The organism is Streptomyces sp. NPDC050147 (assembly GCF_040660195.1).
Lineage (GTDB): Bacteria > Actinomycetota > Actinomycetes > Streptomycetales > Streptomycetaceae > Streptomyces.
Genome location: NZ_JBFALJ010000002.1, coordinates 113,194 through 170,452, shown reverse-complemented (window position 1 = coordinate 170,452; position 57,259 = coordinate 113,194). Strand labels below are relative to the sequence as shown.

Annotated in this window: 48 protein-coding genes (2 of these 48 running past the window's edge); 19 read left to right on the top strand and 29 right to left on the bottom strand. The window is 69.7% G+C overall.

All coding sequences use genetic code 11. The features are described 5' to 3' along the window. The 4 genes from AB0I94_RS04455 to AB0I94_RS04440 all read left to right on the top strand — a co-directional run. Positions 1-1,055 carry the 3' portion of a class II fumarate hydratase gene (locus AB0I94_RS04455; RefSeq protein ID WP_363307902.1) on the top strand. The gene continues 352 nt to the left of window position 1, outside the view, so only the last 1,055 of its 1,407 coding nucleotides appear in the window; the start codon falls outside the window, past its left edge; it ends in the stop codon at positions 1,053-1,055. Positions 1,056-1,122: 67 nt separating this feature from the next. After that, complete coding sequence (locus AB0I94_RS04450) at positions 1,123-1,809, top strand: DUF402 domain-containing protein (RefSeq protein ID WP_363307901.1); 687 nt, start codon at positions 1,123-1,125, stop codon at positions 1,807-1,809. A 127-nt stretch (positions 1,810-1,936) separates the two neighbouring features. Continuing rightward, positions 1,937-2,668, top strand: coding sequence for a methyltransferase domain-containing protein (locus AB0I94_RS04445; protein WP_363307900.1), 732 nt, complete (start codon positions 1,937-1,939; stop codon positions 2,666-2,668). Between the two features lie 55 nt (positions 2,669-2,723). Next, positions 2,724-4,796 (top strand): SpoIIE family protein phosphatase, encoded by a 2,073-nt coding sequence (locus AB0I94_RS04440; RefSeq protein WP_363307899.1) that lies wholly within the window; start codon positions 2,724-2,726, stop codon positions 4,794-4,796. A 98-nt stretch (positions 4,797-4,894) separates the two neighbouring features. On the opposite strand, the gene AB0I94_RS04435 is transcribed toward AB0I94_RS04440, so the two are convergent. Continuing rightward, positions 4,895-7,186: a transglycosylase domain-containing protein gene (locus AB0I94_RS04435; protein ID WP_363307898.1), complete on the bottom strand. Its 2,292-nt coding sequence runs from the start codon at positions 7,184-7,186 to the stop codon at positions 4,895-4,897. Positions 7,187-7,424: 238 nt separating this feature from the next. Between AB0I94_RS04435 and AB0I94_RS04430 the strand changes: the two genes are divergently transcribed. Genes AB0I94_RS04430 through AB0I94_RS04420 form a run of 3 tightly spaced genes read left to right on the top strand, consistent with a single transcriptional unit; the run spans position 7,425 to position 11,061 of the window. Then, positions 7,425-7,952: a PadR family transcriptional regulator gene (locus AB0I94_RS04430; protein ID WP_363307897.1), complete on the top strand. Its 528-nt coding sequence runs from the start codon at positions 7,425-7,427 to the stop codon at positions 7,950-7,952. Further along, positions 7,949-8,635 carry an ABC transporter ATP-binding protein gene (locus AB0I94_RS04425; RefSeq protein ID WP_363307896.1) on the top strand — a complete coding sequence of 229 codons (687 nt, stop codon included), beginning with the start codon at positions 7,949-7,951 and terminating at the stop codon, positions 8,633-8,635. The genes AB0I94_RS04430 and AB0I94_RS04425 overlap by 4 nt, the downstream gene beginning before the upstream one ends. Then, positions 8,632-11,061, top strand: a complete 2,430-nt coding sequence (locus AB0I94_RS04420; RefSeq protein ID WP_363307895.1) for an FtsX-like permease family protein — start codon at positions 8,632-8,634, stop codon at positions 11,059-11,061. The genes AB0I94_RS04425 and AB0I94_RS04420 overlap by 4 nt, the downstream gene beginning before the upstream one ends. Positions 11,062-11,097: 36 nt before the next feature. Here AB0I94_RS04420 and AB0I94_RS04415 read toward each other — a convergent pair whose 3' ends face one another. Continuing rightward, on the bottom strand, positions 11,098-12,033 hold the full coding sequence (locus tag AB0I94_RS04415) for a LysR substrate-binding domain-containing protein (RefSeq protein WP_363308295.1): 936 nt from the start codon (positions 12,031-12,033) through the stop codon (positions 11,098-11,100). Between the two features lie 211 nt (positions 12,034-12,244). Here AB0I94_RS04415 and AB0I94_RS04410 point away from each other — a divergent pair, with 211 nt between their 5' ends. Next, entirely contained in the window at positions 12,245-12,799 is a 555-nt protein-coding gene (locus tag AB0I94_RS04410) for a peroxiredoxin (RefSeq protein WP_160506938.1), read from the top strand. Between the two features lie 15 nt (positions 12,800-12,814). Continuing rightward, positions 12,815-13,348, top strand: coding sequence for an alkyl hydroperoxide reductase (locus tag AB0I94_RS04405; protein WP_363307894.1), 534 nt, complete (start codon positions 12,815-12,817; stop codon positions 13,346-13,348). A gap of 70 nt (positions 13,349-13,418) precedes the next feature. On the opposite strand, the gene AB0I94_RS04400 is transcribed toward AB0I94_RS04405, so the two are convergent. The 4 genes from AB0I94_RS04400 to AB0I94_RS04385 all read right to left on the bottom strand — a co-directional run bounded on the left by AB0I94_RS04400 (position 13,419) and on the right by AB0I94_RS04385 (position 18,529). Then, entirely contained in the window at positions 13,419-14,792 is a 1,374-nt protein-coding gene (locus AB0I94_RS04400) for an AI-2E family transporter (RefSeq protein ID WP_363307893.1), read from the bottom strand. A gap of 126 nt (positions 14,793-14,918) precedes the next feature. Further along, positions 14,919-15,668 carry a lytic transglycosylase domain-containing protein gene (locus AB0I94_RS04395; RefSeq protein ID WP_363307892.1) on the bottom strand — a complete coding sequence of 250 codons (750 nt, stop codon included), beginning with the start codon at positions 15,666-15,668 and terminating at the stop codon, positions 14,919-14,921. A 390-nt stretch (positions 15,669-16,058) separates the two neighbouring features. Then, positions 16,059-17,381, bottom strand: coding sequence for a PhoH family protein (locus tag AB0I94_RS04390; RefSeq protein ID WP_363307891.1), 1,323 nt, complete (start codon positions 17,379-17,381; stop codon positions 16,059-16,061). 386 nt (positions 17,382-17,767) lie between these two features. Next, a complete protein-coding gene (locus AB0I94_RS04385) occupies positions 17,768-18,529 on the bottom strand; it encodes an isoprenyl transferase (protein ID WP_363308294.1) in 762 nt (253 codons plus the stop codon). Positions 18,530-18,821: 292 nt separating this feature from the next. On the opposite strand from AB0I94_RS04385, the gene mgrA reads away from it, so the two are divergent. Next, a complete protein-coding gene (gene mgrA / locus AB0I94_RS04380; RefSeq protein WP_363307890.1) occupies positions 18,822-19,859 on the top strand; it encodes an L-glyceraldehyde 3-phosphate reductase in 1,038 nt (345 codons plus the stop codon). A gap of 199 nt (positions 19,860-20,058) precedes the next feature. Here mgrA and AB0I94_RS04375 read toward each other — a convergent pair whose 3' ends face one another. Continuing rightward, the gene (locus AB0I94_RS04375; protein WP_363307889.1) at positions 20,059-20,604 is read right to left on the bottom strand and encodes a hypothetical protein; all 546 of its coding nucleotides are present in this window, start codon (positions 20,602-20,604) and stop codon (positions 20,059-20,061) included. Positions 20,605-21,233: 629 nt separating this feature from the next. Between AB0I94_RS04375 and AB0I94_RS04370 the strand changes: the two genes are divergently transcribed. After that, positions 21,234-21,590, top strand: coding sequence for a DUF192 domain-containing protein (locus AB0I94_RS04370; protein WP_363307888.1), 357 nt, complete (start codon positions 21,234-21,236; stop codon positions 21,588-21,590). A 589-nt stretch (positions 21,591-22,179) separates the two neighbouring features. Here AB0I94_RS04370 and AB0I94_RS04365 read toward each other — a convergent pair. Further along, a complete protein-coding gene (locus tag AB0I94_RS04365) occupies positions 22,180-22,626 on the bottom strand; it encodes a helix-turn-helix domain-containing protein (protein ID WP_363307887.1) in 447 nt (148 codons plus the stop codon). 60 nt (positions 22,627-22,686) lie between these two features. Between AB0I94_RS04365 and AB0I94_RS04360 the strand changes: the two genes are divergently transcribed. After that, on the top strand, positions 22,687-23,988 hold the full coding sequence (locus AB0I94_RS04360; RefSeq protein WP_363307886.1) for a winged helix DNA-binding domain-containing protein: 1,302 nt from the start codon (positions 22,687-22,689) through the stop codon (positions 23,986-23,988). A 1,040-nt stretch (positions 23,989-25,028) separates the two neighbouring features. On the opposite strand, the gene AB0I94_RS04355 is transcribed toward AB0I94_RS04360, so the two are convergent. Further along, positions 25,029-25,784, bottom strand: a complete 756-nt coding sequence (locus AB0I94_RS04355) for a class I SAM-dependent methyltransferase (RefSeq protein WP_363307885.1) — start codon at positions 25,782-25,784, stop codon at positions 25,029-25,031. Between the two features lie 200 nt (positions 25,785-25,984). On the opposite strand from AB0I94_RS04355, the gene AB0I94_RS04350 reads away from it, so the two are divergent. Continuing rightward, positions 25,985-26,344, top strand: coding sequence for an antibiotic biosynthesis monooxygenase family protein (locus tag AB0I94_RS04350; RefSeq protein ID WP_363307884.1), 360 nt, complete (start codon positions 25,985-25,987; stop codon positions 26,342-26,344). Between the two features lie 2,000 nt (positions 26,345-28,344). Here AB0I94_RS04350 and AB0I94_RS04345 read toward each other — a convergent pair. The 12 genes from AB0I94_RS04345 to AB0I94_RS04290 all read right to left on the bottom strand — a co-directional run bounded on the left by AB0I94_RS04345 (position 28,345) and on the right by AB0I94_RS04290 (position 40,236). Next, complete coding sequence (locus tag AB0I94_RS04345) at positions 28,345-28,995, bottom strand: OmpA family protein (RefSeq protein ID WP_363307883.1); 651 nt, start codon at positions 28,993-28,995, stop codon at positions 28,345-28,347. Between the two features lie 3 nt (positions 28,996-28,998). Beyond that, entirely contained in the window at positions 28,999-29,598 is a 600-nt protein-coding gene (locus AB0I94_RS04340) for a hypothetical protein (RefSeq protein WP_363307882.1), read from the bottom strand. A 32-nt stretch (positions 29,599-29,630) separates the two neighbouring features. Further along, the gene (locus AB0I94_RS04335) at positions 29,631-30,224 is read right to left on the bottom strand and encodes a pilus assembly protein TadG-related protein (RefSeq protein WP_363308293.1); all 594 of its coding nucleotides are present in this window, start codon (positions 30,222-30,224) and stop codon (positions 29,631-29,633) included. Between the two features lie 11 nt (positions 30,225-30,235). Beyond that, positions 30,236-30,454 carry a hypothetical protein gene (locus tag AB0I94_RS04330; protein WP_363308292.1) on the bottom strand — a complete coding sequence of 73 codons (219 nt, stop codon included), beginning with the start codon at positions 30,452-30,454 and terminating at the stop codon, positions 30,236-30,238. A gap of 498 nt (positions 30,455-30,952) precedes the next feature. After that, positions 30,953-31,828, bottom strand: a complete 876-nt coding sequence (locus AB0I94_RS04325; protein ID WP_363308291.1) for a DUF5936 domain-containing protein — start codon at positions 31,826-31,828, stop codon at positions 30,953-30,955. 27 nt (positions 31,829-31,855) lie between these two features. Beyond that, positions 31,856-32,800, bottom strand: a complete 945-nt coding sequence (locus tag AB0I94_RS04320; protein ID WP_363307881.1) for a type II secretion system F family protein — start codon at positions 32,798-32,800, stop codon at positions 31,856-31,858. A 118-nt stretch (positions 32,801-32,918) separates the two neighbouring features. Continuing rightward, positions 32,919-34,277, bottom strand: a complete 1,359-nt coding sequence (locus tag AB0I94_RS04315; protein WP_363307880.1) for a CpaF family protein — start codon at positions 34,275-34,277, stop codon at positions 32,919-32,921. A gap of 9 nt (positions 34,278-34,286) precedes the next feature. After that, complete coding sequence (locus AB0I94_RS04310; RefSeq protein WP_363308290.1) at positions 34,287-34,616, bottom strand: TadE/TadG family type IV pilus assembly protein; 330 nt, start codon at positions 34,614-34,616, stop codon at positions 34,287-34,289. A 125-nt stretch (positions 34,617-34,741) separates the two neighbouring features. Further along, the gene (locus AB0I94_RS04305) at positions 34,742-36,352 is read right to left on the bottom strand and encodes an AAA family ATPase (protein ID WP_363307879.1); all 1,611 of its coding nucleotides are present in this window, start codon (positions 36,350-36,352) and stop codon (positions 34,742-34,744) included. A gap of 484 nt (positions 36,353-36,836) precedes the next feature. Then, positions 36,837-37,550 carry a Flp pilus assembly protein CpaB gene (gene cpaB / locus AB0I94_RS04300; RefSeq protein ID WP_363307878.1) on the bottom strand — a complete coding sequence of 238 codons (714 nt, stop codon included), beginning with the start codon at positions 37,548-37,550 and terminating at the stop codon, positions 36,837-36,839. 93 nt (positions 37,551-37,643) lie between these two features. After that, positions 37,644-38,579 carry a hypothetical protein gene (locus AB0I94_RS04295; protein ID WP_363307877.1) on the bottom strand — a complete coding sequence of 312 codons (936 nt, stop codon included), beginning with the start codon at positions 38,577-38,579 and terminating at the stop codon, positions 37,644-37,646. 325 nt (positions 38,580-38,904) lie between these two features. Continuing rightward, on the bottom strand, positions 38,905-40,236 hold the full coding sequence (locus AB0I94_RS04290) for an Nramp family divalent metal transporter (RefSeq protein WP_363307876.1): 1,332 nt from the start codon (positions 40,234-40,236) through the stop codon (positions 38,905-38,907). A gap of 160 nt (positions 40,237-40,396) precedes the next feature. Here AB0I94_RS04290 and AB0I94_RS04285 point away from each other — a divergent pair, with 160 nt between their 5' ends. After that, complete coding sequence (locus tag AB0I94_RS04285; protein ID WP_363307875.1) at positions 40,397-41,746, top strand: M14 family metallopeptidase; 1,350 nt, start codon at positions 40,397-40,399, stop codon at positions 41,744-41,746. A 209-nt stretch (positions 41,747-41,955) separates the two neighbouring features. Beyond that, positions 41,956-42,336, top strand: a complete 381-nt coding sequence (locus tag AB0I94_RS04280; RefSeq protein ID WP_363307874.1) for a hypothetical protein — start codon at positions 41,956-41,958, stop codon at positions 42,334-42,336. Between the two features lie 211 nt (positions 42,337-42,547). On the opposite strand, the gene AB0I94_RS04275 is transcribed toward AB0I94_RS04280, so the two are convergent. From AB0I94_RS04275 to AB0I94_RS04260, 4 genes are all read right to left on the bottom strand, one after another. Then, positions 42,548-44,038, bottom strand: coding sequence for a gluconate:H+ symporter (locus tag AB0I94_RS04275; protein ID WP_363307873.1), 1,491 nt, complete (start codon positions 44,036-44,038; stop codon positions 42,548-42,550). A gap of 126 nt (positions 44,039-44,164) precedes the next feature. Next, the gene (locus AB0I94_RS04270; protein ID WP_062770654.1) at positions 44,165-44,578 is read right to left on the bottom strand and encodes a RidA family protein; all 414 of its coding nucleotides are present in this window, start codon (positions 44,576-44,578) and stop codon (positions 44,165-44,167) included. A 7-nt stretch (positions 44,579-44,585) separates the two neighbouring features. Continuing rightward, a complete protein-coding gene (locus AB0I94_RS04265) occupies positions 44,586-45,344 on the bottom strand; it encodes an IclR family transcriptional regulator (RefSeq protein WP_363307872.1) in 759 nt (252 codons plus the stop codon). Beyond that, entirely contained in the window at positions 45,341-46,384 is a 1,044-nt protein-coding gene (locus AB0I94_RS04260; protein WP_363308289.1) for a sugar kinase, read from the bottom strand. The genes AB0I94_RS04265 and AB0I94_RS04260 overlap by 4 nt, the downstream gene beginning before the upstream one ends. A gap of 155 nt (positions 46,385-46,539) precedes the next feature. Here AB0I94_RS04260 and AB0I94_RS04255 point away from each other — a divergent pair, with 155 nt between their 5' ends. Together AB0I94_RS04255 and AB0I94_RS04250 are read left to right on the top strand one after the other, a co-directional pair. Then, positions 46,540-47,847 carry an amino acid deaminase gene (locus AB0I94_RS04255; RefSeq protein ID WP_363307871.1) on the top strand — a complete coding sequence of 436 codons (1,308 nt, stop codon included), beginning with the start codon at positions 46,540-46,542 and terminating at the stop codon, positions 47,845-47,847. Positions 47,848-48,241: 394 nt separating this feature from the next. Continuing rightward, positions 48,242-49,855, top strand: a complete 1,614-nt coding sequence (locus AB0I94_RS04250; RefSeq protein ID WP_363307870.1) for a D-aminoacylase — start codon at positions 48,242-48,244, stop codon at positions 49,853-49,855. A 140-nt stretch (positions 49,856-49,995) separates the two neighbouring features. On the opposite strand, the gene AB0I94_RS04245 is transcribed toward AB0I94_RS04250, so the two are convergent. Further along, positions 49,996-50,865, bottom strand: a complete 870-nt coding sequence (locus AB0I94_RS04245; RefSeq protein WP_363307869.1) for a trypsin-like peptidase domain-containing protein — start codon at positions 50,863-50,865, stop codon at positions 49,996-49,998. Between the two features lie 191 nt (positions 50,866-51,056). Further along, on the bottom strand, positions 51,057-51,890 hold the full coding sequence (locus AB0I94_RS04240; protein WP_363307868.1) for a serine protease: 834 nt from the start codon (positions 51,888-51,890) through the stop codon (positions 51,057-51,059). 212 nt (positions 51,891-52,102) lie between these two features. Here AB0I94_RS04240 and AB0I94_RS04235 point away from each other — a divergent pair, with 212 nt between their 5' ends. Together AB0I94_RS04235 and AB0I94_RS04230 are read left to right on the top strand one after the other, a co-directional pair. Then, positions 52,103-53,314 (top strand): pyridoxal phosphate-dependent aminotransferase, encoded by a 1,212-nt coding sequence (locus tag AB0I94_RS04235; protein WP_363307867.1) that lies wholly within the window; start codon positions 52,103-52,105, stop codon positions 53,312-53,314. Positions 53,315-53,411: 97 nt separating this feature from the next. Further along, positions 53,412-53,822 carry a hypothetical protein gene (locus tag AB0I94_RS04230; protein ID WP_363307866.1) on the top strand — a complete coding sequence of 137 codons (411 nt, stop codon included), beginning with the start codon at positions 53,412-53,414 and terminating at the stop codon, positions 53,820-53,822. Between the two features lie 163 nt (positions 53,823-53,985). On the opposite strand, the gene AB0I94_RS04225 is transcribed toward AB0I94_RS04230, so the two are convergent. Both AB0I94_RS04225 and AB0I94_RS04220 read right to left on the bottom strand, forming a co-directional pair. Then, a complete protein-coding gene (locus tag AB0I94_RS04225; protein WP_363307865.1) occupies positions 53,986-55,704 on the bottom strand; it encodes an Ig-like domain repeat protein in 1,719 nt (572 codons plus the stop codon). 194 nt (positions 55,705-55,898) lie between these two features. Beyond that, on the bottom strand, positions 55,899-57,259 hold the 3' portion of the coding sequence (locus AB0I94_RS04220) for a phosphoenolpyruvate carboxykinase (GTP) (RefSeq protein WP_363307864.1). It continues 493 nt past the right edge of the window; the window shows 1,361 of its 1,854 coding nt (coding positions 494-1,854); its start codon lies off the right edge, out of view; the stop codon is at positions 55,899-55,901.

Sequence of the window (57,259 nt, the reverse complement as noted above, 5' to 3'; positions counted from 1 at the left end):
CGACGCTGGCCTCCGAGCGACTGGGCCGCAGCGTCCACCCGAACGACCACGTGAACGCGTCCCAGTCGTCGAACGACGTCTTCCCCTCCTCGATCCACATCGCGGCCACGGGCGCCGTGACGCAGGACCTGATCCCGGCGCTCGAGCATCTGGCGACCGCCCTGGAGCGAAAGTCGGCGGAGTTCGCCGACGTGGTGAAGTCCGGACGCACCCATCTGATGGACGCCACGCCCGTGACCCTGGGCCAGGAGTTCGGCGGCTACGCGGCACAGGTGCGGTACGGCGTGGAGCGGCTCAAGGCCTCGCTGCCCCGCCTCGCCGAACTGCCGCTCGGCGGCACGGCGGTGGGCACCGGGATCAACACCCCGCCCGGTTTCTCGGCGGCCGTGATCGCCGAGGTGGCGCGGGCCACCGGGCTCCCGCTGACCGAGGCCAGGGACCACTTCGAGGCTCAGGGCGCGCGCGACGGCATCGTGGAGACCAGCGGGCAGCTGCGGACGATCGGCGTCGGTCTCACGAAGATCGCCAACGACCTGCGGTGGATGGCCTCCGGCCCGCGGACCGGCCTCGCCGAGATCAACCTGCCCGATCTGCAGCCCGGTTCCTCGATCATGCCGGGAAAGGTGAATCCGGTCATCCCGGAGGCGGTCCTCATGGTCGCCGCGCAAGTCACCGGCAATGACGCGACGGTCGCCGCGGCGGGGGCCGCCGGCAACTTCGAGCTGAACGTGATGCTGCCGGTCATCGGCAAGAACGTCCTGGAGTCCGTACGGCTCCTCGCCAACGTCTCGCGGCTGCTCGCCGACAGGACGGTGGACGGAATCACCGCCAATGCCGAGCGGGCCCGGGAGTACGCCGAGTCCTCGCCCTCGGTCGTCACTCCGCTGAACAAGTACATCGGATACGAGGAGGCGGCGAAGGTCGCCAAGAAGTCGCTGGCCGAGCGGAAGACCATCCGCGAGGTCGTCCTCGAGGGCGGATACGTCGAGCGGGGCGATCTCTCCCTGGCGCAGTTGGACGAGGCACTGGACGTACTGCGGATGACGCGTCCCTAGACTGCCCTCCCCTTCACGCCCGGACGGGTTCCGCGGGGCTTGTCCGGGCGCCGACTAATATCTCTGCATGACAGACCTCACCACGCCGCCAACGACGAGCAGCGAAGCAGCACGCTGGGCCCCCGGATCCCATGTGCTGTGGCGGTACAAGGAGAACGCCGGGAACGGCATCCACATCTGCCGGCCCGTCACGGTCGTGCAGGACACCGAAGAGATGCTCGCCGTGTGGATGGCCCCCGGCACCGAATGCGTGAAACCCGTGATGGCCGACGGTACTTCCGTCCATCACGAACCGCTCGTCACCCGCTACACGAAGCCACGCGCCCTGTGCAGGGACCGCTGGTCCGGTACCGGCGTACTGAAGCTCGCCCGCCCCGCGGAGCCGTGGTCGGTGTGGCTGTTCTGGGACCCGGGATGGCGGTTCAAGAACTGGTACGTGAATCTTGAGGAGCCACGGGCCCGTTGGTCCGGAGGCATCGATTCCGAGGATCACTTTCTGGACATCTCCGTGCGGCCGGACCGGACGTGGCAGTGGCACGACGAGGACGAGTTCACCCAGGCACAGCACGCTGGGCTGATGGACGCCGGAAAGGCCCGGGAAGTGCGGGCGGCCGGGCATGCCGCCATCGACGTGATCCGCGCGTGGGGACCGCCGTTCTCGGACAACTGGCCCCACTGGCGACCCGATCCGGACTGGGTGATTCCACCCCTTCCGGATGACTGGGACCGCACGCCCGCGCATGTGACGTCATGAGACCCTTGATGCGCCCCCATGGTTCAAACGTAGGATCGTCCTCCGCAAGGGCGCACAGCAGCAACTCAGCAGCAACTCCCTGAGCTTGCGCGTTGCCTGACAGGGTGTCACCGAAGGGCGGCAGAACGTGAGCGAGGCGAGCGAGTTCGACAGGTACGGCGGGCCATCCGCCGTGCTGCCGGACCGGGCGGGGCAGGCCGAGGCATTCGACGCCATCGGCAGGCTCTACGACGAGGCCTACCCGCACAAGGACGGCCAACTGGCCGCCGGGCGCAGGCTGGCCGAGGCGCTGCCGCCCGGGTCCAGGGTGCTCGACGTGGGCTGCGGCACCGGAATCCCGACCGCCCGTCAACTCGCCGACGCCGGGCATCACGTCCTCGGCGTCGATCTTTCCTCCGGCATGCTCGACCTCGCCAGGAAGAACGTGCCTGCGCACAACGCCGAGTTCCGGCAGCTCGACGTGGCGGCGTTGCGGGCCGAAGGCCCCGACGGGGTCGGCCAGTTCGACGGGATCGCGGCATTCTTCTCTCTCCTGATGCTGCCGCGCGCCGAAATCCCGTACGCTCTGCGGCTGCTGCACGGACTGCTGCGCCCCGGCGGCCTGCTCGCGCTGTCCATGGTCGAGGCCGACCTGGACGACGCGGGAATTCCGTTCCTGGGGCACACGATCCGGGTATCCGGTTACCTGCGGGAGGAACTGCGGCAGGTCGTACGTGACGCCGGCTTCGACATCATCGACGAGGACACGTACTCCTACGCCCCGGCGAGCACCGACGTTTCCCCGAGCTCTCCACTTCGTTCGACCAGGGGAGGCCCCGACCCCGAGCACCAGCTCTTTATGCACTGCCGACGCGGCTGACCAACGTAGCCACCGGACACCAAGGCGCAGCCCCGGACGGACGGATTCGAAACGCGTGACGGAGCACTCCATCCCCGACGAGGGCCGACAGCCCCGAGCTGCCCGGCCCCCCGCCCCCGCGGATCCCCGCGGGGCGCTGGTGCGTGCCCGGAAGGCACGGGACACCCCGGGCCAGGCCGCTTTGCCCGCACAGGCCCAGGCCCGTACGGGCGACTCCACCGCGAGCCCGAGCGACGAGCACTCCCAGCCGTCCGGGCCCCCGGGGGAGCAGCCCGACCCGCACCGGCCGCGCCCCGACCAAGGGGCCGGGCAGGGCGGCGGGCACGACAATCACGACGGCGTCCCCCCGGGCGCCCCTGGCGGCGAGGAGCGGCGTACGGGACAGCCACGACCGCCGGGCTCCGGCCCCGCGGCGATGCGACGTGACGGCGACCGGCTGCGCTTTGTGGGCGCCGCGACCCGGCGCATCGCCCGCGGCATCGATCTGGACGAGATCGTGATGGGCCTGTGCCGGGCCACGGTGCCGACGTTCTCCGACGCGATACTGGTCTATCTGCGCGACCCGCTGCCGGTCGGCGAGGAGCGGCCGAGCGGTGCGCTCATCCTGCGGCTGCGCCGCACCGACCGGCTGCGTTCGATCGAGGGAGGGGCGGAGGAGCCCGACACCGACGACGGCACCATGCCCGCCCTCCAGTCGCAGAGCGACCTCGTGACGACCGCGGAGCTGTGCGAGGTGCGCCCCGGTGGCGCTCTCGCCGAGGTTCTGCGCGGCGTGCGCCCGGTCTTCGCCGACGCCCCCGCGGCCCGCGCCGCCCTGCCCGAACTGCTCGGCGAGGGACGCACGGCGCCCGCGGGGCAGCGGACGATCCTCGCGCCGCTGCGGGGCAGGCGCCGGGTGATCGGCGCCGCGGTGTTCCTGCGCCGCGCCGACCGGCCCGCGTTCGAGGCCGACGACCTGCTGGTCGCGGCCCAGTTGGCCACGCACAGCGCGCTCGGCATCGACAAGGCCGTGCTGTACGGCCGCGAGGCGTACATCGCCGACGAGCTCCAGCGCACGATGCTGCCCGAGACCCTGCCGCGCCCGACCGGCGTACGCCTGGCGTCCCGCTATCTCCCGGCCGCCGAGACCGCCCGGGTGGGCGGCGACTGGTACGACGCGATCCCGCTGCCCGGCAGCCGGGTCGCGCTCGTCGTGGGCGATGTCATGGGGCACTCCATGACATCGGCGGCGATCATGGGCCAGCTGCGGACCACCGCGCAGACCCTGGCCGGGCTCGACCTGCCGCCCCAGGAGGTCCTGCACCACCTGGACGAGCAGGCCCAGCGGCTCGGCTCGGACCGCATGGCGACCTGCCTGTACGCGGTCTACGACCCGGTCGCGCACCGCATCACCATCGCCAACGCCGGTCACCCGCCACCCGTGCTGCTGCACCTGGGCGGCCGGGCCGAGGTTCTGCGGGTCCCGCCGGGCGCGCCCATCGGCGTGGGCGGTGTCGACTTCGAGGCCGTGGAGCTCGACGCGCCCGCGGGCGCCACGCTGCTGCTCTACACGGACGGCCTCGTCGAGTCCCGCCTGCGTGACGTGTGGACGGGCATAGAGCAGCTGCGCGAACGGCTCGCCGCCACCGCCCAGTTGACGGGCCCGGACCATCCGCCGCCCCTGGAGGCCCTCTGCGACGACGTGCTCGACATGCTCGGCCCCGGTGACCGGGACGACGACATCGCGCTGCTCGCCGCCCGTTTCGACGGCATCGCGCCGAGCGACGTCGCGTACTGGTACCTGGAGCCGGAGGACGCCACGCCCGCCCGCGCCCGGCGCTTGGCCCGCAGCGCCCTGGAGCGCTGGGGCCTTCAGGAGCTGACCGACTCCCTGGAGCTCCTGGTCAGCGAGGTCGTGACGAACGCCGTGCGGTACGCGTCGCGTCCGGTGACCCTGCGCCTGTTGCGTACGGACGTCCTGCGCTGCGAGGTCGGCGACGACGTGCCGCAGCTCCCGCGCCTTCGCCAGGCGCGGGCCACGGACGAGGGCGGTCGCGGGCTCTACCTGGTCAACAAGCTGGCCCGGCGCTGGGGCGCGACACGCCTGAGCACCGGCAAGGTGGTGTGGTTCGAGCTGAACCACAGCTGAGCCGGGAGCGGTTCATGACGAGCGGTTCATGACGAAGGCGCCCGGAAGCAGTTGCTTCCGGGCGCCTTCGCGTCGAGCCGTGGAGCGGCGTGTGGCCGTCAGTCCCTGCCCGGCCGCCCGTTCGGGTTCTCCGGGATCTCGATGGAGTCCGTCGGGTCCGGCGACTCCGTGTCGTCCGTCGGCGGCTCCGTGGTCGGGTCTTCCGTCGGCGACTCGGTCGTCGGAGTCTGCGTGGGCTTCTCCGTCGTCGGGTCGTCCGTCGGCGGCTTCGTCGTCGGGTCCTCGGTCTCCGACGGCTCCTCCGTCGGTTCCTTCGGGGCCTGCGTCGTCGGCTCCGGGGGCGGCGCGATGGCCGCGCCCATGGAGGTGTCCAGGTCGAACTCGCTGGGCGAGCCCATCGCGTCGAAGGTGTAGGCCGCCCAGATCTGTGCGGGGAAGCTGCCGCCGTCGACGCGCGGCAGACCGCCTGCGCCCTTCATGGAGACCTGCTTGCTCTGCTCGGCGGTGCCCGTGGCGCCCTCTCCGAACAGGCCGACGGAGGTGACCAGCTTCGGCGTGTAGCCCACGAACCAGGCCGACTTGTTGTCGTCGGACGTACCGGTCTTGCCCGCCACGTCCTGCACGGGACTGCGCACCGCGCGGCCCGTGCCGTCGTCGACCACGCCGGTCAGGACCGAGGTGAGCGAGTCCGCGGTGCCGCGCTCGACGACCTCCTCGCCGATCGCGTCCGGCAGGTCGATCGTGCGGTCCTTGTGCTCGACCGAGGCCACGATCCGGGGGGTGACCTTCTTGCCGTGGTTGTCGAGCGTCGCGTAGACACCCGCCATCTCCAGCGGACTCGCGCCCATGGTGCCCAGGGTCTGCGCGGGCACGGCGGGCAGGTCCTCGACGTCCATGCCGAGCTTGCCCGCGGTCTCAAGCACCTCGTCCATGCCGACGTCCACGCCCATCTGCGCGAAGACCGAGTTGATGGACTTGTTCATCGCCTTCTGGACGGTGACCGGGCCGTAGCTCTTGTCGTCCTCGTTCGGTGGCGCGAAGCCGACGTCACTGCCCTTGACCGGGCGCTTGCTGGTGCCGTCGTAGATCGTGTTCGCCGTGATCGGCTGGCCGGACTGCGTCTTGGCACCGTTCTCCAGGGCCGCGGCCAGGATCAGCGGCTTGAAGGTGGAGGCCGGCTGGTAGTCGCGGCGGGTGGCGTTGTTCGTGAAGTGCTTCACGTAGTCCTCGCCGCCGTACATGGCAAGGACCTTGCCGGTCTTGGGGTCGACGGACGCGGCGCCTGCCTGGACCCGGGCGTCGGCCTTGCGCTTGTCGGGGTCGAGCTGCTTGTTCAGCTTCTTGTCGACGGCCTTCTCCAGAAGCTGCTGCTTCTTCTTGTCGATGTTGAGCGTGATCGTGTAGCCGCCCGCTTCGACCTGGGCCTCGGCCTCGGACTCGGACTCGGCTAGCCCTTGGTCGACGAGTTGCTTCTCCAGCACGGCGTCTGCCGCCTGCACCAGATAACCCGTCTGGCCTTCCATGCCGGGTGCAGGCTTGGGAGCGTCAGGAACCGGGAACTTCAGACCTGCCCGCTTGCCTGAGTCCAGCCAGTTCTTCTCGACCATGTTGTCGAGTACGTAGTTCCAGCGCTCCTTGGCCAGCTTCTTACCGGTCGGTGTCGCAGCCGCCCAGTCGTACTGGCTCGGAGCCTGGAGCAGCGCGGCGAGATAGGCACCCTGCTGAACCTCCAGGCCCGAGGCGTCGACGCCGTAGTACGCCTGGGCGGCGGCCTGGATGCCGTAGGCGCCGCGGCCGTAGTAACTGGTGTTGATGTACCCGGCGAGGATGTCGTCCTTGCTCTTCTCCCGGTCCACCTTCAGAGAGATGACCAGTTCCTTGAGCTTACGGGTGACGGTCTGGTCCTGCGTCAGGTAGTAGTTCTTGACGTACTGCTGCGTGATCGTCGAGCCGCCCTGCTTGCCCTTGCCCGAGACGGTGTTGATCAGCCCACGGGCCGTGCCCTTGAAGTCGACGCCCGTGTCCTTGTAAAAGGACTTGTTCTCGGCGGCCACGAAGGTGCGCTGCACGTCCTTCGGCACCTTCTCGAGGTCGACGATCTCGCGATTGACCTTGCCGTCGCGCGCGAGGATCGAGCCATCGCTGTACTTGTAGACGTTGCTCTGCCTCTTCGCTGCCGCATTGCCTGCGGGGATGTCGATGACCAGGTAGAGGACTACGAAGGCCCCCAAGCCGAGCAGGCAGACCCCGAAGAACGTCCCAAGTATCTTCTTCAGCGTGAAGAAGCGGCGTATGCCGGTGCGCTTGGGTTTCCCGCCGCCGGCGGGGCGCCCACGCGCTGCCCGGCGCGCGCCGCGCTGCCGCGCTTGTCGCTCTTCCGCTCGGCCCATGGCTCTGAGTGCTCCGCTTCCGTCTAGTTCCTCATGCGTACGTCGAGTCAGCTCACGAAGCTAACACCGCACCCTGGGACAAACTCCTGCCGATCCGGTCTTTTCCGGACGTGACAATGAGCACCTGTCCTTATGAACCGACGAACACGGGCCTCAGAAGGTTGCCCGCGTTTCGAACCTGTGCGCTCCCCGTGACCGGTATACATGCCACGTATACACACGGTGTAGAGTGCTCCGCATGTCCATCGGTCACACCCTCCTCGGCCTCCTTGAGTCGGGCCCGCGCCACGGCTACGACCTCAAGCGCACCTTCGACGAGAAGTTCGGTCACGACAAGCCACTGCACTACGGGCAGGTCTACTCGACCATGTCCCGCCTCCTGAAGAACGGCCTGGTCGAGGTCGACGGGATAGAGGCGGGTGGCGGGCCCGAGCGCAAGCGCTACGCGATCACCGAAGCCGGCATCACCGATGTCGAGCGCTGGCTCGCCACCCCCGAGAAGCCCGAGCCCTACCTCCAGTCGACCCTCTACACCAAGGTCGTCCTCGCGCTCCTCACCGAGCGCGACGCCGCGGAGATGCTCGACTCCCAGCGCGCCGAGCACCTGCGCCTGATGCGCATCCTCACCGACCGCAAGCGCAAGGGCGACCTCGCCGATCAACTGATCTGCGACCACGCGCTCTTCCATCTCGAAGCCGATCTGCGCTGGCTTGAACTCGCCGCCGCGCGCCTCGGCAAGCTCGCCCAGGAGGTCCGCTCCGCATGACCCCCGCCGGTTCCCTCCTCACCGCCTCCGGGCTCCGCAAGACGTACGGTCCGACCACCGCGCTCGACGACGCCGGGTTCTCCATCCACCCCGGCGAGGTCGTCGCCGTGATGGGCCCCTCCGGCTCCGGCAAGTCCACGCTCCTGCACTGCCTCGCGGGGATCGTCAAGCCCGACTCGGGCTCCATCACGTACAACGGCCGCGAGCTCACGGGGCTGCCGGACGCCGCGCTGAGCGCCCTGCGCCGCAGCGAGTTCGGCTTCGTCTTCCAGTTCGGGCAGCTGGTCCCCGAGCTGACCTGCCTGGAGAACGTCGCGCTCCCGCTGCGTCTGAACGGCGCCAGGCGCAAGGACGCCGAGGCGACCGCCCGCACCTGGATGGAACGCCTGGAGGTCGAGGACGTCGTCGCCAAGCGGCCCGGCGAGGTCTCCGGCGGCCAGGGCCAGCGCGTCGCCGTCGCCCGCGCGCTCGCCACGAGCCCGCGCGTGCTCTTCGCCGACGAGCCGACCGGCGCCCTCGACTCGCTCAACGGCGAGCGCGTCATGGAGCTGCTCACCGACGCCGCGCGCTCGACGAACGCCGCCGTGGTCCTGGTCACGCACGAGACGCGGGTCGCCGCCTACTCCGACCGCGAGATCGTCGTACGCGACGGCAGGTCACGGGACATGGAGCGGGCGATATGAGTCTCGACTCGCGCGCCAGGGCCGAGACGGCTCCCCGGCCACCACTCGCCGACCGCACCGCCCCTGAGTCCACGGGGGGACCCCGCGCCTTCGTCCGCGACCTCGCCCTGGGCATCCGCTTCGCCGTCGGCGGGGGCCGCGAGGGGTGGACACGCACCCTCTTGACGGCGGTCGGCGTCGGCCTCGGCGTGGCCCTGCTCCTCGGCGCCGCGTCCGTGCCCCATCTGCTCCAGCACCGCGAGGACCGCTCGGTGGCCCGCTCGGCCGAGGGCCAGTTCTCGGGCAAGAAGGTCGAGCGGTCGGACTCCACGGTCCTCCAGCGCGACCTTCCCACCGACTTCCGCGACGCGACGGTGAGCGGCCGCGTGCTGCGCGCCGAGGGTGCGCACCCGACCCTGCCGCCCGGCCTGAAGAAGATCCCGGCGGACGGCGAGATGGCCGTATCGCCCGCCCTGCGCAAGCTCCTGGACAGCTCTGACGGCGCCCTTCTGAAGGAGCGCTTCGGCGAGTACCGGGTCACGGAAACCATCGGCGACGCGGGCCTCACCCACCCCAGGGAGCTCTACTACTACGCCGGCTCCGACGCCCTCACCCCGGCCAAGGGCGGCCACCGCGTGGCGGACTTCGGCTACCAGGAGCCCGCCGAACCCCTGGACCCGATGCTGATCGTCCTGACCGTCCTGATCTGCGTGGTCCTGCTGACCCCGGTGATCATCTTCATCGGCACGGCGGTCCGCTTCGGCGGCGACCGGCGCGACCGGCGTCTGGCCGCGCTGCGTCTGGTCGGCGCGGACGCCCACAGCGTGCGGCGGATCGCGGCGGGCGAGGCACTGTGCGGCGCGCTGCTCGGCCTTGCGCTCGGCGGCTTGTTCTTCCTCGGCGTGCGGGAGCTGATCGGCACCCTCGAAGGGTGGAAGATCAGCGCCTTCCCCTCCGACGTGGTGCCGGTGCCCGGCCTCGCCGTGCTTGTCCTGCTCGCCGTGCCGGTCACCTCCGTCCTGGTCACGCTGATCTCGCTGCGGGCCGTCTCCATCGAACCGCTCGGCGTCGTGCGCAGCACCAAGCCGCGCAAGCGCCGCGTGTGGTGGCGCGTCGCGATGCCGCTCCTCGGCCTCGGGATCCTGCTGGCCGCGGGCCGGGTCGGCGGCGACATGGCCCCGCCGGTCTTCGCCATCGGCGCCGGCGCGACGCTCACCCTGGTGGGCCTGGCCGCGCTGTTGCCCTGGCTCGTCGAGGCGAGCGTGTCCCGGCTGCGCGGCGGTGGCCCCGTGCCCTGGCAACTGGCCACGCGCAGGCTCCAGTTGAGCAGCGGCACGGCGGCACGGGCGGTCAGTGGCATCACCGTCGCGGTGGCGGGTGCGATCGCCCTGCAGATGCTGTTCGTCGCGATGCACGACGACTTCAACCAGATGACGGACAACGACCCCGCCCGCGCCAAGCTGGTCGTCAAGGCCGATGTCGGTGACGGTGACCTCGCCGAGCGGATGATCGGCGAGTTCCGCACCACCAAGGGCGTCAAGAACGTCATCGCCACGACGACCTCGTACGTCGTGAGGCCGGGCAAGCTGGAGCGCGGCGAGGACTTCCGGCCCCTCACGGAGCTGACGGTCGGCACCTGCGCGAACCTGCGCGAGCTGGCCCGGATCGGCTCGTGCCGGGACGGCGACACCTACGTCGTACACACCGGCAACAAGCGGATGAACGCGTGGGTCGACAAGTCGGCCCGCCCCGGCAAGCCGGTCGACCTGAGCGTCGACAGCTGGGACGACCCCGGCAAGCGGCACGTCCCCTGGACGCTGCCCGCCGACTCCCGCACGGTCAAGGCCCGCCCTGACCCGGGCGGCGAGCTGCACGACGGCATCTACGCGACGCCCGGCGCGGTCGACATGTCCAAGATGGCCGACGCCTCGACGACCGCGATGATCCAGGTGGACCCTGGCACCCGGGACGCCGAGGAGTACATCCGCAACACCGCGGCCCACCTCGACCCGTTCCTCGACGTGATGACGCTGCGGGCGGTCGAACGCGACAAGCAGTACGCCACCATCCAGACCGGTCTGCAGATCGGCGCGATGGCGACGATGGCGCTGATCGCGGCGTCCATGCTGGTCTCGATGATCGAGCAACTGCGGGAGCGCAAGCGTCTGCTCGCCGCCCTCACCGCGTTCGGCACGCGTCGCGCGTCGATGGCGTGGTCGATCCTGTGGCAGACCGCGATCCCCGTCGCGATCGGCCTGACGCTCGCCGTCGCGGGCGGCCTCGGCCTCGGCTACGTCATGACCCGCATGATCCAGAAGTCGGTCACCGACTGGTGGCTCTTCGCCCCCCTGACGGCCGCGGGCGCCGTTCTCGTCGCGGTCGTGACGGTGCTCAGCCTGCCGCCGCTGTGGCGCATGATGCGCCCGGACGGCCTGCGCACGGAGTAACTCCGCTCACAGGGGCGGCGCGTTGCCGGTGCGGGGTCACAACACCCGCACCGGCAACGGCTGCACGGCCCCCCTCATCGCGGCGGCGAGCGCCTCGTACTCCGCCGCCCGCGCGGCCCCCGTACGCATCGCGAGGGCGATCCGCCGGGTCGGCGCCGGGTCCGCGAAGTACCCGGTGAGCAGCTGATTGCTGCGGCTGGTCTCGACGCGGACGGCGGTACGCGGAAGCAGCGTCACGCCGAGCCCGCCGGCCACCAGCTGTACGAGGGTGGAGAGCCCGGCGGCCGTGGTGGTCACCGGGGCATCCGCGCGCCCGGCCTCCCGGCAGATGTCCAGGGCCTGGTCGCGCAAGCAGTGCCCCTCGTCGAGCAGCAGCAGGTTCAGCTCGCGCAGGGCTTCGCGCGGGATTCCCTCGCGCCCGCCGAGCCAGTGGTCGAGCGGCGTGACGAGCACGAAGTCCTCGTCGAACAGCGGCAGTTCGCTCACGCCGGGCACGCCGAGCGGCACGGCGAGGAGGAGCAGGTCGAGCCGTCCGGCGCCGAGCCCCTCGATCAGCGAGGACGTCTGCTCCTCGTGCACCTGGAGATCGAGGTCCGGATACTTCTCGTGAACGAGACCGATGAGCGTGGGCAGCAGATAGGGCGCCACGGTCGGGATCACACCGAGCCGCAACGCTCCGGTGAAGGGTGCGCGCACCGCGTCGGCCTCCTCCATCAGCGCCCCGACCTCGTCGAGCACCGCCCTGGCCCGCACCGCGAGGCGCTCACCGGCCGACGAGAGCAGCACCTTGCGGGTCGTACGCTCGACGAGGGTGACACCGAGTGTCTCCTCCAGGGCGGACAGGGCCCCGGAGAGCGCGGGCTGGCTCATCCCGATCGCGGCGGCGGCATCCCGGAAGTGCAGATGCTCGGCGACGGCGGCGAAGGCGCGCAGCTGGGCGAGGCTGGGCTGCCGGGCGCCCCGCTTGGCCACGGACTTGGGCACGGAGTTGGCCACGGGCTTGACACTGGTTGCCACGGCACTCCTCCTCTCCTCTTAACTCTCAGACACTGATAACTGGGTCCGATCAACAAGACCCACTCTAGCTATTTCCATAATCAATGCACCCTGTGCCACCATCGACATCAGTCCAACCCCCCAGGAAATTCCCCAAAAGGGATTTTCTCTGCAGCAAGGAGAGCGCGTGCTCACTGTCGGTGACAAGTTCCCCCAGTTCGATCTGACCGCCTGCGTCTCGCTGGAGAAGGGCGCTGAGTTCAAGCAGATCGACCACAAGACCTACGAGGGCAAGTGGAAGATCGTCTTCGCGTGGCCCAAGGACTTCACCTTCGTGTGCCCGACCGAGATCGCCGCCTTCGGCAAGCTGAACGACGAGTTCGCTGACCGCGACGCCCAGATCCTCGGCTTCTCCGGCGACTCCGAATTCGTGCACCACGCCTGGCGCAAGGACCACCCGGACCTGACGGACCTGCCCTTCCCGATGCTGGCCGACTCGAAGCACGAGCTCATGCGTGACCTCGGCATCGAGGGCGCGGACGGCTTCGCGCAGCGCGCCGTCTTCATCGTCGACCAGAACAACGAGATCCAGTTCACGATGGTGACCGCCGGTTCCGTGGGCCGTAACCCCAAGGAGGTCCTCCGGGTCCTCGACGCGCTCCAGACCGACGAGCTCTGCCCCTGCAACTGGACCCAGGGCGACGAGACCCTGGACCCGGTCGCGCTGCTCTCGGGCGAGTGAACGGAAGGTTCTGACATGGCACTCGACGAACTGAAGTCCGCCGTACCGGACTACGCCAAGGACCTGAAGCTGAACCTCGGCTCGGTCATCGGCAACTCGGACCTCCCGAAGCAGCAGCTCTGGGGCACGGTGCTCGCCTGCGCGATCGCCTCCCGCTCCCCGAAGGTGCTGCGCGAGCTGGAGCCCGAGGCGAAGGCGAACCTCTCCCCCGAGGCGTACACCGCCGCCAAGTCGGCCGCGGCCGTCATGGCGATGAACAACGTCTTCTACCGCACGCGCCACCTGCTCTCGGACCCCGAGTACGGGACGATGCGTGCCGGCCTGCGGATGAACGTCATCGGCAACCCGGGCGTGGAGAAGGTCGACTTCGAGCTGTGGTCGCTCGCGGTCTCCGCGATCAACGGCTGTGGCCAGTGCCTCGACTCCCACGAGCAGGTGCTGCGGAAGGCGGGCGTGGATCGCGAGACGATCCAGGAAGCCTTCAAGATCGCCGCCGTGATCCAGGCGGTCGGCGTCACGCTGGACTCCGAGGCCGTGCTCTCCGAGTAGTACGCGCTGTTCCGTACGCGAAAGGGCCCCTCCGGCCAGTGGTCGGAGGGGCCCTTTCGTGTTGCCCGAGCTATTCGGCGGTGCGCTCCCGCTCCACCGGCGCGACATCCACGGCGGTCGCGCCCCGCGGCTGAGGAGCCTGCTTCAGGGCGGCCTCACGTGAGTACGCCCGCAGATAGCCCACCACGGTGTTGGTGACGGCGACCAGCGGCACCGCGACGACGGCCCCGCCGATCCCGGCGACGAGACCACCCGCGGCCACCGAGAGCACCACCGCGAGCGGATGCACCCGTACGGCACGGCCGAGGATGAACGGCTGCAGGATGTGCCCCTCGATCTGCTGCACGGCGAGCACCACGACCAGGGTCATCACACCGGTGAAGACGCCCTGGGTGACCAGGCCCACCACCACGGCGAGCGCGCCCGAGATGACCGCGCCCACCAGCGGGATGAACGCGAACAGGAAGATGAAGACGGCCAGCGGCACCGCCATCGGCACCCCGAGGAAGTAGATCCCGAGCCCGATGAAGATCGCGTCGATCAGAGCCACTATCACCGTGCCGCGCACATAGGCCGTCAGCGTGCGCCAGGCACGCGGCCCCGCGCCCGCGATGCCGGGCCGCGCGGGCGCCGGGACGAGCTTCAGGACCCACTCCCAGATGCGCTTGCCGTCGTACAGCAGGAAGAGCGTCGAGAACATCGCGAGCAGGATGCCCGTCATGGCCTCCACGATGACGGTGACCCCTTCGAGGCCCGCCGACGTCAGCTCCTCCGTGTTCGCCCCGACCGCCTCGCGCAGGCTCTTGGCGATGTCGTTGATCTGGTCCTCGGTGACATGGAACGGGCTGGTGAGCAGCCAGTTGCGCAGATCGTCGATGCCGTCCTGGACCTGACTGGAGAGCGTGTCCACATTGTCCATGACCTGCCAGACCACGAACCAGCCCACCAGGCCGATGACGACGAAGCCGAGCACGGCCGTGACGACCGTCGCGAGCCCCCTCGGAAGGCCGAGCCGCTTGAGCCGGACCACCGTCGGCTGAAGCATCGCGGTGACGAGCAGCGCCGCGACGAAGGCGAAGACGACGAGCTGCACGGCGCTGATGACCTTCATCAACACCCAGAGCGTGCCCGCGAGCACGAGAAGACGCCAGCCGGCCTCGGCCGCGACCCGCATCCCCCACGGCACCGCCGCGACGGGGTCGGGCCGTGCCGCTATGTCGGGGGCGTACGCGGGCGGGGCCGGCACGACCTGCTCCGAGGAGTCCCCGGCCGCCGCCTCCGCGGCCGCGTCGCCCTCGGCTGCTGCCGCGTCGTCGGCGGAGGGCCGCCGCGAGGTCCTGATGCCGTCCTCAGGGCCGGAATCGGGCTCCTCGCGGCCCATCCGCTCCCCCATCTGAGACAGCCCGGCACCGAGCCGGCCGATCCACCCTGGCACTCGCGACATGATCCGTCCTCTTCCCCCGTCTTTCCCCACCACTCCCCCCTGGAAGTTGTCGGGATGACCGTACACGGCTGAGGCCCCCCACCGAAGGACGGTGAGGGGCCTCAGAGAGGTTGAGCGATACGCGGCTCAGTACCAGTTGTTCGCCTGCCAGAAGTCCCATGCTCCGCACGGGCTTCCGTAACGGTCGTTCATGTAGCCCAGACCCCATTTGATCTGCGTGGCGGGGTTCGTCTGCCAGTCGGCACCGGCCGAGGACATCTTGGAACCGGGCAGCGCCTGGACGAGGCCGTAGGCACCCGAAGACGGGTTGCTGGCCTTGTAGTTCCAGGTGGACTCGTGGTCGACGATGTTGCTGAAGCACTGGAACTGGTCGCCGGGGACCATCTGCCGTGCCATCGCCTGGACCTGCGAGACGGAGTACGAGGACTGCGGGGCGAAGTCCGAGGCGTCGCGCGCGGAGGAACGGCTGGCCTTGGTCTCGGTCGCCTCCTCGCGCTCCTTCTTGGCTGCCGCCTTCTCCGCCTTCTCGGCGGCCTCGGCCTTCTCGGCGGCCTTCTGCTTGGCGATCGCCGACTCGGCGGCCTGCTTGCGGGCCGCTTCCGCCGCGGACTTCTTCGCGGCCGTGTCCGCAGCCATGGCCTGTGCGTCGGCCTGCTGCGTCAGGGACGCGGTCTGCACCTGGGCCTGCTGACCCGCGGGGATGTCTGCGAGGAGAGTCGCTTCGCTTGCCGTCGCCTCGAAGTCGTTGTCGTTCGAGGCGCCCGGGGTGCTGCCCGAGGCGACACCAACAACAGCGCCGACGGTGGTGACCGCGGTGGCGGATGCCACGGCGAATCCCCGGACCGAAATCCGGCTCACACGGTTTCCTTCCAGCATCGCCCGCATAGGTGACCTCGCGGACGCAATCGTGCCCCTGGCACTGGCCTCCGCTTGTATCTCGGTCACGGGAGGCACGGACCCGGTGGGCAACCCCCGTTGTGGGAGCGCCGCGTGGTGCTCGGGCGGCATGCGACGGCCACTATGAAGTTCTGGTGTTTCCGGTTTGCGGTACCGCTGGGGGTACAGGTGTGTCGCATGCGGGGCCTGACAGGACCCAGACTCTGCCCCAGCCGGACGCCGCAAGGCAATTCTCCGTTGCGTGTGAAAGCTCACACCTCGTTTGCCCCAGGAGTTTTTCGGAAAAGGGCGAACGCCAAGACGCCGCCCGACTAAGCTCCTTCGCTTCGCCGGGCGGCGCCAACTACCGCGTAACCAGGGTGAACTGGCTCAGATCGACCCTTCCTCCAGCATTTCGGTCACGAGCGCCGCGATCTGCGAACGCTCGGAGCGGGTGAGCGTGACGTGGGCGAAGAGCGGATGGCCCTTCAGCTTCTCGACGACGGCAACTACCCCGTCGTAACGCCCCACTCGGAGGTTGTCGCGCTGGGCGACGTCGTGAGTGAGCACGACACGGGAGTTCGCCCCGATCCTGGACAGAACGGTCAGAAGAACGTTCCGCTCCAGGGATTGGGCCTCGTCCACGATCACGAACGCGTCGTGCAGCGAGCGCCCGCGGATATGGGTGAGCGGGAGCACTTCGAGCATGCCGCGCGCCGTCACCTCCTCGATGACCGCCTTGCCCGCCACCGAGCCGAGCGTGTCGAAGACCGCCTGCGCCCAAGGACCCATCTTCTCGGCCTCGGTGCCGGGCAGATAGCCGAGTTCCTGCCCGCCCACCGCGTACAGCGGCCGGAAGACCATCACCTTCTGGTGCTGCCTGCGCTCCAGGACCGCCTCGAGTCCCGCGCAGAGCGCGAGCGCCGACTTGCCGGTACCCGCCCGGCCGCCCATCGACAGGATGCCGATGTCCGGATCGAGCAGCAGATCCAGCGCGATGCGCTGTTCCGCACTCCTCCCCTTGATGCCGAAGGCCTCCCGATCGCCGCGTACGAGACGGACATTGCCCTCGGCCGTGACGCGGCCAAGAGCCTTGCCCTTCTCCGACTGGATGGTGAGGCCCGTGTGGACAGGCAGGTCGGCCACCTCGGGGACGTACAGGGTGTCCTCCTCGAAGAGAAGGTCCACCTGTTCGCCGGAGAGGGTCAGTTCGGACATTCCGGTCCAGCCGGAGTCCGTGATGGCGAGCTCGGCGCGGTACTCCTCCGCGAGGAGGCCGACCGAGGACGCCTTGATCCTCAGAGGCAGGTCCTTCGACACGACGGTGACGTCGTATCCCTCTGCCTGGAGGTTGCGCGCGACGGCGAGAATCCGTGAGTCGTTGTCCCCCAACCGGTAGCCGGCCGGAAGCACGCCGGGATCGGAGTGGTTGAGCTCGACGCGCAGCGTGCCGCCAAGGTCGCCGATCGGGATCGGCGCGTCCAGGCGACCGTGCCTGACCCGGCAGTCGTCCAGGAGGCGCAGGGCCTGCCGGGCGAAGTAGCCGAGTTCGGGATGGTGCCGCTTCGCCTCGAGCTCCGTGACCACGACGACGGGCAGCACGACTTCGTGCTCGTCGAAGCGGTTCATGGCGTTCGGGTCTGCGAGCAGAACGCTGGTGTCGAGAACATAGGTGCGCCTGTCGGGCATGCGGCGCTTCGTGCTGGTCACCACGGAAGGACGTACCCCCTCGGATGAGGTCGGGGAGCGACGGGAAGGATGCCGGGAGAAATCCGGGCCGGTCTCGGATGGACCGGTCTCGGAGCGACCCGTCTCAGAGGGACCGGTCTCGGACCGCAGTGCGCGGGCCGAGCTCCGGCCCTCCACTTCGCCCGTACTCACCGCACGGTCGTCCTGGTGCAAAGGGCCTCCCGGGCGGACGGCCCCATGCCGCCCGCTGAGATACGACATCCGTGAATCGGATGTCGACCTGGAAGGCTTATTCCCTCGAACGAGCGCAGCCATGCCAGGGCATATGACGGCGCGTCCGTGAACTCTGGGTTACTCACGCCTCACCGACATGAGCACCCGGTGGCCTCTTGGGGTGCCGGCTCGGGGTGTCAGCCGCCGTAACGCCGGTGGCGGGCCGCGTAGTCACGCAGCGCACGCAGGAAGTCGACCTTGCGGAAGGCCGGCCAGAAGACTTCACAGAAGTAGTACTCGGAGTGGGCCGACTGCCAGAGCATGAAGCCGGACAGGCGCTGCTCGCCACTCGTTCGGATCACCAGGTCGGGGTCCGGCTGGCCGCGGGTGTAGAGGTGCTTGGAGATGAGGTCGACGTCGACGGTCTCGGCGACGTCCTCCAGGCTCGTGCCCTTGTCCGCGTGGTCGAGGATCAGCGAGCGGACCGCGTCGGCGATCTCCTGCCGTCCGCCGTACCCGACGGCCACGTTGACCAGTATTCCCTTGTTGCCGTGGGTCGCCTGCTCGGCTTCCTTCAGGACGGCCTGGGTGCGGGAGGGCAGCAGGTCCATCGTGCCCACGTGGTGCACGCGCCAGCGGCCGTCGGTGGCGAGGCTGCGGACCGTGTCCTCGATGATGCCGAGGAGCGGGATGAGCTCCTGCTCAGGGCGGTCGAAGTTGTCCGTCGACAGCATCCAGAGGGTGACGACCTCGACGTCCGTCTCGGCACACCAGCCGAGGAACTCCTCGATCTTGTACGCACCCGCCTGATGGCCCTGTTCGGTGGTCCCGCCGGACGCCTTCGCCCAGCGCCTGTTGCCGTCGAGGATGACCCCGATGTGCTTGGGCACCTGATCGTGGTCGAGGCGGCCTTCCACCCGGCGTGCGTAAAGTCCGTACACCAGGTCGCGCAGGTTCACTTCTGTCAGCCCCTCCATGCAGATGGCAGTCCCCGAAGGCGAAAGCCTACCGCTGTGAGGGCGGGCTTCCGCCCTCGGGTGATGTGGGCCTCGGGGCTTTGGTGACGCGGGTCTCGGGGCTTTTGTGACGCGGGTCTCGGGGCTTTGGTGACGTGGTCGGCCGCCGCTGGGTGGTGTGGTCTTCCGGCCCCGGGTGGCGTGGTCGACTGCCGCCGGGTGGCGCGGTCGGCTGCCGCTGGGTGGCCGCGGTGGTGGCCCCCGGAAGATCCGGGGCTGAAGTAGCTTCATACCCATGAACGACACGTCTCTGTACCGAGCAGCAACGGACCGTTACAGCACCATGGAGTACCGGCGCACGGGCCGCAGCGGCCTGAAGCTCCCCGCCGTCTCCCTCGGCCTGTGGCACAACTTCGGCGACGACAAGTCACTGGAGAGCCAGCGCGCGATCCTGCGTCGCGCCTTCGACCTCGGCGTCACGCACTTCGACCTGGCGAACAACTACGGCCCGCCGGCCGGTTCGGCCGAGCTCAACTTCGGCAAGCTGTTCGCCCAGGATTTCGCCCCGTACCGCGACGAATTGGTCATCTCGACCAAGGCGGGCTACCTCATGCACCCCGGCCCGTACGGCGAGTGGGGTTCGCGCAAGTACCTGCTGTCGTCCCTCGACGCCTCGCTCAAGCGGATGGGCGTCGACTACGTCGACATCTTCTACTCGCACCGCTTCGACCCGGAGACTCCGCTCGAAGAGACGATGGGCGCGCTCGCCTCCGCCGTGCGGCAGGGCAAGGCGCTGTACGTGGGTGTCTCCTCCTACAACAGCGAGCAGACCGCCGAAGCGGCGCGCCTGCTGCGGGAGATGGGCGTTCCGGCACTCATCCACCAGCCCTCGTACTCGATGATCAACCGCTGGACCGAGGACGACGGTCTGCTCGACACCCTCGAAGACGCGGGCATGGGCTGCATCTCGTTCGTGCCGCTGGCGCAGGGCCTGCTCACGAACAAGTACCTGAAGGGCATCCCCGAGGGTTCGCGCGCCACGCAGGGCAAGTCGCTCGACCCCGACCTCCTGAGCGACGAGGTCGTGCGCCGGCTCAACGGCTTGAACGACATCGCGGCCCGCCGCGACCAGTCGCTCGCACAACTGGCCCTCAACTGGGTCCTGCGCGACGAGCGGATGACCTCCGCGCTCATCGGCGCCTCCAGCGTGAAGCAGCTGGAGGAGAACGTCGCGGCGCTGGCGGGACCGAAGCTCACCGACGAGGAACTCACCGAGATCGACACCTTCGCGGTGTCCACGCCGGGCACGAACATCTGGGCGGGTCGCGGCTAGAACGGACGCCGGGCGCCCCTCACTTCGCCCCCCACTTCCCGTGGGGGCGTCCTGCTTTGGTGGGGGCGCTTGGCTCTGGCGAGGTGCCTGGCTCTGGCCGGGCGCCTAGCTTTAGCGGGGCGCCTAGCTCTTGGCCGGGCGCTTAGCTCTTGGCCGGGCGCTTAGCTCTTGGCCGGGCGCTTAGCTCTTGGCCGGGCGCTTAGCTCTGGCGGGGGCGCTTGAACCAGGCGGCCACGTTGCCGGTGGACAGCAGGATGACCGCCGCGATCGAGCCGAGCAGTGCGAGGCCGCCTCCCGCGTTCCCGCCGGCCAGCGCGCCGAGACCGAACAGGATCTGGACGCTCATCAGGACGATGCACGTCACCCGAACCCCGTGGCCCGCGCTCTGGAAACTGAACGCGAAGCCTGCGGCCACCAGGATGCACACGTTCGCACCGGCGGCAGCACCTGCCGTCTGCGCGTCCCCCGAAGCGGCTATGGCGACCGATCCGAGCATGGTGAGTCCGGCGAGGACCCAGATGACGATCTGCGCGGCACGCAGGGACCCCGGCATCTTCTGCAAGGCCACCGGTCCGTAGCCATATCCGTACCCGGGGTCCTGCGCCGGACCGGTGTAGCTGGGCAGGCCTGGGTGGGGGGTGGCGTGGTGGGCGGGGTGGTGGGTGGCGTAGGGGTTGGCCTGCGGGTCGTGGGGCGGCGGGGGGAGCGGGGGGAGCGGGGGGAGCGGGGGGTCCTGATTCGACATGTCCCTGACGATAGTCACAGCCGCTGCGGGGACGATCATGCGGGGGCGGATGGACCACGGGGGGGCATGAGCGGCGAGGGCTCGTGGGGTGCGTGGGCTCATCGCTCGTGCGGGACGCACAGTCACGTGGACTCATGGCTCGTGCGGGGCGAACGGTGGCCTCATGGCTTGAGCGGGACGCACGGTCACGCGGGCTCATGGGACGCCTGGACCCTTGGAACGCGTGGGCTCATGGGCCTGCATGACTCGTAGACGCGCTCGGCTCTGCGGGCACAAAAAATCGGGCCGGTCCGTGGGGGGGAGACGGACCGGCCCGAGGGGGGGTTTCCACCATAACCCTTCGTGAGTGATGCCGCTCGCATCGGCGTGCCACAACTACTCTCCGAAACCGCCCGGCAACTCCGCGGCCCTGCTTTCCCACCGATTTTCGGCCCTGGCGGCATATTCAGGCCCCGTGCGCCGGTAACCCAAAGGGGGACGGGGTCGGGCGCCCGCTTGACGCGCCGGATGCGTGAGCGCTTGACGGGGCGGACGCGCGGCGCTTGACGGGGCGGGCGTACGAGCGCTTGACGGGGTGGGCATACGGGCGCTTGACGGGGTGGACGCGCGGGCCGCTAGCTTCGGCTCGCATGGCGATGCTTCTGCTTCCGACCGGTCGGACACTCCCCCTGGAGATCGCGGACTCCGCCGGTGCGCGGCGGCGCGGGCTGCTCGGTCGGCACGGGGTCACGGGGGCCTTGCTGCTGACCCCGGCGAGCAGCGTGCACACCGTGCGGATGCGGTTCGCCATCGACGTGGCGTACCTGGACCGGGAGCTGCGGGTGCTGGCCGTGCGGACGATGCGGCCCGGGCGGATCGGGCGACCCCGGCCGCGGGCCCGCCACGTCCTGGAGGCGGAAGCCGGAGCGATGGCCGAGTGGGGCGTACACCGGGGAGTGCGGGTCGAGGTGCGACGGGGTGAGGCTGACGACGCCGCCGGAAGGTGAGAGAGCGAGAGGAAGGCGCGCGGGGCCGCGCAGCCCCCTCCACCGCGCGGCACCGCACACGTGGCTTTGCTCACGCGAATTCGCCTTGGTCTGAACTTACGTGATTCTCGCTGCTGGATCGAGCCAGTCCGGATAACGATGCGGAATCAACACCACCTGTTTCGGGATCACTTGGCTAACGATCACCCCGACAGGCAACCATCCGCCCGGTTTTCCCGTCAGGCGATTCTCGCGAGGGGCGGTGGGCCTGTCGGGGCGGTGGGCCTGTCGGGGCGGCGGGCCTGTCGGGGCGGCGGGCCTGTCGGGGCGGCGGGCCTGTCGGGGCGGCGGGCCTGTCGGGGCGGCGGGCCTGTCGGGGCGGTGGGCCTGTCGGGGCGGTGGGCCTGTCGGGGCGGCCCCTTCCGGCAGGGCAGTTCTCCCGTCAGGACTGTTCTCCCGGTCGGCGCGGCACTCGTATCCGGGCGGCCTCCCATCCGGGCAACCCTCCGTCAGGTCGGCGCTCCCGTCAGCCCGGTCCTCCCGGTCAGCACACCACTCGTATCCAGGCAGCCACCGCCAACGCGGCCCTCCCGTCAGAGCAGCCCTCCCGTCAGGCGGCCTTGCCTTCCTTCTTGCTGTCACGGTTGGCGACAAGCCGCTGCATGTTCTCGTCGCCCCACACGCCCAGCGGGATCAGTGCATCGTTCAGGGACGTGCCGAGGGGAGTCAGCGAGTACTCCACCTTCGGCGGCACCTCCCGGTACACCTCGCGATGCACGATGCCGTCGGACTCCAGCTCGCGCAGCTGCTGGATGAGGACCTTCTCGCTGATGCCGGTGATGTGCCGCCGGAGTTCGCCGAAGCGCAGTGTCCTGCCCGCGTACAGCGCCCAGAGGATCATCGGCTTCCACTTTCCGCCGACGACGTCCACGGCGGCGTCGAGCCCACAGGCGTACACCGTCTTGGTCTCCTTGGCACTCCCCCCGCCGCTGGCGCTCCCCTCGCCGCCCAGCGAACGGCCGCTCCCCGAATTACCCTCCGCGCCGCTCTTCGGCATGGTCAACTCCTCGTGTCCGCAGAGCCACTTCCCCGGTCGACAGTACCGAAGGAGACCCCGATGAGCGCCCCTTCCACCGTCACGTGGAGTGCAGCCAACGCCCGGCGCATGGAGCGGCAGTTCCTGCGGACCCCGGCCAAGCCTGGCGAGGCCGGGCCCGCCGAGGTGGTCGACGCGATGCTCGCCGCGCAGGCGCAGGTGATGTCGGCCGCCGAGCTGTCGGTGGGGCTGCGGATGGACGGGGCGACCCGGCAGGACGTACGCGACGCGCTGTGGGGTGAGGAGCCGAGCCTGGTCAAGACGTACGGGCCGCGGGGCACGATCCACTTCCTGCCGACCGCGGAACTCCCCCACTGGACGGGCGCGTTGTCCGCGGTGCCGGGTGGGCCGAGCCCGTTCAAGGCGGGTGATCGGCTGACGCCTGCCCAGACCGAGGAGATCGTGAGCGCGATCGGCGACGCGCTGGACGGGGTCCGGCTGACCATTGACGAGCTGAGCGAGGAGGTCGTGGCGCGTACGGGGCCCTGGGCGGGCGACCTGGTGTTGCCCGCCTTCCAGGGGATGTGGCCGCGGTGGCGCTCGGTCATGCATCTCGCGGGCCACCGCGGGGTGCTGTGCTTCGCGCCGAACCGGGGACGCAAGGTGACGTACACGCGTCCACCGGCCTCCGAGGAGCCGCAGCCGTCCGCCGAGGTGGCGACGGAGTGGCTGGTGCGGCGATTCCTGTACGCGTACGGCCCCGCGCAGCCGCGCGAGTTCGCCAAGTGGGCGGCAGTACCGGACGGTTGGGCGAACGGCGTCTTCGCGTCGCTGGCAGCCGCCGGGGAGATCGAGGCGGTGGAGATGGACGGGGGGTCGTCGGCCGCCGGTGCCAGTGCCGTCGCGGTCGCGACTGCGGCTACGGCTACGGCTACGGCTACGACGGTGACGGCGCCCGCGTCGGCGTCGGGGTCGGGGCGGGGGTCGGGGCGGGGGTCGGTGCCGGCGTCGGCATGGGTGGTCGCGGGTGACACGGAGTTTTCGGCGGAGCCGGTGCGGGGTGTGCGGCTGCTGCCGTACTTCGACGCGTACGTGATCGCCTCACACCCACGGTCACGGCTCTTCCCGGGCCGGGCCTACGAGCGGGCACTGGCCGGGGGCCAGGCGGGCAACTTTCCGGTGCTGTTGGTCGACGGAGTCGTGGCGGGAGTCTGGCACCAGCGGCGCTCCGGGCGGCGGTTGACGGTCACGGTCGAGCCCCTGGACGCGCTGAACACCACGCAGGAGCGGGAGCTTGCGGGGCAGGTAGAACGGGTGGGGGAAGTGTTGGAGGGCGTGGCGGAGCTGGTGGTGGGGAGGGTGACGGTGGGGGCGCATGCCTAGGGCGGGCGCGTAGGGCGGGTGGGTACGTCGGGCGGGTACGTCGGGGCGGAAGGGCGGGCGGGTACGTCGGGCGCGTACGTCGGGCGGGTACGTCGGGGCGTAGGGGCGGGCGGGTGCGTCGGGTGCGTACGTCGGACGGGTACGTGGGCGGGTCCCGTCGGGGCCTAGGACGGGCGGGTGCGTCAGGGCGTAGGGCGGGCGCGTACGTCGGGCGCCTAGGGCGACCGTGCAGGTCGGGCACGTAGGCGACCGCTTAGGGACCGCGCAGGTCGACTGCTTAGGCTGCCGCGTAGGGAGCGCTCAGCCGAGCATGCAAGCCGAGCGCGCAGGCCGACCGCGCAGCAGTCGACCGCTTAGGCAATCGCGTAGGAGCGTGCGGGCCGAGCGCGCAGACGCCACGCAGGCCGAGTACGCAGGCGCCCACGCAGGTCGAGCGCGCAGGTCTGGCCGCAGGTCGACCGCCTAGGTCCACCGCCTAGGTCCACCGCCTAGGTCCACCGCGTAGGGAGCGGGCAGGCCAAGCCCGCAGGCGCCCACGCAGGCCGAGCGCGCAGCAGTCGATCGCGTGGGTGCGTGCAGGCCGAGGGCGCAGGCACCACGCAACTCGAGCGCGCAGGCCGAGCCGCAGGTCGACCGCGCAGGTCTAGTCGCAGGCCGACCGCCTAGGTCCACCGCGTAGGGAGCACAGGCCAAGCCCGCAGGCGACCGCGCAGGTCGAGCGCGCAGATCGAGCGCGCAGGCGTCCACGCAGGTCGACCGCTTAGCTCCACCGCGTAGGGAGCACAGGCCAAGCCCGCAGGCGACCGCGCAGGTCGAGCACGCAGGCCGCCCGCTTAGGCGATCGCGTAGGGAGCACAGGCCAAGCCCGCAGCCGACCGCGCAGTTCGAGCACGCAGGCCGCCCGCTTAGGCGATCGCGTAGGGAGCGCGCAGGTGACCACGCAGACTGGGCGCGCAGGTCGACCGCTCAGGGAGCGCGCAGGCCGACCGCTCAGGCCGACCGCTCAGGCCGACCGCTCAGGTCACCCACGTAACTGCCGCTCAGCGCTTACGGGCGTCGAAGAGGTGGCGCGTGCTGTGGGCCACGAAGGAACCCTCCGCCTCGATCTGGTCGTGCATTTCCCGCAGTCGCGACCAGTACCGCTCCACCGAGAAGTCCGGCACCATCCACACCACCTTCCGCAGGAAGTGGACGACGGCACCGATGTCGTAGAACTCCATCCGCAGCCGTTCCGCCCTCAGGTCGACGATCTCCAGGCCCGCCGCCTCCGCCTCGGCCCGCTCTCCGTCGGGGTGACGCGCGTTCCGTACCGCATCGGGTTGCGGACCGAGGAAGTACTCGACTACCTCGAAGACGCTGGCGGGGCCCACGTGCTGGGCGAAGTACGTGCCACCGGGACGCAGCACGCGCGCGATCTCGTCGAAGTGCGCCTTCACCGGATGCCTGCTGGTCACCAGGTCGAACGCCTCCGCCGCGAACGGCAGCGGCGCGTCCTCCGGCGAGGCCACGACCACCGCACCTCGGGGATGCAGCAGCGAGGTGGCCTTGGCCACGTTCGGCGCCCACCCCTCCGTGGCGACGACGAGCGGCGGCAGCGAGGGCGCGGACGCGAGGACCTCGCCGCCGCCGGTCTGGATGTCGAGGGAGGCGGTGGCGTGCCCGAGCCGCTCCCCCATGGTGTAGGCATACCGCCAGGAGGGCCGCTCCTCCGTGGCCCGGCCCTCGAACCAGGAGAAGTCCCAGCCCTCGGTCGGGGCCGACTCCGCTTCCGCCACAAGTACGTCGAAACCGCTCATGGACCGATCTTCGCATCACACAGGGTCACGACTCACGCGCATTACTCCGGAGGGGCTCCGCTGACGCCTAGCGGTCTTTTGCGGCCGCTGTTCGGGGGTGGGCAGTGGCGGGGTGGGGGTTGCCACTCTGCATCCCTCCCATGTCCGGGACCCAAGTCCCCCTTATCGAGGCTTGATTAGGACGCACCTAGGGTCCGATCATGACCACAGAGAACCAGCAGCAGCCGACGGACACGGCGTCGGGCTCCTCGTCCGTCACCTTCATCAATATCTTCGAGATCGCGCCCGAGGACGTCGACGCCTTCGCCGAGAAGTGGGAGCAGCGGGCCGCCATCATGAGCAAGAAGCCGGGCTTCATCGACACCCGGCTGCATCGCGCCCAGTCCCCCGACGGCCGCTTCCAGCTCGTGAACGTGGCTCACTGGGAGAGCCAGGAGGCATGGGAAGCCGCCAGCGCCGACCCCAAGTTCGCGAACCCCGCGAACGCCGCGCGCGACTCCAAGGAAACGCCGGTCACGGCGACCCCGGGGCTGTACGACGTGGTCGTACGTTTCCCTTGACCCGCCCCCCGGAGGGGCCACCGGCGGTGGCATACGTACCGGGGCCGCCCGGTGGCCCCGAGGTTGGCGGTTCCGAGCCGGGAGTCAAGGGCGCTCCTGCGTCGCGTCGGCTGCGCCGATGACCCTCCGGGCCACCCTTGACACCCGTCCCTCCACCGCGCGAGGGAAGACGACCGGACGGCCAGGGGGCGAGACTCTCGACCACTGCCGGCTACTCACCCGGCTTCACTGCCGGGTGCGGACTGGTTCTTCTGGGGCTGGCGTCACGGGGAGGGGTGCACGGGGAGGGGAGGGGTGCATGAGGAGGGGAGGGGTGCTCGCCGCGGGGAGGGGATGGGTGCACGGGGAGGGGTGCTCGCCGCGGGGAGGGGATGGGTGCACGGGGAGGGGTGCTCGCCGCGGGCAAGGGTCGCCGGCACCGGTAAGGGTGGCCGGCTCGGGCAGGGGTGGCCGGCACGGGCAGGGGCCGGCATGTCAGGTCGCGGGTGGGTGGCTAGAGGGGTGATTTGCAGGAAAGTCCCATGTCGGGGGGTAAAGGGCGGCGGGGGCTGGTCGGGGTGGTGGGAGTTTTGTGCAGTGGGGTCGTTTCGGGCGTAGGCGGGGGGCTTTCGTCCTTGGGGCGGACCGACCGGGCTTCGGGGGCGGCGAGGCGTATCTGCCTACCCCACCGGCGCTGAACGCGTCGGTCAGTCCGGCGCGTCCTCCGGTGCGAGGCCCCGGGGGTTCGGGATCTTGCCGGGGCCCTGGCTTGGCCAGGCGCTCGGTGACGGGCCACGCGAGTGAGGGGTGTCGAGCCGCTCACGGTGCCAAGTGCCTTGGCGGCACACCAGGCCCCAGCCGGAGCTCAGGACGCTCCATTCACCCTCGTCCACGCAGCGCATCTCCTCGTGGGGACGGTAACGCCAGCGCCAGGTCCACCCCTCGCCGCGCTCGGCACAGCGGAGTTCTGTCCCGTGGCGGGTCTCGCCCGCGGGTTTCCGTGGCGAGCAGGCAGGGTTACTCCAGCCCCAAGTCCGCTTCCACTGCGGGGTCATGACCACCGTGACCACCGCGGTCGATGGGCTCGCCGAGGGCTGCTCCGGGCAGCCGCTGGACGTGGGTTCCGGAGGTGGAGCGGTGCCTGCCCAGAAACACATCATCGCGCCCTCTCCGGGGCGGGGCCCTGCAGCCGAAGGCTCGGCGGTTCCGTTTCCGCAGGCGGTGATCAGCGCCATGGTGCCGATGACGGACACGATCCCGATTGTGCGCATCCGCCTCATGGAGCGACAGGTTATGCGTGACGGCGAGAGCCCGTGGGGAGGTCCTCATAGATCGACCCAGACATGCCCTTCGTCGTACGAGGGCTCGCCCCTGAAAGGTCAGTCGGCCAGGTCGCCGATGCGTTCCAGGTACGCCTCACCTCGTGGTCGGCGGCCGGAGCCGGGCGGGGGCAGTTTGGTGTGCGGTCCACTGCGGTCCACTGCGGTCCACTGCGGTCCACCCTGGTACGGCGGTTGCGGCCTCGTAGAAGCCGTCGGCCAGCCATCGGTCGAGCTGGGGCGTCGACTGGGGGTGAGCGTAGACGGCTCGCATGCCCCTTCCAGACGGACAGGTGAAGGCGGCTCGGTCCCAGGTCAGGCCGACCGCAGCCGGTGCAGATAGCTTCCCTCCTCGGTTTCGAGTTCCTCGAAGTCCTCAAGTTTTCGTTCAGGTATGTCGCTTCGTCCGGCTTCGGGGGGAAGGGAGTCTCCTGGGTCTTCTCGCCCCTTCCCGCCCCACCCACCACACCTCGAAACGAGTGGCTGTGCCCTCGGCCGGTCGGCCCTGCGTCCGCCGTCGTCGGCGGGAGCAGACGTCGACTAAGCCGCCCACCGGCAGTCCGATGTCCATGCTCTGCTCACCTGGCTGACCCGCTGACCCGCTGACCCGCTGACCCGCTGACCCGCTCTCAGTGCATCGTGCGACCCTGCACGCATGCTCTCCCTGGGAGGGGACGGGCTGGGCCGTTTCAGGCCCGCCGCCTAGCTCTGCGCGCCCGCATCGCTTGCGCCCGCTCCTCCTCGCGGGAAGGTGACCTCGACGCGGCGGTTCTTCTTGCGGCCCTGCTCGGATGTGTTGTCCGCGATCGGATAGTCCTCGCTGTAGCCGCGTACGGAGTACGTGACCTCGGGGCCCAAGTAGCTCGCCAGCTTGTCGTGCACCGCTTCCGCGCGCTTGCGGGACAGGGTCTTGCCGTGGCTGTAGGAACCGAGGTTGTCCGTGAAGCCGAACACCCTGACGTTCGTCGCCTTCTGGGCCTTGGCCTCTTCCGCGATCGCCTTGATACGGGCGTTCGCCTCGGGGTTCAGCTTGTTGCTGTCCTTGGGGAAGAGGACTTCCGCCTGCAGCGCGAACTTCACGTCCGTGTTGGTGTCCTCGCGGCGCTCCTCGCCTCCGAGGTCCTCTACGACTGACTTGATGTCCAGGACCTTCGCGGGGGCGAGAGTCGCCCCGTCGGCCAGCTTCAGGCCCGGACTGTTGGAGTCGACCTCGGGGGGCGGGGACGTGGTGCTGCTGCCTGGGGGTGCGCTGGGGTCTTCGTCGTCCGCGTGGGCGGAGGTGCCGGTGAGGAAGACCAGGGCCGTGAGGGTGACGGTCACTGTGGCGAGGCTGCGTGATCGTGGGTGGCCCATGGGTCACTCGCCCTCGGAGATCTCGATGGAGGCGGGGGGCATCGCGCCTACCTGGAAGTCGACTTTGGTCGTCTCTGCGGGAGGCGCGGGGAACTGGGCGAACCAGTCCACCGTCTGCCCCGAGAGCACACCACCGGTGAATCGTGTGCATAGGCAACGACCCTCCGTATCGCGGAGGATGAGGTACTTCTTCTTCCCCTCGGTGTCCACGAGGCTGGCTCCAGCGATCGAGCCACCGTTCTTGGTCAGCTCCTTCTCATCCCCTCGCCAGCTGGCTGCCACCCAAGCCTTACTACCACCATTGGTCACCGTTCCCTCAACGGTGAGGAAGCCGCCCTCGTCCCGTTTGGCGGAGGTGACCTTGAGGCTTAGCCCTTGCTCACCCTTGACCTCTGCGAGCACAGAGTCCGCAGGCTCCCGGGACTCCTTGTCCTTCTCGCCACCTGCGTCATTCTTGCCGCCCGACGGCGTTGAACTCTTCTCCGTCTTGGGCTTGTCGTCGTCCCCGCCGCCGCCGCAACCGGCCACCGTGAGGACCAGCCCAGTCGTGATCGCCACAGCGGTCATTGCCCTGCGGGTCTTTATGGCGTGCCGAATGTTCATCGTTGCGGCTTCCTTCTTTCGTCGAGCACTCATCAGTCGGCCAGGTGGACGGAGAAGAGAGCGGAGGCGTCCGGGAGATCATCCAAATCGAAGTCATCCGGATCGATCTCGAAAGAGTCGCCGCCGTCACAGTCGAATTCGATGATCTTCTCTGGATCGATCGACGGAGAGACATCGCAACGCGGCTTAATGATGGCGGTGGCCTGAGCTTGGGCATGCATGGACTCCGTGCCAGGAATGATCGAGTCACCGACGGTGTACGTGGTCTCGATCCTCACCCAGAAACCTGGGTAGCCGTTCACTTCGTCCGGCCCAAAACCCTCGACGGAGGATTCGTTGTCGGCTGCAAGTGCATCCGCCGCCCCTCTGGCGCCGACTCCGGTGAACTTGTCGCCGTCCAACCAGTCGATCCAGTCGTCACCCTCGCCGATAGAGGCACCAAGCCCTTCGACAAGTTCGTCCCTGGCATCCTGAGCAGCCGCCAACGCGGCCGCGTCAGCGGCTGACTGTGCCCCATTACGTGCGGAGGCGCCCTGAGCGAAGGCGAAGAACGCGAACGCAACAAAGAGCAGAACCCCAGTCATCCAGATATAGATGGGGAGAGTCTGCCCTCGGTCACTGCCCAGGCTTCTGGACTTTACCCGCCGATAACGTTGTTGACCGCATCCAAGATCGCCCCGGAGATCAGCCCGTCCAGCCCAAGACCGTCGATCAACGTGAAGATCCCCGCAATAAGAATCATCAACCCCGCATACTCCACAAACCCAGCCCCCGCATCCCGCTCCCTCCCCCGAACCCGGGAAGTCACGGTCTCCGTCCAGTCGATCCAGACTCTGAGTACGCGATCCTTCAGCACGACGGCCCCTTCTCTCCCACCCGATACACGCACACGCACCCGCACTCGCACCGCGAACACCACCGCGAAACTCACCGCGAATCGCACCGCTGGCGCAACCGATTCCGACGCCGCTGTCGTCATAGGCAACGTACGCGAGATCTTGTGACCCAACAGCCACTCTCCGCAACCAATACCGTTTGTTGCGCGGAAGTTGGCGGGTTCCCTTCCCCGGTGGCGAGGTCATCACGCGCCCCGGAGGTGTGCGGTGGGGGTGCGTGGGTGGGTGGGCTTCTGGGTGATGTGGTTCACGACTTGCCCTCCTGTGGGGTTCGTGAAGTCATCTTTTGCAAAGGCCAGTTGGGGGAACGGCTCCGGCGAGGGTTCCGGTTGTGGGTGCCGCACGCTTCCCGACCCCTGAGTGACTGTCCCATATTTGGTTGCAGCCGCGAAGAGGTTTTGCCTGGTGGCTTGATAGCGGCGTTTGGCGCGTAGCGCTCCGTACTGGTCACGGCTCCCTCACTTCCCCAGGATCGAGCCGAAGTCCGAACCCGAGCCCAGAAACATCCCGGCCGCGATCAGGATCATCGTGGCCGGAAGCATGAACACCAGCGTCACCATCGTCGCCTTGGGGATCGTCTTCGCCGCCCTGCGGCGGGAGTTCTGGGCGTCCGTGCGGCGCATGTCCGTGGCCAGTTGGATGAGTGTGTCCGCGATGGGCGAGCCGAGTTCCTCGCCCTGTTGGAGCGCCGAGACGAACTGGGAGACCTGTTCGGAGGCGTTCCTGCGGCGCAGCTCGTCGAAGGCCTGGCGGCGGCTCACCCCCATGTCCATCTGGCGCAGGGTGATGCGCAGTTCGTCCGCCCAGGGGCCCTCGTAGCGCTCCGCGACGCGGTCCAGCGCCTGGCGGAAGCCGAGGCCCGCCGAGACCACCACCGCGAGGACGTCCAGGAAGTCCGGCAGTGTGCGGTCGATGACCTCGCGGCGTTCCCGTATCGCCTGCCAGATCAGCGCGTCCGCCGCCGTCACACCGAAGGCGAAGGTGAGCAGGCCGAAGAGGGATGAGCCGTTCGTGAGGAACACCAGCCCCATGACGAGGCCGAACAGGCCGTAGACCGCCCTCCGCGCCGCGTAGCGGTCGATCGTCAGCCCTCCCGGGTTGCCCGCCATGTCGATCTTGCGGCGTTTGGCGTCCACCCGTTTCGGGCCCATCAGGCGCAGTACGAAGGGTGCGAAGCGCATGCCCAGGCGGTCTACCGCCGAGCCCGCCGTCGAGACGCGCGTGGCGCCTACCTCCAGGGCTATCGCCAGGTCCGAGGGGAGCTTCGCCTCCGCGCGGTACATGCGGATGCCCTGGCAGACGCCTGCCACCGACAGCCCCATCACGGCCGCCATCGCCAGACCGAACACGTTGCCCCCTCCCTACACTTCGATCTTGCCGAGGCGCCTGATCACGAAGAAGCCCACCGCGTACAGGCCCAGCGCGATCAGGATCAGCGTCTGGCCCATGGGCGAACCTGTCACCCGGGCCAGCGCGCCCTCGTTGGACGAGTTGATGAGGAGCAGCGAGCCGAGGCCGAGGAGCGGGACCGTGAACGCCGTCGCGTGGACCTCCGAGAGCATCGTGCGGACCTCTCGGCGTGTTTCCTTGCGGTCCTCGAGGGTCTGGGTGAGGTTCCGGAGGGAGTTGACCACCGAGCCTCCCGCCTTGTTGGACAGGACCAGGGTGGTGACGAGGACGATCAGCTCGCGGGACGGGAGGCGTTGCGCCAGTTCGCCCAGCGTGTCGTCGATCGAGCGGCCCAGCGTCAACTGGTCGGCCACCATGGAGAGCTCTTCGCCCGCGGGGGCCTCCAGCTCCTCCGCCGCCATGGCCAGCGACGTTCTCAGGGCAAGGCCGGCCGCCGTCGCGTTCGCCAGGATGCGTGCCACGTCCGGGAGTTGGTTGATGAAGGCCTCGATGCGCTTCTGGCGTTGCCAGTTGAGGAACACGACCGCGCTCCAGACCGCCACGATGCCCGCGATCGGGCCGAAGAAGGGGGCCAGTGTGGCCGCCGCCATGAGCCAGAGCGCGGCGACGACCGCGACGACGTAGATGAAGAACTCGCCTGCCGTCAGGTCGAGTCCCGTCGCCGACAGACGCAGGTGGATGGAGCGGCCGAGGCGGGTGCGGCGCAGGCGGCGGTCGACTGCCGAGAAGCGGCGGCCACGGCCGCCGGCGTCGGCCGTGCCGGGGCCGATCGACAGGCGGTCCACCAGCGCCTGACGCTGGGCACGGCCCGACGCGTACGTGTGGACTCCCGCGACGGCGAGCGTGCCGGTCAGGATCGTCGCGCCGAGGGCCAGGAGGGCGGCTTGGTTCTCCATCAGGCGATGGCCTCTCCCGTACGCGGCTCTGTACGTGGCTTTGTACGTCGCCTTGTACGCGTCCCCGTACGCGGCTTTGTACGCCCCCGCGTACGTGCCCCCGTACGCGCCTGCGTGCTCATCCGATCGCCTCTCTCGTGTTCAGTACGTCGATGGCCTGGGCCACGCCGAAACCGGGCGGCACCGGCTCGCCCGCGACGTACAGCCGCTCGGCGACGGAGCGCGGCAGCGGCAGGTGCTCGAAGTAGCCGTGCAGGCGGCGGTCCAGGCCGTTGCCGCCCGGCCGGTGCGGCACGAAGCGGGTCACCGGGGCGATGCGGAACTGTTCGCGGCCGTGCGAGACGAGCAGGACGATCTCGGCGACCTTGCGGGAGCCGTCCGCGTGCCGGGCGAGCTGGACGACCACGTCGACGGCCGAGTTGATCTGGTCCTTCAGGGCCTCGAAGGGGATCTGGACCTCCGACATCGAGCCGAGGGTCTGGAGGCGCATCAAGGCGTCCTCCGCCGTGTTCGCGTGGACCGTCGCCAGGGAGCCGTCGTGGCCTGTGGACATGGCTTGCAGCATGTCCAGGGTCTCGCCGCCTCGGACCTCACCGACGATGATGCGGTCGGGGCGCATGCGCAGGCTGTTGCGGACCAGGTCGCGGATGGTGATCTGGCCCTTGCCCTCGACGTTCGGTGGGCGGGATTCCAGGCGGATGACGTGGTCCTGCTGGAGCTGGAGTTCGGCCGAGTCCTCGATGGTGATGATGCGTTCGTGGGCCGGGAGGAGCCCGGAGAGCGCGTTGAGGAGCGTCGTCTTCCCGGAGCCCGTGCCGCCGCTGACGATGATGTTGAAGCGTGCGCGGACGAAGGCGGACAGCAGGAGCAGCATGTGTTCGTCGAGCGACCCGAGGCCGATGAGCTCGTGCAGCGTGTACGCGCGCGGGAAGCGGCGGATGGTGAGCGTCGCGCCGGTGAGGGCGAGCGGCGGGATGATCACGTTCACGCGCTCGCCGGTGGGCAGGCGGGCGTCGACCATGGGGTTCGACTCGTCGACGCGGCGGTTGACCGTGGAGACGATGCGTTCGATGGTCTGCATGAGCTGGTCGTTCGACGCGAAACGGAGCGGGAGTTGCTCCACCCTTCCGGCTCGCTCCACGAAGATCGAGTCCGGGCCGTTCACCATGATCTCCGTGATGGAGGCGTCGGCGAGGAGCGGTTCGAGTACGCCGAGTCCCAGGGCCTCGTCGACCACGCGCCGGATGAGCTGGGAGCGCTCCGATGTCGAGAGGACGGGGCCCTCTCGGCTGATGATGTGGCCCATGACGCGTTCGAGGCGGACGCGGCGGTCCGCCGCCGTCAGGGACGACATCTCGGCGAGGTCGATCTCTTCCAGGAGCTTGGAGCGGTAGACGGCGACAAGGCTGTCGTCGCGGCTCGGGTCGCTGCCCTTGCCGTTCTCGTGCGGGGTCGCCATGCGGTCGCGGAGGCTCATCCTCTTCTCTCAGCTCCCGTCTTCGTCTTCGTCGTTGGGCATGGTGGCCGACTTCGAGACGGACCAGCCGGCGTCCACGAAGGGCAGGAGCGTGGGGACCTGGACGGTGACGTCCGCCGTCGTCGTGGCGCCGCCGCCGCTGATGGCGACGTCGGCATCGAGGCTGCCGTCCATCGCCGCCAGGCCCGCGGCCTCGCCACCCTCGCCCTGGGAGGCGACGCGGGCTGCGGCGCGGGCGCCCGAGCCCGCCTGGTTGACGGCGTAGCCGACGAGGCCCAGCTGGATGGTGGCCAGGCCGATGAGGAGCAGGATGGGGAGGAAGCCGGCGAATTCGAGCATGGATACGCCGCGGTCGTTCCAGCGGGAATTCTCGTGCCGGAGACGATGCACGCCGCCGGTCACCGGCCTCGCCGAGCTCGCCCTGTAGCGCCGGACGGGCTGGATCTTCCACGGCTTCACCGGCCTCACCCGTCCTCACCCTCCTTCGCCGCCCCCGCCTCCCCGCTGACGCTCCACCCCGCGTCGACGCCGGGGAAGAACAACGGCACGTCCGCGTCCACGTGGGCCTTCCACACCGCCCCCTCGTCCGTGCAGGCCACCTCCGCGCCCTGCCACGCCGACGGCAGATGTTTCTTCGCCGCGGCCTCGCAGGCCGCCGCGCCGCCCTCTCCCACCGCGTACGCCGCCGTGGCCGCCCGCGCCGCCTCGTCCGCGGCGTTTCCCGCCAGGGAGAACGTGTAGCCGTACAGCGCGCACTGCCACAGCAGGCCCACCACGGTGAGCAGCAGCGGGAACATCCCGGCGAACTCCAGCGTGACCGCGCCCCGGTCGCCGCCGACGCGCTTACGGAGGCTCAGCGCGCTCCGCCTGGTCCCGCCGGGCGCCTCCGGGTCCACCAGGCCGAGCTCGCCCGCCAGCGCCCACAGGGCCTGCTTGACCGAGGACTTGCTGTCCAGGTCCTGCATGCGGCCCGCGTCGACCGCGCCCTGCAGCTCCTTGAAGTTCGCGGGGACGGTGGTGCGGGCCACGCGCGTTCCCGTCACCCGTTCCACCAGGGAGGGCTGGATCTCCGCGCCCTTGCCGTGGCGGTTGACGACCGTGAGCGTCTCCTCCGCCTTACGGATCTGCAGGCGGTCCCACAGGCGGACCATGCGCTTGGCGGCGCGTACGGAGACGACGTCCGGGGTGACCAGGAGAATGGCCTGGTCGGCGAGTTCGACGGCTGCCGCGCTCGCCCCGGTGACGTACGTACCGCAGTCGACGAGTACGACGTCGTAGCGGCTGCGCAGGGCGTTGATCGTCTGGCGGGCCACCCGGTCGGTGATCTCCTCGCCGCGTTCGCCCTCGCCGGGGGCGAGAAGGACGCCGATGCCGGTCTCGTGGGTGTAGACGGCGTCCTGGAGGACGCGGGGTGTGATGTCGGTGATCGACGCCAGGTCGGCGATGGAGCGGCGGAACTGGACATCGAGGTAGGAGGAGACGTCACCTGCCTGGAGGTCCAGGTCGAGGAGTGCGACGGTGCGGCCTGAGGCCCTTGCCGCCAGAGCGAGTTGGACGGTGGCGAGGGTCGTTCCCACGCCTCCCTTGGCTCCGCTCACCGCGACGACGTGGCCACCGCCGGGGGTCTCGCCCGGCCCGGAGTAGAGCTCGATGCCCGCGCTTCCCAGGTGCCTGCGCATGCCCGCGGACCAGCCGGCCGCCGCGTGCACGCGTTCGGCGAGGGCGTCGTAGGCGAGGGGGAAGCCGACGATGCCGCGCGCGCCAGAATCCATCGCGGCGGTCAGCAGTGCCGGGCTCGTGTCGGCGGTGATCAGGACGACGCCGATGGCCGGGAAGCGGAGTACGAGGTCGCGGATGAGGTCCAGGGCGGGGACGGGGCCGATGCGCTCATGGATGAGGACGACTTCGGGGAGCTCGTCGATGGACTCCGCGGCGAGGCGGGCGAGGGTGTCGAGCAGCGCGGTCGAGTCGGCCACCGGCAGGGCGGGTTCCGCGTCCGGGAGTTGGCCGATCAGTGTCGAGAGCGCGCGGGCGGCTTCTATGTCCCCTACGGCGGGGAGGATGCGTGTCGTCATGCGGAGTCGCCTCCCGGCTGGGGGGCGTGTCCGCCTGCGGGGGGCTGGGCGTCCGGGGCACTTGCACTCGGCAGTGGGCCTGTCCCGCCTGCGGCGGGGTGGGCGTCCCGGGCACTCGCACTCGGCAGTGGGCCTGTCCCGCCTGCGGCGGGGTGGGCGTCCTGGGCGTTCTTCCCCTGCAGCGGGCGTCGGCGAACAGGCCTTTCCCGCCCACCCACCCGATTACCCCGCAGCACCCACCGACCGAACAACGCCCCGGGCCCGCCCACCGCACACCGCCGGGTAAACGGGTGGGTGGGCGGGAAAGATCCGCCGCGCAGCGGCAGCACAGGGCAGCCGCCCACACCGGAAGCGCGAGCTCCGCCGCGCAGCGGCGGCGTTGGGCGGCCAACCACGGCGGAGCCGCCACCCGGCGGCCTCACACGGTCACCCACGGCGGAGCCGCCACGCGGTGGTTCAGACGTGCAGCACATCCGCAGGCCCCCTACTTGTCCTCGTCGAGTGTGTAAGTCCGGTCACCCCGCGGGATCGCCGCCTCCTCGCCCTGGCCGACCAGGGCCAGGCGGACATGCGTGGCGAACGACTCCGCGTACGCGACGCGCTGCGCGTCCGCCGTCTCCAGGGCGAACGTGATCGGCACCGCCTCGGTCGCCGTACGACGGCTGCTGCGGTCGTCCTGGTCCGGGTCGAGGGCCGTCAGCTTGCCCACGTCGATCACCTTCGCGGACTCGACGATGACCTTCGACTGGTCCTTGGCGTTGTCGGTCTCGCCCTTGAACGTGGCGTAGATGTTGACCGTCGAGCCCGGCGTGATCTTGCCCGCGACGCCCGTCGCCGCGTCGATCATGATGGCGATCTCCTGCTGGCCCGGCTCCAGTTCGGGGCGGTTCACGATCATGTCCGTCTGGAGGAGCGACCCCTTCCGCAGCTCCGTCACCGCGATCTTTCCGCGGACCTGGCGGAGGTCGGTGACGGCGTTGTCCGACAGCCACCTCTCCGGCATCTCGACCTTCTCGAACTGGTCCGCGCTCAGCTCCTTGTAGGGGGCGATGTCCCCCTTGAGCTTGTACGCAACCACCTCAGGCCCCACCTTGGAATTCACGTCGCGGATCACCGAGAGGACTCCCGCGAACGCGCCGAACGCGGCCAGGACCGACAGGACCAGCAGGATGACGCCGCGGCGCTGGCGTGAGTTCATGAACCGGACTACCTCGATCGGGTGCGGGCGGCTACGGACAGTGATCGTTGTGGCGCGTGTTCAGTTCGGGTTCGTGCCCAGAGGGACCTGGCCTTACGTCCTGCCTCGCGGGAGCGCACGTACGGCAGGAGCAGAAGCAGAAGCAGGGGCGGGAGCGGGAGCGGGAGCCGTGGTAGGCGTGGGCGCCGCGCGTTCCGGAGGCGCCGGCAGCGGTGCGGCGCAGAAGCCGCAGCGGTCGCCGATGAGTTCGAGGCCGCACCAGTGGCAGTCGTCCCGCCGGACGGACGACACCAGTTGGTAGAGCACCGAGATGTCGGGGATCGCCGCGGCGAACTCGACGAGCTTGCCCGTCGCCCACCAGCGCCCGGAGTCCGCCGGAAGCCGCGCCTCCGCCACCTCCTGGGCCCGCCACGCGGGGGCGAGCGTCTCCGTGACCCAGCCGGATGCCAGCTGCCCGGCGGCGTACAGCATCTTCGTGCCGAAGCCGGGGCCCGGGAGCGTCGCTTCCCCCGTGACCTTGATCAGCTCGGGGCGGGGCGTGGCGAGGACGGCGAACTGGGTGCCCGGCATCCATGACTTGGCGTGGGACTGCAGCGTGACGGGGACCCGGTCCAGCTTCGCCACCGAGCCGAGCAGCGCGCCGGCGTAGATGTAGTGGGACAGGAGGCGGGCCGCCGAGGCGAGGACGCCGGGGCTGAAGTCGCAGATCGAAAGCTGGCGGAGCTGGAGCGCGAGGACCGCGAGGCCGAGCGGGGGCAGGTCCGGGCGGAGGATGGCGATGCGGTCGCTCTCCAGGACGGAGCGGATCGCGTACATGCGCTGGACGAGGGCGGGCCGCGCCGATGCGGGGCACAGGACGATCACATAGCCGTGGTGCTCGATGAGCGTGTGCATCTCGGTGAGCGCCTGGTCCAGGGAGTACGTGCGGGGTGACTGGACGGCGCTCTGCAGGACGGCCGCGGACGGGGTGTGCCGGTCGGGTGACGGCAGCACCAGGTCCGGGCCGGTGACGGCTATGGCGGTCGGCATACGCACACCCCCCGGTCTTCGTGCACTTCTGCCTCAGCACCTTATCCAGGTCATCGCCACCTCAACACCCAACTTCCCACTGTTCACGTGGAGGTTGGCCGGACTGCCGGGGTCCGGGTGATGCCAGGTGACGCCAGAGGCCTTGACAACGCAATTGGTCTGGACCAGCTTGTACAACCAAGCGCGCGCCCCAGCACCGCCGGTCGGAGCGCACGTCCACGACGTGCCGTAACCCAGGAGGCCCGCACAGGCCCGCACAGACCCGCAGCGCCGCCGCTCCCCCGGCGGCGCTGCCGCCTTCTTCGTGCGCGGTACGCGGTACGCGCTAGAAGAAGCTACTCCAGTCCTGATCCGTAATCTGCTTGATGCACAGGACCAGGAACAGCAGGCCCGCGATGGACAGCATGCCGTTGCTGAGCCAGCCGTTGCGCCACTCGCGCGGGGTGCGCGAGGAGTTGAGGAGCCAGACCAGCGTGAGCGCGAGGAACGGCATGAAGGCCGCGCCGAGCACGCCGTAGATGATGATGAGGCGGAACGGCTGCCCCTGGAAGAGCAGGATCATCGGCGGGAACGTCAGCCACAGCAGGTACGCGCGGAACGGCACCGACTTCTCGCGGGCGCCGGACGCCACCTCCTCGCCGGACACGGCCTTCTCGTCGGCGCCCGCCCGCTGCTTGCGGTAGCGCTCCACGAAGTCGGCGAACATCAGGCTCACGCCGTGCCAGACACCGATCAGCGAGGTGAAGGACGTGGCGAAGAAGCCGATCAGGAAGAGCTTGGCGGTGGCGTCGCCGTACTCCTTCTCCAGGATGCCGGAGAGCTGCACCAGGCCCTTGTCACCGCTGGCGATGGCGACGTTCGCGGAGTGCAGCAGCTCGGCGCCGACGAAGAGCATGGAGACGACGAAGATGCCGGTGGTGATGTACGCGACGCGGTTGTCGAGCCGCATCACCTTCATCCAGCCCGTGTTGGTCCAGCCCTTGGCGTTGACCCAGTAGCCGTACGCGGCGAGGGTGATCGTGCCGCCGACGCCGCCGATCAGGCCGAGCGTGTTGAGGATGGAGTCCTTCTCGTCGGGCAGCACCGGCAGCAGGCCCGCGAAGGCGTCGCCGAGGTGCGGGGTGACGCGGATGGCGAGGTAGACGGTGACGACGAACATGATGCCGACGAGCACCGTCATGACCTTCTCGAAGACGGCGTACTTGTTGAACCAGACGAAGACCAGGCCCACGAGTCCCGTGAGCATGCCCCACCACTTGAGTTCCATGACGTCCGGGAAGAGCGCCTGGAGGGGGAGTCCCGACGACGACATGGCCGCGGCCCCGTAGACGTACCCCCAGATCACCACGTAGACGACGAAGAACCACGTCGTCCAGCGGCCGATGCTGGCCCAGCCGTCGAAGAGGGTGCGTCCGGTCGCCAGGTGCCAGCGTCCGGCCGCCTCGGCGAGCGAGATCTTGACGACGCAGCCGATGACGGCGGCCCAGAGCAGGGTGTAGCCGAAGTTGCTGCCCGCGATGAGCGTGGCGACGAGGTCGCCCGCGCCGACGCCGGTCGCGGCGACGACGATGCCGGGGCCGATGTATTTCCAGCTGGACTTGCGCGGCTGGGGAGCCGCTTCTCCCTTGGCAGTGCCACTGCCTGTCGTTTCAGCCATGCCGATCAAGAAACCGCATGGCGGCGCGCGGCACAAGGGGTTGGCCGAAGACAGCATTGACGGGAGCATGCCAGGCTCCGACGATGGGGCCGCGCAACCCGCACCGCTGTCCGCACCACACGCGTCGCACTGAACCACCCCCCACCCCTCAGGAGACTTCATGCGACTTCGCATACGCGGCAGAAGATCCGCTTCCCTCGCGGTCCTTCTCGCCCTCGCCGTGGCGGCGCCCATCACCGCCAACGCCTCACCGGACTCAGCCGATCGGACCGACCGGACCGCCCAGAGCACGGCCGCGGTCGAAGACGAAACGCGCCAGTACGAGATCCCCCTCGGTGACGACCCCGCCGCCCGCACCGCACTCGCCCGCACCGGCGTCGCCATCGACGAGGTCGACGCCCGCGCGGTGGTCGTCTCGGCCGACGGCCGCGAGGCCGCAAGCCTCCGGGACGCGGGGTACAAGCTCAAGGCCCTGGCCGGGCCCCCGAAGCGTACGAACGGCGAACCGGTGGAGGCCAAGGACTTCCCGCCCGCCGACGCGAGGTACCACAACTACGCGGAGATGACCGCGGAGATCAACCAGCGCATCGCGGCTCATCCGACCCTGATGAGCAAGAGGGTCATCGGCAAGTCCTACGCGGGTCGTGACATCGTCGCCATCAAGATCAGCGACAACGTCGGCACGGACGAGGCCGAACCCGAGGTCCTCTTCACTCACCACCAGCATGCCCGCGAACACCTGACCGTCGAGATGGCGCTGTACCTTCTGCGCGAACTCGGCGACGACTACGGCACCGACGCGCGCATCAAGAAGATGGTCGACGAGCGCGAGATCTGGATCGTGCCGGACCTGAACCCGGACGGCGGCGAGTACGACATCGCGAGCGGCTCCTACCGAAGCTGGCGCAAGAACCGCCAGCCCAACAGCGGTTCGTCGAACGTCGGCACCGACATGAACCGCAACTGGAACTACCGGTGGGGCTGCTGCGGCGGCTCGTCCGGCTCCACCGGTTCGGAGACCTACCGCGGTCCGAGCGCCGAGTCGGCACCCGAGGTGAAGGTCGTCTCCAACTTCGTGCGCAGCCGCATCGTCGGCGGCAAGCAGCAGATCAGGGCCTCCATCGACTTCCACACGTACAGCGAGCTGGTCCTGTGGCCGTACGGCTACACGTACAGCGACACGGGCCCCGGCCTCACCCAGGACGACCGCGACGCGCACGCCACGGTCGGCCGCAAGATGGCCGCGAGCAACGGCTACACGCCCCAGCAGTCCAGTGACCTGTACATCACGGACGGGTCGATCAACGACTGGCTGTGGGGCAGTCAGAAGATCTTCAGCTACACCTTCGAGATGTACCCGTCGTCCGCGGGCGGCGGCGGCTTCTACCCGCCCGACGAGGTGATCGAGCGGGAGACGGCACGCAACCGTGACGCGGTGCTCCAGCTCCTGGAGAACTCGGACTGCATGTACCGGTCCATCGGCAAGGAGCAGCAGTACTGCACCGGTTGAGCGGACCGGGTGAGTGAAGGGCCGTCGCCGTCCGGCGGCGGCCCTTCGCCCAGATGCGGCGACGCCTGAACAGGACGACGATGGACACATAAGGGGACATGTAAGGGCCGCGACACGATCACCATCCCTGAGGGGGCATGTGGCCGATCCCCGGCACCTCCAGGCTGTCACTCAGGACGCTGATGTCGGGGCGTACCTTGTGGACGCGCATGACACATCTCCTGCTGGTCGCGGCGCCCGAGGCGCGGGTCGTCACCACGTTCACGGGTGCGGGGATCATGTCCTGTGAGCGCCCGCTGCCGCTCGACCGCGTCTTTCTGCTCAACCCCGGGCAGACCCTGGACGTCGGCGACCGCACCCTCACGGGGTTCAGGCCACCCCTCTTCGACAACCCGGCCACAGTCGGCTTCCTCGACGGCAAGTCGGGTGTCTGCTTCAGCTCCGACTGCTTCGGGGGGCCGATGCCCAGCGCCGACCTCGCGCAGGCCGATGACGTCCGCAGGTCCCCGTGGAGGACCTGCGGGACGGGGCGCCCGAGCTCGTCCTCTCCACGCATCTGCCGCCGGCCCTCGGAATCACCGGGACGATGATGGACACACTGGGCTCGGCGCCCGGGGCGTCACCGTTCGTGGGCCCTGACCAGGCGGCGCTGGAGCAGATGCTGGCCGGGTTCGAGCCCGCGGGCGGGCATCCGGTCGCCACATGACGAAGGTGCCCCGGACCATGGCGGCCCGGGGCACCCTCGGTGACGTACGGAGAGGAGGCGTACGAAGAAGAGGCGTACGACAGGGTGTGGTGCGGCTACACGAACAGACTGACCACGGCCGCGACCGCAAAACCGGCCACGGACAGCACCGACTCCAGGACCGTCCACGTCTTGAGCGTGTCGCGCTCCGAGATGCCGAAGTACTTCGCCACCATCCAGAAACCGCCGTCGTTCACGTGCGAGGCGAAGATCGAGCCCGCCGAGATCGCCATGATGACCAGGGCGATGAAGGCCTGGGAGTAGTCGCCCTCCGAGAGGAGAGGGGCCACGATGCCCGCCGTCGTCACGATCGCCACCGTCGCCGAGCCCTGGGCGACGCGAAGGACCAGGGAGAGCAGGTAGGCGAGGACGATGATCGGCAGGCCGACGTCCTGGAAGGTGTCGGAGAGGGCTCCCGCGACTCCACTGGCCTTGAGGACCGCTCCGAAGATGCCGCCGGCGCCGACCACGAGGAGGATGTTGCCGACCGGCTTGAGGGACGAAGTCGACACCCTCTCCAGGGACTTGCGGGACCAGCCGCGCCGGATGCCCAGCAGGTAGTACGCCATGAGCAGGGCGATCGTGAGGGCCACGAAGGGGCTGCCGAAGAACTCGATCACCGAGCGGGCGGTCGACGGGTCGAAGGCGATCGAGGAGAAGGTCGCGAGGAGGATCAGGAACAGCGGCGTCCCGATGATCGCGAAGACCGTGCCCAGCGGCACCGGCTTCTCCTGCGGGGCCACGCCTGCCGCATGCTGCTCGGCGACGACCGCGGCCTTCGCCTCTTCGGCGGCCTCGACCATGTCCTGCGGGACGGGCACGAAGATGCGCTTACCGATCCAGGCGGAGTACACCCAGGCGGCGATGACGGCCGGGATGCCGCAGACCAGGCCCATCAGGATGACCCAGCCGAGGTCCACGTGGAGCAGACCGGCCGCGGCCACCGGGCCGGGGTGCGGGGGCAGGAACGCGTGGGTCATCGACAGACCCGCGAGCAGGGGCAGGCAGTAGAGCAGGATCGACTTGCCGCTGCGCTTGGCGGCCGCGTACACGATCGGCGCGAGGACGAAGATGCCGACGTCGAAGAAGACCGGGACACCGAAGATGAGGCCCGTCAGACCCATCGCGAGGGGCGCGCGCTTCTCACCGAAGAGACCGAGCAGCCGGGACGCCAACACCTCGGCGCCGCCCGAGACTTCGAGGATCGCGCCGAGCATCGTACCGAGGCCGATGATGATCGCCACATGGCCGAGGATGCCGCCCATGCCGGACTCGATGACGGAGACCGCGTCGGACTTCTGGACCGTGCCGAAGAGTTCGGTGACGGAGAGGCCGGCCGAGAGGCCGACGACTATGGAGACCGCGAGCAGCGCCACGAAGGGCTGCAGCCTGACCTTGATGATCAGGAAGAGGAGAAGCACGATGCCGAGCGCGGCGACGGTCAGCAGACCCGCCGTGCCGTCGATCAGGGTGAGGATTCCACCTGTGTGCGGTGGCACGTCGGCGGCGGGGGCGGCCGCGAGCGCGATGAAGGGGGACGGGGACATCGTTGACCTCGTAAGTGCATGGGGCTTTCGGGGCAGGGGGGATCACGGCGCGGCGCCCGAAGGGGGGAGTTGGGCGCCGCGCCGTGAAGACGTACGGCTTGCGGGAGGTTCAAAAAGCGGGGCGGATCAGCTCAGGACGGCGAGCGCGTCGATCTCGATGAGCAGGCCCTTGGGCAGGCCCACGTAGACCGTGGTGCGGGCCGATGCGGGGGCCTTGAGGCCCTGCTCCTCGAAGTACGCGTTGTAGATCTCGTTCATCTCGGCGAAGTGGTCCACGTCCGTGAGGTAGACGCGCATCATCATCACGTCGTCCCAGGTCGCGCCGCCCTCTTCGAGGATCGCCTTGACGTTGGCGAACGTCTGGAGGGTCTGCTCGCGCAGGGTGGGGCCCGCGGGGGTGGGGGCCTTGCCCTCCTCGGCGGGGAGGAAGCCGACCTGACCGGCGACCTGAAGGATGTTGCCCTTCTTGACGCCGTGGGAGAACTTCGCGGGCGGGGTGGTGTGGGTGGCCGGGGTGAGAGCGGTCTTCTCGGTGGTCATGGCGTGCTCAGGCTTCCTTGAGGGGTGACTTGCCGGAGTACTCCCGACTGATGGCGTCCGCCGTACGGCGTACCAGCGGGAGCAGCGTGAGGAGTTCGTCGGCGGTGACGACGACATTCGGCGCGGAGACCGACATGGCGGCGACGACCCGGCCGTCCGCGCCGCGGATGGGGGCCCCGACGCAGTTGATGGACTCCTCGTGGCCACCGAGGTCGGTGGCCCAGCCCTGTTCGCGCACGGCGCTGAGTTCCTTGAGGAACGCGGCGGCGTTGGGCGTCGAACGGGACGTGTACGTGGGGTAGTCGAGCTTCTCGGCGATCGCGCGGCGCTCGGCCTCCGGAAAGTCGGAGATCAGCAGCTTGGCGACGGCGGCGACGGTGATCGCCACCGGCTTCCCGATGCGGGAGTACATCCGCACCGGATAGCGGCTCTCGACCTTGTCGATGTAGAGGACTTCCTGCTCCTCGTAGACCGCGAGGTGCACGGTGTGGCCGCACTTCTCGTTGAGTGCGAGGAGGTGGGGGTGCGCGATCTCGCGTACGTCGAGGTTCTCGACGGCCTCCTGGGCGAGCGCGAAGAGCCGGGCGCCCAGGCGGTAGCGCTGGTCGGACTGGCGGTAGACCAGGCCGTGTTCGTGGAGCGTGCGAAGGAGTCGCAGCGCGGTGGACTTGTGCACTTCGAGGCGCTCGGCGACCTGGCCGAGATCGGCGGGACCTTCGGCGAGCAGCGGCAGGATGGACAGGGCGCGATCGACGGTCTGGCTCATGTACGTGCCTCCTCCTTGGCCTCAGTGTTCACGGGGACGCCGTCCGTCCAGCCCGGGCCGAGACGAAGTGTCCCCCAGGCGTCGGCGTCCAGTGCGGCGAGACGATCCGTGTGCGCCCTCGCGGGCGGTGTCGCGAGGTCACCGGGGACGGTGAGCGCGGCGGCCGCCATGAGGTGTCCGTGGCGCAGGCGCTGCTCGGCGGTCAGTCCGCGCAGGGTGGCGGAGAGGAAACCGGCGGCGAAGGCGTCACCGGCGCCGACGGGGGCGACGACGTCGACCTTGAGCGCCGGCTGGAAGACGGAAGGCTCACCCTCGGTGTACACGGTGGCGCCGCCGCTGCCCTGCTTGACGACCAGCGTCGCGGGCTCAGGGAGCGCGGCGCGGACGGCGTCCGGGCCACCGGTGATGTCCCAGGCGTCGGCGGCCTCGTCCTCGCCGACGAAGACGAGGTCGGCGCCGCGGGCGAGTTCGAGGAGGACGGCCGGGCCTTCGCCGGTCCCGCCGCTCCACAGACCCGGACGGTAGTTGACGTCGAAGGACACCAGCGGGCGGCCGGGGCGGGGTGCGGTCAGCTCGCGCAGGAGGGCGAGGCAGTCCGTGGAGAGGGCGGCGGTGATGCCGGAGAGGTGCAGGATGCGGCCGGCGTCGAGGGCCTCGCGGTCCACGCTGTGCGGCGCCATCGCGGAGGCGGCGGAGCCCGCGCGGTAGTAGAGGACCTCGTGGGCGTCGGTGTCGCGGTCGTCGGCGGTGCGGAAGTAGATGCCGGTGGGTCGCTGGGGGTCGCGGCCCACGCAGCCGGTGTCGACTCCGTAACGGGCGATCGTCTCGACGAGGTGGTCCCCGAAGCCGTCGGCGCCGACGCGGCTGACCCAGCGGGTGCGGTGCCCCGCGGCGGCGAGCGCGCAGACGACGTTCGACTCGGCGCCGCCGATCCCGCGATCGAAGGAGGGGACGTCGGCGAGGCGGCCGGCACGGGAGGGCAGGAACGTGACCATGGACTCGCCGAGCGCGACGACATCCACTGCTGCCTGCGCGTCCATCGCTGCCTGCGCGGCCTCTGCGGTCACTGTCTTCCTGCCCCTCAACCGGCTCTCCGGATCCGTTGACCCGGCGTTGGCTCGGATGTTAGACAGCAGTAAACGACATACGCAATGACCGTTGCACACGATGCAACGCACCTTTTCGAGGAGGCGCCATGGCCGCCGACAACGCAGCCGACCGCTCCGCCGGACGTCTTGCCCGGGAGCTCGACCGGCTCGCGGAAGAGCGGGTCGACCATCGCTTCAAGGGCCTTCCGCCGGACGCGGAGGGCCTGACGGTCGGCGAGCTCGCGGCCCAGCGCCGGAACCTCTTCACGGACGGTTTCACCACCCCGGTCCTCGCCCTCTCCGCCGAGCGCCTGGAGCACAACCTCGCGCTGATGGAGACGTACTCCGAGCGCCATGGCCTCGCCTTCGCCCCGCACGGCAAGACGTCCATGGCGCCGCAGCTCTTCGCCCGTCAGCTGGAGCGGGGCGCGTGGGGCATCACCCTGGCCGTGCCGCACCAGGTGCGGGTGGCGCGCGCCTACGGCATCGGGCGGATCTTCCTCGCCAACGAGCTGGTGGACGCGGCGGCGCTGCGCTGGATCGCGGGCGAGCTGGACGCGGACCCGGCGTTCCGCTTCATCTGCTACGTCGATTCCGTCCCCGGCGTCGCCCTGATGGACGCCGCTCTGCGCGAGGCGGGCGCGACGCGTCCCGTCGACGTCGTGGTGGAGCTCGGCGCGGGTGAGGGGGCGCGCACCGGTGTGCGTACGGAGACCGAGTGCGTCGAGATCGCCAACGCCGTCGCGGCGGCGGACACGCTGCGTCTGGTGGGCGTCGCCGGGTACGAGGGCGAGGTGCCGGACGCGACTCCCGAGCGGGTGCGGGCCTGGCTCGGCCGCCTCACGGCGCTCGCCGTCGAGTTCGACAAGGCGAACCGGTTCGCGGATCTGGAGGAGATCGTCGTCAGCGCGGGTGGCAGCGCGTGGTTCGACGCGGTGGCGGACGTCTTCGCGAAGATGCCCGAACTGTCGGCGCCGGTGCTGAAGTTGCTGCGCTCGGGCGCGTACGTCTCTCATGACGACGGCCACTACCGCCATCTGACGCCGTTCAACCGCGTCCCGCAGGAGGGTGCGCTCGAGCCCGCCTTCCGGCTGTGGGCGCAGGTGGTCTCCCGGCCCACGCAGGAGCAGGCGTTCGCCAACGCGGGCAAGCGGGACGCGGCGTACGACATCGACCTGCCCGAGGCGCAGGTCGTCCGCCGGGGCGGTACGGAACGGCCCGCGACCGGGGTCACGGTCACGGGGCTCTCCGACCAGCACGCGTGGATCCGGACGACTCCGGAGGGGGAGCTGGCCGTGGGCGACTGGATCGGCATGGGGCTGTCGCACCCCTGCACGTCCTTCGACAAGTGGCAGTTGATTCCCCTGGTCGAGGCGGATGGCACGGTCACGGATTACATCCGCACTTATTTCTGACCCCTGGGTCTTGGGCGGCTCTCCTGAACCGCCGCTCCGCGGCGGGTCTTCCCCACCCACCCACCCGATCACCCCGCAGTTCCCCTGCGGGGCAGAACAGGACCGCCGCTCCGCGGCGGGTCTTCCCCACCCACCCACCCGATTACCCCGCGGCGCGGGGTGGGTGGGGGGCCGCCGCTCCCGTACGGGGCGGTGGGGGACCCGCCCCACAAGGGGCAGTCGCCGATGGCGGCTCGCCCCGCGAGGAGCAGTCGCCGACGGTGGGTCGCCCCCGCCGGGGCCACCCGCACCCGACCACGAGAGCCGCACGGGTGGTGCGGGTGGGGACAACAACCCGGCCGGAGGCCGGGTGCACCACACACAGCGCGCAGCCAAGCGAAGAGAAGAGGCCCCCATGGACCTGGTCATCCGGGACGCCCGCGTCATAGACGGCACCGGAGGTGCCTCCTACCGAGCCGACGTCGGCGTACACGAGGGCAGGATCACCGAGATCCGCCCCGAAGGGGAAAGCGGCCCCCGCCCTACGGGGGCCCGCACAGTAGACGCCCAAGGCCTAGCGCTAGCGCCCGGTTTCATCGACATGCACGCCCACAGCGACCTCGCCCTCCTCCGCGACCCGGACCACAGCGCGAAGGCCGCCCAGGGCGTGACCCTGGAGGTCATCGGCCAGGACGGGCTCAGCTACGCCCCCGTGGACGACCGCACCCTCGCCCAGGTCCGCCAGGCCATCACCGGCTGGAACGGCGACGGCAGCGACATCGACTTCGACTGGCGCACCGTCGGCGAGTACCTGGACCGCCTCGATCGCGCCCACGGCGGGCGAGGCATCGCCGTGAACGCGGCCTACCTCATCCCCCAAGGCACCGTCCGCATGTACGCGGTCGGCTGGGACGACCGTCCGGCGACCCCCGCCGAGGTCGAGCGGATGAAGCAGCTCGTCGCCGAGGGCATGGAGCAGGGCGCCGTGGGGATGTCCTCCGGCCTCACCTACACCCCGGGCATGTACGCCGACGACTCCGAACTCACCGAGCTCTGCAAGGTCGTGGCCCGGTTCAACGGCTACTACTGCCCCCACCACCGCAGTTACGGCGCGGGCGCCCTCCAGGCGTACGAGGAGATGGTCAACCTCACCCGTACCGCGAACTGTCCGCTCCACCTCGCCCACGCCACGATGAACTTCGGCGTGAACAAGGGCAAGGCACCCGACCTCCTCGCGCTCCTGGACGACGCGCTCGCGCACGGCGCGGACATCACCCTCGACACGTACCCCTACACCCCCGGCTGCACGTCCCTCGTCGCCATGCTGCCCAGTTGGGCGAGCGAGGGAGGGCCCGACGCGATCCTCGCCCGCCTCCAGAACGACGAGACCGCCGAGAAGATCCGCCACCACATGGAGGTCATCGGCGCCGACGGCTGTCACGGCGTACCGATCGAGTGGGACACGATCGAGATCTCCGGCGTCTCCGACCCGGGCCTCGCCTCCTGCGTGGGGAAGACGGTCGCCGAGTCGGCGGCCCAGCGCGGCGAGGCCCCGTGGATCACGGCCCGCCGCCTGCTCATCAACGACAAGCTGGGGTCCACGATCCTCCAGCACGTCGGCCACGAGGAGAATGTCCAGGCGATCATGCGCCACCGCGTGCACACCGGCGGCAGCGACGGCATCCTCCAGGGCTTCAAGCCGCACCCGCGCGCGTACGGCACGTTCCCGCAGTACCTCGGCCGCTACGTACGCGAACTCGGCGTCCTCACCCTGGAAGAGTGCGTCGCCCACCTCACCGCCCGCCCGGCGGCCCGCCTGCGCCTCCCCGACCGGGGCATGGTCCGCGAGGGCTACCGAGCCGACCTGGTCCTCTTCGACCCGGAGACGGTCGCGGCAGGCTCGACCTTCGACGCTCCCCGCACGCTTCCCTCCGGCATCCCGCACGTCCTGATCGACGGCAAGTTCGTGATGGAGGACGGCCGACGCACGGACGTCCTGGCGGGCCGATCCGTACGCCGGACCCCGTGATGCACGCCCCAGCGTCGGGCCCGTAAAGGCCGATCGCAGGAAAGTCCCACGACACGCCGGGCCAGGCCGGGCTGGAGCGGGACTTTCCTGCAATCCACTCCCTCGCGGGGGCCGCCGGGAGGGCCGCCGGGAGGGGGCCGCTACCTCTGGGTGGCCGTCGGGCGGGGGAGCTTGCAGCCCTTGCGGTCTAGGGTGATCTTGCTGTCGTGGCCTACGCAGGGCACGATGCCGTACGTCTGCTGGGCGTAGTTGATGCCCTTGCGGACCGTCACGTTGCCGTGTCGGTCGACCTCACAGGGGTTGTTGAGGGTGCAGCGTTCGCCGTCCTCGTTCCCCGTGTTGTTGACCGCGGTGACCTTGCCCGTCTTGTGGTCGATCACCGGCGAGCCGGACGTGCCGCCGATGGTCTGGCACTCGGGGGTGTAGCGGACGGAGTCCTTCCAGGTCCACTCGCCCTCCTTGAGGCGGTACGCGAACCCGTCGATCTTGCAGGTGTACGTCTTCTTCCAGTACCCGGAGACGACGGTGATCGCCCGATTCTTGACCGGGTGGGCGTCCTCGATCTCCAGTGCCTTGATGCCGTACTTCTTCTTGATGTCGGCGTAGCTCGTGGTGAGTTGGTACAGCGAGATGTCGGTGTCGGTCATCGTCGCGTACGAGATCTTGCTCGCCGTGAGCGTCGCCTTCTCCGCGCCCTTCGCGTCCAGGAGCTTGAAGGTGCGGGTGGACGGCTGGTCGACGATGACTTCGCCGGCCGCCGGGAAGCCGCTCTCCAGACAGTGGCCGTTGGAGAGGACCAGCGCCGGGTCGTCCGCCTTCGACTGGGGCACGCGTACGACGGAGCCCGAACAGTTGCTGAGCGCGACGGTGCCCGCGAAGTCGACGCCCTTCTTCGCAGTCTCCCCCGCCGCTCCCGTCGACGGCGCGCTGTCCGGAGCCGCGACGGCCGGTGCGGAGCCGAACCCTACGAGGGTGAGGGCGAGTAATCCGCCCGCAAGAGCCTTCTTCATGTGTGGAGCCCCCCTTGTAGCTACGTGTAGCTGTGCCCTGCGTGGTGGTTGTCATGGGCATTCTTCGGGGGCCCACGGATAAGGGACAAGGGGCGAGAACCCTTGCATTTCGTTGCGTCCGCGTGGACGGGCGGGGCCGGCCCGCGAAGGGCCGGCCCCGCCGTGGCCGGGAGCCGCCGTGGCCCGGAGCCTTACGGCTTGGGGAGCTCGCAGCCCTCGCGGCTCAGGTCGAGCTTGTTGCCGGGTGCCACGCAGGGCACGACGCCGTACGTCTGCTGGGCGTAGTTGATGCCCTCGCGGACCGTCACCTTGCCGTTCTCGTCGACCTCGCACGGGTTGTTGTCCGTGCACTCCTCGCCGCTCTCGTTGCCGGTGTTGTTGACGGCGACGACCTTGCCGGTCGCGTCATCGATCACCGGTGAGCCCGAAGTGCCGCCGATCGTCTGACAGTCGGGGGTGTAGCGGACCGAGTCCTTCCAGGTCCAGTTCCCCTCCTTGAGGCGGTGCGCGAAGCCGTCGATGCTGCACTTGTACAGCTTCTTCCAGTAGCCGGACGCGACGGTGATCGCCCTGCCCTGCTCCGGTCGCGCCGCGTTCAGTTCCAGCGCCTTGATGCCGAACTTGCTCTCGATCTCGCTGTACGTGCTGGTGAGCTGGTAAAGCGAGAGGTCGGTGTCCGTCATGGTGCCGTAGGCGATCTTGCTCGCCTTGACCGTGCCCGCGTTGCCGCCACTGGCGTCGAGGAGGGTGAAGCTGCGCGACGACGGCTTGTCCACGACGACCTCGCCGGGCGCCGGGAAGCCGCTCTCCAGACAGTGGCCGTTGGACATCACGAGCGCCGGGTCGCCGGGCTGCGAGTCCGGCACCCGGACGACGGAGCCGGAACAGTTGCTCAGCGCCACCGTGCCCGCGAAGTCGACCGCTTTCGGCTTGACGGGGCGTTCGACACTGACCGCCGCAGCGGGCGCCGCCGTCGCTCCGAGAAGCAGGACGGCGAGGCACGTACCGACGAGAGGCTTGTTCATGTGGGGGGTCCCCTCTGGTGTCTGTATGACCGAAGCACCTTCGGTCACAGTGACCGAAGGTGCTTCAGTTTTGTCATGCGCATTGTTGAGGCACCCGTGGCGTGAGGACAAGACCGCATACGGACACAACTGACCGCTGAGAGGACACTCGGGGGGTCTACGTGGCGCAAAACACGAGGCGGGGCTCGTTACGCGCCCGTAAGCTCGCGGACATGCAGGTCATCCAGTCGACGAAGCTCGCCAACGTCTGTTACGAGATCCGGGGTCCGGTGCTCGAGGAGGCGATGCGGCTGGAAGCTGCGGGCCACCGCATCCTGAAGCTCAACACCGGCAACCCCGCGGCCTTCGGGTTCGAGTGCCCGCCGGAGATCCTCGAGGACATCCTCCGCAACGTCGGCGACGCGCACGGCTATGGGGACGCGAAGGGTCTGCTCGCCGCCCGGCGCGCGGTGGTCATGCACAACCAGACCCTGGGCATCGAGACCGACGTCGAGCACGTCTTCATCGGCAACGGCGTCTCCGAACTCATCGTCATGGCCATGCAAGGCCTGCTGGACGACGGCGACGAGGTCCTCGTACCGGCGCCGGACTATCCGCTGTGGACGGCCGCGGTCTCGCTCTCCGGCGGCACGGCCGTGCACTACCGCTGCGACGAGCAGGCGGACTGGATGCCGGACCTCGCCGACATCGAGCGCAAGGTGACCGACCGCACCAAGGCGCTCGTGATCATCAACCCGAACAACCCGACGGGCGCCGTGTACAGCGAGGAGATGCTGCGCGGCCTGACCGACATCGCGCGGCGCCACAACCTCCTGGTCTGCTCGGACGAGATCTACGACAAGATCCTCTACGACGGCGCGGTCCACACCCCCACCGCCGCCATCGCCCCCGACCTCCTGACGCTCACCTTCAACGGCATGTCGAAGGCGTACCGGGTGGCCGGTTACCGCGTCGGCTGGGTGGCCGTCTCGGGCCCGAAGGCGCACGCGTCCTCGTACATCGAGGGCCTGACGATCCTCGCCAACATGCGCCTGTGCGCGAACATGCCGGGCCAGCACGGCGTGGTCGCCGCGCTCAGCGGGCGGCAGACCATCAACGACCTGGTGCTTCCGGGCGGGCGTCTCGTCGAGCAGCGCGACACCGCGTACGACCTGCTCACGCAGATCCCCGGCGTGAGCTGCGTGAAGCCCAAGGGGTCGCTCTACCTCTTCCCGCGGCTCGACCCGAAGGTCTTCAAGATCAAGGACGACCGCCAGATGGTGCTCGACCTGCTGCGGGCGGAGAAGATCATGGTCGTGCACGGCACCGGCTTCAACTGGCCCGAACCCGATCACTTCCGCGTCGTCACGCTGCCCACGACGACGGACCTCACCGAGGCCGTGACCCGCATCGGGACCTTCTTGGACGGCTACAGCCAGCCGTAGCCACCGCGGACCGGCCCCGCTCGGGAGCTACCTGCTTCAACTTTAGACAGAATCTAATGTAGGATGGCTTTCAAGCTACCCGCCAGGAGGCCATCCCATGTACGAGCCGATCCGCACCAAGTCGGTCCATGCCATGGCCGACCCGGGGGACTTCCCGCACCGCTCCCGCGAGGAGGAGCTGGACATCCAGCTCGCCTCGCATCTGGCGGCACTCCTCGCCGTCACGGACGAGCTGCGCGCCCTCGCGCCCACGGCCGACCTGGACGACGCGGCCGAGCAGCTCTCGTCCGAGGTGGCGCGGCTGCGCGGCGGTCTTCCCCCGGCCCGCTCGGCCGTGGTGACCGCGATACACGAACCGCACCTCACCGCCCTGCACCAGCGCGCCCACGCCCTCGCGGGCCGCGCCCTGGTGGTGGCCGCGTCCCGCGCCGACACCGCGGCGGCGATTCTCGCCGCGCGGCGTATGGACGCGCACGAAAGCGCTGCCCGGCTGGTCGGCGCCCTCTGAGCTGCCACTGAGGCTGCGTGCGCGGCTGCGGGTGATGCGTGGCTTGTCGCGCCCACGCGGCGGAGCCGCACGTGTCACAGCCCCGCGCCCCTTTGGGGCGCGGCCTTGAACGGCCCCGGTCCGAACGCCCTCGAGGCGCTCGGACCGGGCGCCATCTACCCCGCTAGCTGATCACCCGCACCGTCGCCTCGGCCGACGAGCCCGAGTGCAGGTCGTCGCCCTCGTAGCTCACCGCGTAGACGGTCCTGCCCCGCTTGTTCGGCAGGTCCTTGATCCTGAACGTGCCGTCGGCCGCGACCGACGCCGACGTCAGCTCACCCGTCGTGCCGAACCTGTCGGTCCGCGTCACCTTCAGGGCGCTGCCGGCCGGCAGCGCACGCCCCTGTCCGGTCAGCTTCCCGGTGATCTCGACACCACCCGCGCGGGTCGCCTCCGCGGGCGCCGTCAGCTCGATCGCCGTCGCCGCCTTCGCCACGTCGACGGTGAGCGTCACGTCCTCGGCGGGACGGTGTGTGACATCACCGAGGAACCGCAGCGTGTACGTCGCCTCGCCGAGCCGGTCCGGCACGTCGAGGACGGTGAAGCCGCCGTCGGCGGCGACCTTGGCGGGCGCCACCTCCGTCGTACCGTCCGAGTCCTTGCGGACCGCCTCCACCTTCACCGGCTCCGCGGGCGCGGGCCCGTCGAGCTCCAGCTTGCCGCGGATGCCGAGCGGTTCACCGACCACGGGCTTGGCGGGCGTGGTGCTCAGGGTGCCCGTGAAGCGCGAGTCGTACTGGGCGGCCGGGGGCTTGATCACGTGCAGCCAGTGGCCGTAGACGCCGTCCGAGGTCACTGCGAAGAGCCGCGAGCCGTCCTTGGACCAGTCAAGGCCGCGCGGCACGACCCGGGAGCCGTCGAGCTCCCCGTCGAAGGCGAACTCGATCGGCGTGGCGCCGTCCGTCGGGTCGGCGGGCTGGATCAGCAGGTCGGACGTGCTGCCCGCGGCGGCCGCACCGCGCGCCACGTACTTTCCGTCGCCGCTGAACGCCACCGCCGAGGCCTTCGCGCCCGCCGGGAGCGGCTGGTAGCCGACCGGGGCGTCCGCCAGGTCGGCGGCGTCGAGCAGCCGGGTGCCGTACGCCGCGTCGGCGACGGCGATGCGCTTGCCGTCGGCGCTCTGGGCGATGTCCTTCAGGTCGAGCGCGCCCTTGCCCTCGGCGTCCGCGAAACGCCGCTGCGGGCCTCGTACCAAGGTGTCGCCGCTCGCGTCGAAGGTGGTGACGAACGCGTTGGCCGCGCTGCCCGCGCCCGCCTGCCCCATCACGAGCCGGTCCGGTGCCCCGGGCCCGCTCTCCAGCTTCAGCCGCCCCTCGCTGTTCCAGCCGGTGTTGACCGAGGTGGTGCCGCTGACCCCGTACAGCAGGGCCACGTTCTCGGGCCTGTCGCAGTACGAGCTGCCGGAGTACGGCGTCTCCGTGAACCACGTCTTGCCGCCCGCGACGGCCACCTCCCGGCCGCAGGTCGCGTCGTAGGGCGTGCCCGCGGCGCTGGTCCTGGTCTGTGTCGCCGTGTCGAACGCCAGGATGCGGTTGGACTGCGACACGTGCAGTGTCGCGCCGTCCGCGCTGAGCGCCATGCCGGACGCGGGCTGGTCGGTGGCGAGCGTACCGACGCGCTGCCCCTCGAAGTTGTAGACCAGGACGCTGCTGGCCCCGCTTCCGCTCATCCGTCCGTCGGTGACATAGACACGCTCGTGCGCGTCGTCGACCACCATCGCCCCGAACGACGAGATCGGCAGCTTCGCCACCTCGTCCGACGGTGTGGCGGCGTACGCGGCGGGCGCGGTGACGGCGACCAGACCGGCCGCCCCCAGGACCACCGCGAGCGCGGCGCCCGTCACACGTCTTAACCGCTGAGAGTGCATCAACTTGGCCCCCCACAGGCTCTTCTGACGGCCCGAAATGATCGACGGGCCCCATGTGGGGGTCATTGAAACATGTGAGGGGCATGTGAAGGAGGCGTATGCAAGGTGCGCATGCACGCGGACGGGCCCCGCACGCCGTGGCGCGGGGCCTATCCGGAATGTGCGAAAGGTCAGCCGAGACGCTGGACCAGGGCGCGGTACTCGTCCCACAGTTCCTTGGGCGTGTGGTCGCCGAAGGTGTTCAGGTGCTCGGGGACCAGCGAGGCCTCCTCGCGCCAGACCTCCTTGTCGACCGTGAGCAGAAACTCCAGGTCATCCTTGGCCAGGTCGAGGCCCTCGGTGTCAAGGGAGTCGACGGTCGGCAGGATGCCGATGGGCGTCTCGACGCCCTCCGCCTTGCCGTCGAGGCGCTCGACGATCCACTTCAGGACGCGGCTGTTCTCACCGAAGCCGGGCCACACGAACTTGCCGTCGGCGTCCTTCCGGAACCAGTTCACGTAGTAGATCTTCGGCAGCTTGGACTGGTCCGGCTTGTCCGCGCCGACCTTGACCCAGTGGGCCATGTAGTCGCCCATGTTGTAGCCGCAGAACGGCAGCATCGCGAACGGGTCGCGGCGCAGCTCGCCGACCTTGCCCTCGGCCGCTGCGGTCTTCTCGCTGGCCACGTTCGCGCCGAGGAAGACGCCGTGCTGCCAGTTGAAGGACTCCGTCACCAGCGGCACCGCGCTGGCGCGACGGCCACCGAAGAGGATCGCCGAGATCGGCACGCCCTTGGGGTCCTCCCACTCGGGCGCGATGATCGGGCACTGCGAGGCGGGCGTGGTGAAGCGGGCGTTCGGGTGCGCGGCCGGGACGCCCGATTCAGGCGTCCAGTCGTTGCCCTTCCAGTCGGTGAGGTGGGCGGGAGTCTCCTCCGTCATGCCCTCCCACCAGACGTCGTTGTCGTCGGTGAGCGCGACGTTCGTGAAGACCGAGTTGCCCCACAGGGTCTTCATGGCGTTGGCGTTGGTGTGCTCGCCGGTGCCCGGTGCGACGCCGAAGAAGCCGGCCTCGGGGTTGATCGCGTAGAGCCGGCCGTCCTCGCCGAAGCGCATCCAGGCGATGTCGTCACCGATGGTCTCCACGGTCCAGCCGCGGGTCGTCGGCTCCAGCATGGCGAGGTTGGTCTTGCCGCAGGCGCTCGGGAACGCGGCGGCGACGTACTTCGACTCGCCCTGCGGCGGGGTGAGCTTGAGGATCAGCATGTGCTCGGCCAGCCAGCCCTCGTCGCGCGCCATGACGGAGGCGATGCGCAGGGCGTAGCACTTCTTGCCGAGCAGGGCGTTGCCGCCGTAGCCCGAGCCGTACGACCAGATCTCGCGGTCCTCGGGGAAGTGCGAGATGTACTTCGTGGAGTTGCAGGGCCACGGCACGTCGGCCTCGCCCTCTTCGAGGGGCGCGCCCAGCGTGTGGACGGCCTTCACGAAGAAGCCGTCCTCGCCGAGCTCGTCGAGGACCTGCTGACCCATCCGGGTCATGGTGCGCATGGAGA

What these genes read in the sequence shown, in the direction of transcription:
- AB0I94_RS04450 (WP_363307901.1), top strand. Translation starts at nt 1,123, where the DNA reads ATGACAGACCTCACCACGCCGCCAACGACGAGCAGCGAAGCAGCACGC.
- AB0I94_RS04435 (WP_363307898.1), bottom strand. Translation starts at nt 7,186, where the DNA reads ATGGGCCGAGCGGAAGAGCGACAAGCGCGGCAGCGCGGCGCGCGCCGG.
- AB0I94_RS04430 (WP_363307897.1), top strand. Translation starts at nt 7,425, where the DNA reads ATGTCCATCGGTCACACCCTCCTCGGCCTCCTTGAGTCGGGCCCGCGC.
- AB0I94_RS04425 (WP_363307896.1), top strand. Translation starts at nt 7,949, where the DNA reads ATGACCCCCGCCGGTTCCCTCCTCACCGCCTCCGGGCTCCGCAAGACG.
- AB0I94_RS04420 (WP_363307895.1), top strand. Translation starts at nt 8,632, where the DNA reads ATGAGTCTCGACTCGCGCGCCAGGGCCGAGACGGCTCCCCGGCCACCA.
- AB0I94_RS04405 (WP_363307894.1), top strand. Translation starts at nt 12,815, where the DNA reads ATGGCACTCGACGAACTGAAGTCCGCCGTACCGGACTACGCCAAGGAC.
- AB0I94_RS04400 (WP_363307893.1), bottom strand. Translation starts at nt 14,792, where the DNA reads ATGTCGCGAGTGCCAGGGTGGATCGGCCGGCTCGGTGCCGGGCTGTCT.
- AB0I94_RS04395 (WP_363307892.1), bottom strand. Translation starts at nt 15,668, where the DNA reads ATGCTGGAAGGAAACCGTGTGAGCCGGATTTCGGTCCGGGGATTCGCC.
- mgrA (WP_363307890.1), top strand. Translation starts at nt 18,822, where the DNA reads ATGAACGACACGTCTCTGTACCGAGCAGCAACGGACCGTTACAGCACC.
- AB0I94_RS04375 (WP_363307889.1), bottom strand. Translation starts at nt 20,604, where the DNA reads ATGTCGAATCAGGACCCCCCGCTCCCCCCGCTCCCCCCGCTCCCCCCG.
- AB0I94_RS04370 (WP_363307888.1), top strand. Translation starts at nt 21,234, where the DNA reads ATGGCGATGCTTCTGCTTCCGACCGGTCGGACACTCCCCCTGGAGATC.
- AB0I94_RS04365 (WP_363307887.1), bottom strand. Translation starts at nt 22,626, where the DNA reads ATGCCGAAGAGCGGCGCGGAGGGTAATTCGGGGAGCGGCCGTTCGCTG.
- AB0I94_RS04360 (WP_363307886.1), top strand. Translation starts at nt 22,687, where the DNA reads ATGAGCGCCCCTTCCACCGTCACGTGGAGTGCAGCCAACGCCCGGCGC.
- AB0I94_RS04355 (WP_363307885.1), bottom strand. Translation starts at nt 25,784, where the DNA reads ATGAGCGGTTTCGACGTACTTGTGGCGGAAGCGGAGTCGGCCCCGACC.
- AB0I94_RS04350 (WP_363307884.1), top strand. Translation starts at nt 25,985, where the DNA reads ATGACCACAGAGAACCAGCAGCAGCCGACGGACACGGCGTCGGGCTCC.
- AB0I94_RS04345 (WP_363307883.1), bottom strand. Translation starts at nt 28,995, where the DNA reads ATGGGCCACCCACGATCACGCAGCCTCGCCACAGTGACCGTCACCCTC.
- AB0I94_RS04340 (WP_363307882.1), bottom strand. Translation starts at nt 29,598, where the DNA reads ATGAACATTCGGCACGCCATAAAGACCCGCAGGGCAATGACCGCTGTG.
- AB0I94_RS04325 (WP_363308291.1), bottom strand. Translation starts at nt 31,828, where the DNA reads ATGGCGGCCGTGATGGGGCTGTCGGTGGCAGGCGTCTGCCAGGGCATC.
- AB0I94_RS04320 (WP_363307881.1), bottom strand. Translation starts at nt 32,800, where the DNA reads ATGGAGAACCAAGCCGCCCTCCTGGCCCTCGGCGCGACGATCCTGACC.
- AB0I94_RS04315 (WP_363307880.1), bottom strand. Translation starts at nt 34,277, where the DNA reads ATGAGCCTCCGCGACCGCATGGCGACCCCGCACGAGAACGGCAAGGGC.
- AB0I94_RS04310 (WP_363308290.1), bottom strand. Translation starts at nt 34,616, where the DNA reads ATGCTCGAATTCGCCGGCTTCCTCCCCATCCTGCTCCTCATCGGCCTG.
- AB0I94_RS04305 (WP_363307879.1), bottom strand. Translation starts at nt 36,352, where the DNA reads ATGACGACACGCATCCTCCCCGCCGTAGGGGACATAGAAGCCGCCCGC.
- cpaB (WP_363307878.1), bottom strand. Translation starts at nt 37,550, where the DNA reads ATGAACTCACGCCAGCGCCGCGGCGTCATCCTGCTGGTCCTGTCGGTC.
- AB0I94_RS04295 (WP_363307877.1), bottom strand. Translation starts at nt 38,579, where the DNA reads ATGCCGACCGCCATAGCCGTCACCGGCCCGGACCTGGTGCTGCCGTCA.
- AB0I94_RS04290 (WP_363307876.1), bottom strand. Translation starts at nt 40,236, where the DNA reads ATGGCTGAAACGACAGGCAGTGGCACTGCCAAGGGAGAAGCGGCTCCC.
- AB0I94_RS04285 (WP_363307875.1), top strand. Translation starts at nt 40,397, where the DNA reads ATGCGACTTCGCATACGCGGCAGAAGATCCGCTTCCCTCGCGGTCCTT.
- AB0I94_RS04280 (WP_363307874.1), top strand. Translation starts at nt 41,956, where the DNA reads ATGACACATCTCCTGCTGGTCGCGGCGCCCGAGGCGCGGGTCGTCACC.
- AB0I94_RS04275 (WP_363307873.1), bottom strand. Translation starts at nt 44,038, where the DNA reads ATGTCCCCGTCCCCCTTCATCGCGCTCGCGGCCGCCCCCGCCGCCGAC.
- AB0I94_RS04270 (WP_062770654.1), bottom strand. Translation starts at nt 44,578, where the DNA reads ATGACCACCGAGAAGACCGCTCTCACCCCGGCCACCCACACCACCCCG.
- AB0I94_RS04265 (WP_363307872.1), bottom strand. Translation starts at nt 45,344, where the DNA reads ATGAGCCAGACCGTCGATCGCGCCCTGTCCATCCTGCCGCTGCTCGCC.
- AB0I94_RS04260 (WP_363308289.1), bottom strand. Translation starts at nt 46,384, where the DNA reads ATGGACGCGCAGGCAGCAGTGGATGTCGTCGCGCTCGGCGAGTCCATG.
- AB0I94_RS04255 (WP_363307871.1), top strand. Translation starts at nt 46,540, where the DNA reads ATGGCCGCCGACAACGCAGCCGACCGCTCCGCCGGACGTCTTGCCCGG.
- AB0I94_RS04250 (WP_363307870.1), top strand. Translation starts at nt 48,242, where the DNA reads ATGGACCTGGTCATCCGGGACGCCCGCGTCATAGACGGCACCGGAGGT.
- AB0I94_RS04245 (WP_363307869.1), bottom strand. Translation starts at nt 50,865, where the DNA reads ATGAAGAAGGCTCTTGCGGGCGGATTACTCGCCCTCACCCTCGTAGGG.
- AB0I94_RS04240 (WP_363307868.1), bottom strand. Translation starts at nt 51,890, where the DNA reads ATGAACAAGCCTCTCGTCGGTACGTGCCTCGCCGTCCTGCTTCTCGGA.
- AB0I94_RS04235 (WP_363307867.1), top strand. Translation starts at nt 52,103, where the DNA reads ATGCAGGTCATCCAGTCGACGAAGCTCGCCAACGTCTGTTACGAGATC.
- AB0I94_RS04230 (WP_363307866.1), top strand. Translation starts at nt 53,412, where the DNA reads ATGTACGAGCCGATCCGCACCAAGTCGGTCCATGCCATGGCCGACCCG.